Below are 57,671 nucleotides of genomic sequence, written 5' to 3' on the forward strand. Positions count from 1 at the left end.
CGACCAGTCGGTGATCCTGCTGTGCGTGCGCTGGTACCTGGCCTACACTCTGAGCCTGCGCGATCTGGAAGAGATGATGGCCGAACGCGGCTTGAAGGTCGACCATTCCACCGTGCATCGCTGGGTCGCCCACTTCCCGCCGCAGTTGCTGGAGCGCTTCAACCGGCGCAAGCGTGTGGTCGGCAGCAAGTGGCATATGGACGAGACGTACATCAAGGTCCGCGGCCAATGGATGTATCTCTACCGCGCCATCGACAGCCTCGGCGACACGGTCGAGTTCTTCTTCAGCGAAAACCATGGCCTGGTGGCGGCCAAACGCTTGCTCCGCAAGGCGCTGACGCGCCATGGCCGGCCGGAGCGCATCGTCATCGACGGCAGCCAGACCAATTACGAGGCGATCCTTTCCTGCGACGCTGAAAGCCGGCTGCGGCAGCGATCGCGGCGACCGCTGAAGCCGATCCGCATCCACAATAGCCGGTATCTCAACAATCGGATCGAACAGGATCACCGGCGTATCAAGCGCCGCATTCGATCCATGCTCGGCTTCAAGTCGCAGGCGAGCGCCGTGGTTATCCTCTCCGGCATCGAGATGATCCACATGCGCAAGCGACAGGCGAGGTATGCCTACAATCCCAGTCTGTCGATCGCTGTTTCGATATCCTCGCTGCCTGACGGACAGGCCGAAATGGCCGTTCACAACCCCATTTCCAGGTTTGCGACAGAACCCGAACGAAAGGTGGGCTGCAAAAGTGGTCCAAAGGTCGTTGGTGCAGACAAATCTTCATTTGATCCAGCCACCCTACTCATTTTTCAAACCTTTGCTTTCCGTTATTGCCGTTTCCCATGTACTCTAGGCTGAACCGTGGCGGCTTGAAGAATAGAGAGAAACCGTTTGACTCCGACAAATGCGGCCACAGTTCGTCCTGACCAATGGTTTCGCGGCCGAGACGATTTGCGTAAGAAACTCGGCTCGAAGAGCGCCACTGGCCGCGGGCGATAGCAATGTCCGCCTGAGGCACGTCGGGTCCGGAACCAACTGGTCTCGAATTCGCGACGCCAGATAGCGCGAATTGGCCTCGCGCGCCGCAGCCAAGGTACGACTGCACGGCAGGGTTGCAAATTGGTTGGTTTGTGATAGGGGATGTGATGCGAGAAGAGGCCTCTTGAAATGAAGCGCATGCAAGAAAAGGACATTCCCGCGTTCGTGCAGGAGGTGGTCGCAAGCGGCTGCGACATCTGCGCCGTCGGTCCGAGTTGTTACTGCTTTGGTGATACCGATGTTCCGCGCGACAAGCGTAGGGGATTGTACAAGAAGCTCGGCGAAATCGACGCGCGCTACGGCAGCCGCGATCACCTGCGCTACCAGATTGCGGCGCACCTGGCCTCGATTGGCCGCTACATCGACGCGCCTCCAATGGAAGAGGAAGATTGGATCGATAATGAGGCGCCCGAGTTGGCCGACGTCACGCCTTACGACGTGGCGCACCTCCCGATCTACGCCGTCCTGCTGATGGCGGAGGCCAAGGGCTCCGACTGGCGCATCGTGGCACGAGCCACCCTGAACATCGACCCAGAGCGCCAGCCGGAACGGGCATGTCGCGCCTGGGCGTCGCACCTGGCGCGGGCGCGGTGGCTGGCGACGAGCGATTTGTTGCAATAGCCGCCGCCGTAGACACGGCATCCTTTCAATTCCTCGGCAGCTTGTGAATCTCCAGCCGAACCGGCCCGCCCCTGTCGCAACTCGTACAGAGCAGCGCCCTCTCGACCGTGCTGAACAGGGGTCAGAACAGGAGCTGCTCAAAATCGTACGCGGCCTTTATCAACCAAAGACAGCTACGGCCGATTTGATGGTGACCCGCCATCGGGGCTTCGGCGCATCTGACGCCCCGTTGCGGTCCGAAAGACAGTCGGCAGTTGCAGCGCCGGCGGCACCCGCGACCAGAGCGTTCGCATGATTTCCCGGCCATGCCGAGTTTTCCGAACGGCGCTTCCAGACACGACGCGCTGGGACCAGCGGAACCCGATCTCATGGAAATAGAGGTCAGCATCGGGCTGATATGGTGGAAGACTCCGGCGATCGTCCGCCGCACGCGGGAATTGAAACCCTCCACCGAATTGGCGTGGACCGTGTCGCGAACATATTCGTGGCTGGAATGCTTCACGGTTTCATGCTTGGCAAAACTCTCGCCGATGGCCATGAATGCCTTCGCCTCATCGCTCATCAAATGCGCGTGGGTTTCGATCTGTGTTTCAATCGCACGTTCGGCCGCGCGCAACGAAAGACCGGTCACGACCGCGGCCCGTGCGTCACCGGCCGGAGCGCCGGGCGTGACGTCGGTCGGCCGCTGCACCATCGCCACGACCGGCGCCTTCTCCGTATTCGCCTGACCTTTCCGGCCCCGTCCTGGAGGTGGCTCATCCGGCCGCTTGCTTCCTCCGAGATGAAAATGATCGATCTCAACCGTGCCGTCGAGCATGTTTTCCCGGGCCACCATCAGCCGCAGGGCGTGACCCATGCGCCAGGCCGTCGGTTGGCTCACGCCAAGGATCTCGGCGAGCCGGACCGAGGACAAGCCCTTTCCGACTGGAGCATCAGCAACATGGCTTTCAGCCAAACACGCAAGGGCAGCTTGGTCGAATGCAGCGGGGTATGGGTCGTCACCGTGAACTGGAACCGGCAAGCGCCATTGGAACATTGATAAAGGCCCGGTCGCGCACGCCGCTTGCCTGTATCGCGGCCGGCAAGCGCGATCGACCGCTTGTAACCTCAGGCGGGACAGATCCTGCCTTCCGGCCACACCATGGTTTCCAGCAATCGCCGGCAATGCTCTTCATCCCGGAAGGCCACGATCATTTCTTCAACGGTCCGAATGTTGGAAAGCGCTGCGAGCATCGTTTCAGGCATTCTCATCCCCTCCAGATCACGTCCAAGAATCGCATGGGAAGCCATAATCACAAGCCTATTGCTGTCTTTGGTTGATTAAGGCCTCGTACGCTAAGGTCGAACGAAGCGTGAACCGAGTTTGCTTGTGTCGCGTGATTTCCGGGGCGCGACGTCTGATCCCAATGGATAACCGCAGCAGCAGGATTGCTGCTGTGTCCACATCCAGTCCGCTCGGCAACATTCATCGGCAGTTGGTGTTGTACGCGGAGTTGAGCAGTGGCCAGGCGCAAGATTCTCAAAGCTCAGGATCGTCAGGAGCTTTTCGATATCCCGGCTGATGAGGACAGCCTGATCCGACACTATTCATTGTCCGCCGCTGATCGCCTCGAAATTGGCCCGCGCAGGCGCGAGCACAATAAGCTCGGCTTCGCTGTTCAGCTTTGCGTGATCCGACATCCAGGTCGGGTGCTGGCGGCAGGCGAAATACCGCCCCGCGTGATCGAAATATGTCGCCGACCAGATCGGCGCCGATCCCACTGTGTTCACAACCTATGCCCGCCGGGAAGAGACGCGTCGCGATCACATTGCGCGCCTGATGATCTGTCTCGGCGTCAGAAGCGCGACAGCTCAGGATCGTCGCGCCGCGCTGATGTCGGCAATAGAGGCGGCCGCGATGTCCGACAGCGGCGCTTCGATTGTGAATGCCATCGTTGCCACGCTGCGAGAACGCGGAACACTGTTGCCCGCGGCGGAGATCATCGAGCGAATGGGGCTGGCGGCCCGTGCCATAGCTCGCCGCCACGCGGAGGGGACCCTTATCGAAGGTCTGGCACCTGAGAAGCTGCAGGCGCTCGACAAGCTGCTCGAGGTTGATGCGGCGATCGGTCAGACCTGCTTCCATTGGTTGCGGTCTGCGCCGGAAGCGCCCGCGGCTTCAAATCTGGTAGACTGACCGAACGGATTGCATTCCTCCGCACGCTTGGAATTGATCCCGGCTTACGGGCGCGCGTGGCGTCCGGGCGGTGGGACCGGGTCCGTGAGGGCAATGCCACGCCGGCGTGGCTGGCCAACGACTTCAATGCGAGCCGTCGTCACGCCCTGATCGTCGCGCAGGTCATCAAGCTCGGCGAGAAGCTCGATGACGCGGTGACGATGTTCATCAAGCTGATCGGCCGGCTGTTTTCCAAGGCGCATAGCCGCAAGAAACGGCGTCACATGGACCATCGGACAGACACCTCCAAGGCCCTGCGTCTGTTCCTCGATACGATATCGGCGCTGCAATCCGCCAACGATCGGGGTCAGGACGCACTTGAGGTGGTCGACCAGAAGGTCGGTTGGCACAGGCTGGTTCGGATGAAGCCGGAGCTTGCAGCAATGGTCGAGGAAAATGAGGCATCCCGCTGGTCCTGGCGGCCGAGCCGTGGCGTCCTCGAATACGCGACGGCGTTCCTGGCGACTTTTACGTTCCGTTCAGCGCGCCGCCACGACTCCTTGCTCACAGCCATTGCGATGCTCCAAAGGCTTCATTCGGAGGGACGGCGTGCACTGCCCGAGCGTGTTCCGATCAGCCATCTCAGTTCAACCGATCGGAAACTGATCTTTGGGCAGCAGAAGCCTGATCGCCGGCTGTATTAGATAGCCATGCTCGCCGCATTGCGCGAGCGCCTTCGCTCGGCGGATATATGGATAGCGGGCAGCCGCTCGTTCCGCCCGATCGACGAGTATTTCATGCCGCGATCTTCGTTCACCACGATGAAGGAAGAGGATCGGCTTGGCCTTGGTGTGGGCAGTGACGGCGCCGCCTGGCTGAACGAAGTAAAGCAGGTGCTGGACTTCAATTTGAAGCGCCTGGCCTATCGCGCTCGCGCAGGTAAGTCTCGATGGTGTTCGTCCTGAAAGGCGTTCTTTGCCAGATCGACCCCAATGATGGTAACCTTTTCCATCGATGCCTGCCTCTCCTTGCGTGGTGTAACACCACAAACTTGGCACATTGCGATGCCGTCGGAGAAGGCTGGCATCCACCCCATCTGCTTGGTTCGTCATCTCGCTCTTGCATTGGGTGGTCGCTCGGCGGCGCGATTTGCAGGTCGTCCCGGGTTTCCGGTTAGCAATCCGCTTGGCCCTGGGAGACACGGTTCGTGAGGACGAAGATTTTGCGAATGGGCTTAGAGGCATTGCTATTCTCTTGGCAGAAAATCCGGAGCCGCCGCGGCAAATTGCCTAAGCGGCTTGCGATCTTCTAATATCCTAGGTCGAGACTAACCTCATTTTTAACTACCTGACCTCCAAAAAATTCTACTAGATTCTGGGTGCCGTAGGCGAGATTGCGTTCAAGGACGTCGTCGGCATTGGAGGCTTGATCACCTGAGCACAGGACATTCGGCAATTTATGTACCCCCAGCCGAGACATAGTGCCGTTGTAACACGTGGCTGGCATCGCGTTCTCATACCACCACCAAACATCGGCTGCGTAACCGCGCAAACGACCTGAGATGAGCGCCTCATGCAGAGGCTTTTCAGCAACCAATGTGCCACGTGCGACGTTAATAAGAAATGCCGAAGGTTTCATTGCCTCGATTTCGGACTTGCCGTAGAACTGCTCGGTGTCTCGGGTGAGCGGCATTGCCAGTACGACGTAGTCACTTTTAGCTAGCACGGAATGTAGGTCATCCATACCGTACATGGAATCGACATGTTCGACGCCTGCGTCTTTGTCGCGACGAACGCCCAAGACCTGCATGTCAAAGGCTTTCGCACGTTTGGCGACTCGACTTCCGACATTACCGACACCAAGAACTCCTAGGGTACGACCGTGCAACATGGCAGCCCGGGTTCCATCCTCCCACCATGGAAAAACCTGCTGTCCATTCGAAGCCATGTTGTGTTTTAGCACGGTCAACTTAGCCAATGAAAGCATGAACATCATGGTCTGTTCAGCAACCGCGATCGCATTCGATCCACGAATGTTTGCAACTTTTATTCCTTTCGTCTTTAGCAAATCGAGGTGTAATTCATTTATTCCTGAGTGCATAAAACTGATAAACTTCAGCTTTTCTGATATTTCTATTGCGCCCCTCGGGAGGGTGTAACCGATGATAGCATCTGCGTCCACGACAAGATCTCTGAAATCATTGGATGTACATTCAAATCGTGAAAAGTATTCGCCAGATGGCGCTACTACGTTGGTACCGGCCGGCAATGCATCCTTCAGGTACTTCAGCTCCTCGTCAGTGGCATGCCACGAGCAGGCAACTTTCATAGTGCAAATCCTCTCCTATTCGGATGACGCCGGCGTGGTCTCAAGGTCCTGGGTAAATGCCGGACCAATTCAATGTACGCTACAAACTTGAGATGAGCGGTTCAGTCCTTTGCTTGGATCAGTTGAATATGGTCTGGCTTGCCGGATCGGGAACCACTCGCGTTCGGATCGCAAAGGCAGTCCGACATGAGCTGAACTAATGTGCTGGCGTGACGTTACTGGCAGGCTGATGAGTTTGTTCACGAAGCTTTCCCATTGGGATGAGGCGACAGTGTGAGCACGTTCGTTGTCAAGCTGTCGAAGGAGATTGGTACAGTCGCAGCGGCAGCCTTTTAGCAACTACGATCGGACAGCCAAGACCGAGATGCAGTCACCGGCGTTCACAACACCGGGGAAATGACGTGCGGCGATCACGCCGTCCATCTTCGCATTCACCACCAACGGTTCGGCGCCGGTGCGACCTAGGGGATAAATGCGCGCGATCGCATCACCTTTTGCGACGCAATCGCCAAGGTCATGGAGCGGTTCAAAAAGCCCGCGATCCTCAGCGAAGGAGAAACAATCGCCGTCAGGCATATCGAGCCAGATGGTTGAGAGGGGCTGGACTTCACCTTTCAGGATCCCCGCTGCTTTCAAGACATTGGCAACACCGGTCTTGGCAATTCGCACACTTTTCGCAGTCGCGGTACCCCCGCCTCCGAGTTCGGTGGTGACGAAGACCTTCCCCATTTCCTCGGCGGCGGTGTCGTACATGCCGACCGCGTCTATCTCCAGCATCGCCATAGAATATGGTGCGCCGAAGGCCTGAACCAACTCAAAGCTCTTGCGCTCCTGCTCCTTGTCCGGCAGCCGGTGTGCCGCGCAATAGGACAGGAAATCGAGAGTCTTGCCACCTGAGTGGAAGTCCAGCACGATGTCGGATATCGGCAGTAGGTATCGCTGGAAATAGTCGGCAATCTTCTGGGTGACGGTCCCATCCGGCGCGCCGGGGAAGGACCGGTTCATATTACCTCGATCGATCGGGGAAGTTCGGGTACCGCTGAGAAACGCCGGATAATTCATGGCCGGCACGATGATGACAGTCCCGGTTACGTCTTCAGCCTTCAGAGAACGCGCCAAGTCGAAAAGCGCAATCGGTCCCTCATATTCATCTCCATGGTTGCCGCCGGTGAGGAGAGCCGTCGGCCCCTCTCCGTTCCGTACGACCGTGACCGGGATCATCACGGATCCCCAGGCAGAGTCGTCGCGGCTGAAAGGCAGGCGCAGAAAGCCGTGCTGTGTGCCTTTAGACGAAAAATCAACCGTGGGGGCGATCGGCGACTGGCGGAGAGGGCGGTCCAGCATGATTCATTCCTTCACGAGAAGTTTGCGTGGCACGTTGGCTAGGCACTCGACTCCGGTCTCGGTAATCAAAATGCTTTCAGTGATCTCGAAACCCATGTCCTCCAGCCAAAGACCTGTCATGAAGTGGAAAGTCATACCCGGCCGCAATTCCGTGCAGTCGCCGGGACGTAAGCTCATAGTGCGCTCACCCCAATCCGGCGGATAGCTGACACCGATGCCATAACCCGTACGGCTGTCTTTGACGATGCCATGACGGGCCAACACAGCAAAGTACGCCTTGGCGATATCTTCACAGGTGTTGCCCGGTTTGGCGGCGGCCAGGCCAGCCTCCAAGCCTTCGAGAGTTGCGCTTTCCGCGTCGAGAAAGGCTTGGGTCGGCTTTCCTAGGAAGACGGTTCGCGACAGAGGCACATGATATCGATTATGGCATCCGGCAATTTCAAAAAAGGTACCTTCTCCCGCACGCATTGGTCGGTCATCCCAGGTGAGGTGCGGCGCACTGGCCTCCGCCCCGGACGGCAACATTGGAACGATAGCTGGATAGTCACCGCCGGCGCCTTCCACCCCACGAGTTGCAGCGTCATAGATTTCGGCGACAAGATCGCATTTGCGCATGCCGACCTCGATCTTGGTGGCGATACGCTGGTGCATAGCCTCCACAATGCGCGCGGCGCTGCGCATATATTTTATCTCGGTCGGGCTTTTGACCGCCCGCTGCCAGTTTACCAGCGCTGTACAATCGACGAAGCGAGCGTTCGGAAGATTCTTGACTAGGCTCGCAAATGCCGCTGCCGAGAACCAGTAATTATCCATCTCAACGCCAATGCGCATCGAACCAAAGCCCTTGCCGGCAAGGATATTCGCCAGGTGGTCCATGGGGTGGCGCTCGGTCGACTGTACGTAGTGGTCGGCATACGAAATTATATTGTCGTGCTGCAGATAGGCGGTGTGCTTCGCTCCATTGGCGTCCATGCCCCGGCCGTACCATATGGGCTCGCCTTTAGGTGGGACGATCACCGCCTGATGAACATAGAACGACCACCCGTCATAGCCGGTAAGCCAGTTCATGTTGGAAGGGTCGCTGGCAATAAGCAAGTCGACTCCCTTGGCCTCCATTGCCGTCCGCGTCTTCGCAAGACGATCGGTAAATTCTCCTCGCGAGAATTTCAGGTTTGGCTGCATCGTTCGTGGTCTCCTCATTTTGTTGGTCCGCGCGGAGTCGATTGCTTTCGGACTATCGCGGTGACCTGTAGGCCTCAGCCGGTGAGATCCACGGCGGATTGTTGAGCGAACGTGAGCCGGACTTGTTGTTGAAGGCCCGTCCCACTTCGGCTCTCGGGATCGTGCTCCGTAGATGTGCGTGCTGACATTCGATCACTCAGTCAGCCGCTTCGTCATCAGCCGGCCGAATTCGGGGCGCGCTGTGCCGTCCCCGCAAAGCCGCAGACAGTTCCAGGCGCTGGCCTGATTGCTGGTGACGACCGGGCGGCCGATCGCTTCTTCCATGCCGGGAACGGCGAGCGCCGCGCGCAGCGCCGTACAGGAGACGAACAGCGCGTCGGCCTGCGCATGCGTGGCCTTGCGCGCCAATCCCACGAGGGAAGACGGCTTGAGGCGTGCCATCTCGCGATCGTCCTCGAAGCCGAGGCAGGTGAAGCTCTCGATATCGAAGCCATGCGCCGCAAAATAGGCGGCCATCGGCCGGCTGGTCTCAATGGTATAAGGCGTGAGAATGCTGATGCGCTTCACGCCCAAGGCGTTCAGGCCGCGCACGCCTGCCATCGGCGGCGTGACCACGGGAACGCCGGGCTTCGCCGCCTGGATGGCGGCCTCAATCTCGGCATCGCCGATTACCACCGAGGCAGAGGTGCAGGAGTAGCAGACGGCGTCGAGCGACTCGTCCGGCAGGATGAGTGCCGCGCCGGCCGAAAGTGACGGCTGCATCTTGCGCAGATTCTCCGGTGTCGTCGGATTGGCATAGGGAATGCGCGCCACATAGACGCCGATCCGCTCGCTCGCCACCATGCGGCGGAAATCGACCTCACTGGTGTGGTCGGTGGCTAAAGCAATAAGGCCGACGCGCTTTGCCAGTGGGCGCCCATCGAATGTCGGGCGCCCTGTTTCGAGGCGGATCTCAGGCAATGGTTTCATGACTTTCATCTCTCCATCCTGCCGTAACGATGCTCCAGCCAGCGCAAGAGCACGACGGAACAGAGGCTGATGATTAGGAAAAAGGCGCCGACCAGCGTCATCGGCTCCATATAGCGGTAAGAGCTGTTGGCGAGGATCTTGGCCTGGTTCATCAGTTCCAGCACGGTGATCGCCGAAAGCAGCGGCGTCTCCTTGAACATGGCGATGAAATAGTTGGCCAAAGCCGGGATCATCGGCGGGATGGCCTGCGGAATGATGATGTGCGTCCAGGTCTGCCGGGCAGAGAGATTGCAAGCCTTGGCGGCCTCCCACTGGCCACGCGGCACATTGTCGATGCCGGCGCGATAGACTTCCGCCGTGTAGGTGCCGTAGTGCAGCCCGAGCCCGATGACACCGGCGACGAGCGGCGGCAGCAGGATGCCAATATCGGGCAGCACGTAGAAGATGAAGTAGAGTTGCACCAAGAGCGGCGTGCCGCGGATGAACTCGGCGAACCAGCCTACGCTGCGCGACAAGCCCTTGTTCGGCGAGCGCCGCGCCAGAGCGATGGCCAGGCCGACGATCGCCGCCAGGATCGAGCCGAGCACCGTCGCCAAGATGGTGATCTTCACGCCCTGGATAAGATTCGGCATGATCTCCCGGACGAAATTCCAATCCCATTCCATCAGACACGCACCCCGTCGAGGCCGCGCGCCAGGCGCCGTTCCAGCGTCCGCACGCCCCAGGAGATGATCAGCGCCAGGATAAAATAGATGACGAGAATGGTGGTGAACGGCATCAGCGTGCTGCCCGTCTGCGAGCGCACGACTTGCGCCTGGAATGTCAGGTCGGAGAGCGAGATCAGCGACACGACCGAGGTCGCCTTGAGCAATTCGATCGCGTTGTTCCCGAAGGTCGGCAGCATGATCAGCAACGCTTGCGGCAGGATGACATGGCGCATGCCTTGCCAGCGGCCGAGATTGAGCGCCGTGCAGGCCTCGTATTGCTCGCGGCCGATCGCCAGGATGGCGCCGCGCACCACTTCAGCGCCATAAGCGCCGATATTCAAGCCCAGCGCAAGCACGCCAGCCTGGAGCGGCGTCAAAGTCACTCCCACCAGAGGCAGAACGAAGTAAGCGAAGAACAGCTGTACGAAGCCCGACGTGCCGCGGAAGAACTCAATATAGGCCGTCGCTAACCACCGTATTGCACCGAAGCGTGACAGCCGCCCCAGCCCGGCGACGAAGGCCATCACCAGCGCCAGCGCTGCGCCCATCACGGTGAGTTGCAACGTGACCACCGCGCCCTGCAGGATCAAGTTAAGATATCCGGACCAGTCTGTCATGGGATCGCGTGTTTACCAATTAGCAGCTAAGGACGGGACACCGCATGACCTCCCGCTGAAAGGGAGGTCATGCGGCGGGCACGGGGTGGTCAATAAGGCAGCTCGGAAACCCACCCGTTCGCCGACCCTTCCAGTTGTGGGAGGTCAGAGAGCGAGCCTATTGCGCCGAGGCGCAGAGCTTCTCGCGAGTCGTCGACATCGCCGCCTTGGCGGAGAAGCCGTACGGCTCGATGATCTTGGCGAATTCGCCGGACTTCTTCATCTTGGCGAGCTCGACGTCGAAGGCATCGCGGAGAGCCTCGTCACCCTTCTTGAAGGCCGCGCCGTCGCAGGAGACCGGCGTCCCCTGTACCGGGGCGATCACTTCGAGGTTTGGGTCGTTGGCCTTCTTGACAAGGTCGGTGATGGATAGAATCGGGAGCGTATAGACGTCAATGCGACCGTCTTGCACCATCTTCAGCCCGCTCTGACCGTCAGGCACGACGATGAAGCGGTCGCTCGGCACGCCGGCCTTGGACGCGTACTTTGCCTGAAGTCCACCACCCGGACCGCCGATGGTGGCGGAGGAGTCCTTGGCAATATCCTCATACGTCATTAAATGCTTTGGATTCCCCTTTCTCACCAGAAAGGCGTCAGCGTCGCAAAGCACGGGTTCGGAATAGGCGACCGACGCGCAGCGCTCCGGTTTCATCATCAGGCCGGCAGTGACGACGTCGAAGCGCCCGGCCTGCAGGCCGGGAATCATGGCGCCGTATTCGGAGATGGACGCGACGATGTCGTTGACGCCTAGGCGTTTGAAGATCACGCGCGCCACGTCGGGCGCAGCGCCCGAGACCTTGCCGTCGGCGGCCACCGCCGTGTAGGGCGGCTCATTGGCGATGGCGACGCGGGCGAAGCCTTGCGCCTTGAGCTCCTCGAGCTTGGCGTCATCTGCCGAACGCGCACCGGAGGCGAGCAGCATCGTGCTCACTGCGAGGCTGGCGACGCCAGCCATAATGCCAAGTTTGTTCATCGTTCCCAACTCCTTGTTTCTTCTGGTTGCTCGAATTAGGCGCGCAGGTCCGAGGACGCTTCGTCGCCTCGGAACTGGCTGCGTCGCCCGTGCATAGCGGTCAGACCCGATGTCCGGCCGCGATGATCTTCTTCAGGAAGCTCTGCGTTCTTTCCTGCTTCGGATGGCTGAAAATCTCATCGGGCTTGCCTTCCTCGAAGATCCTGCCGCGGTCGAAGAACAGCACGCGATCGGCGAAGTCGTGGGCAAAGCCCATTTCATGGGTAACGAGCACCATCGTCATGTCTGTCTCAGTGGCGAGCTTGCGCATGACGTTGAGCACCTCCTCGACCAGTTCCGGATCGAGCGCCGAGGTAATCTCGTCGAACAGCATGATCTTCGGAGACAGTGCAAGTGCCCGAGCGATCGCCACGCGCTGCTTCTGGCCGCCGGAAAGCTGCGCCGGCATCGCCTTGGCCTTGTCTGCCATGCCGACCATGTCCAGCAGTTCCATCGCCCGTTTCTCGGCGGCGGCGCGCGTGACGCCCTTGGTCAGCATCGGCGCCAGCGTCACATTGTCCATGACGCACTTGTGCGGAAACAGATTGAACAACTGGAAGACCATGCCGATCTTCTGGCGCATCTTGGCCAGATGCCGCTCGTCGGCCGCCAGCAGCCGGCCGTTGCGCTCCATGTGATAGAGCTGCTCGCCATCGACCTCGATGTGGCCGCCGTCGATCTTCTCCAGCGTCATTAGGATGCGCAGGATCGTCGTCTTGCCCGAACCGGAGGGACCGATCAGCGCCAGCTTCTCGCCCGGCATGACCTGCATCGACAGCCCCTCCAGCACCTTGAAGGCGCCGAAGCTCTTCGAAATGCCGTCGATCTTGATGATGGGCGCGGGCTTGCCGCGGGCCTCATCACGAGATTGCGAAAAAGGTATCAGGCTCGTGCTCCACGAAATCAAGGGTTTGTGCGTGAGCGGAAGGTTGCTTCAGATCTCTTGTTAAGGGGCGCCATCCGCTCGCACCGTGCGCTCAGTTTAGTTTTCGGAACTTTGACATACGCCAGCCGTACACTTCGCAGACATAAATATCGCCATTTTGAGCGACGCATAGATCGTGTGGTCCGATCAGAGTCTCCTTGTCGTCACTTGCTGTATTATCCCAGCTAGTAAGCAGTTTACCGTCGAGGTCATAGAGAGAAATGGAGCCACTCCCTCGTCCGTTCGTCTTGTCCTCAAACGGCTGTAACTGCGCGAAGTAAACAATATCATCTTTGATAAAAATACCGCTCGGATTTCCGAGTTTCCATTCTTCTAGATATTTACCTTCCATATCAAATAGCTGAACTCTGTCGTTCTCATCATCGCAGATAAGAACTCTGTCCCTGCTGTCGATCCAAACATTGTGAACCAGCTCAAATTGGCCTGGTCCTCGTCCTTGACGCCCCCAAGACAGCAGCAGTTCACCTTTCGAATTGAAGCGGTGAACCTTATGGCCACCATAACCATCCGCGACGAAAATATCTCCGTTCGGTGCAATCGCGAGATTTGTGGGCAGGTTGAAGGGTTGCGCGTGTACGAGGCGCCCCTCGCAAGTAGGCGATGGGGAGTTCTTGTTCCCTAAAGTACGCAAAATCTGACCGTGCGGTGAGAACTCCATCGCAACGTGAGCACCACAGTCAACTATCCAGACATTATCGTCTCTCCCGATAAATATTCCATGAGGTATAGCAGAGAACATTCCATCGCCCCACGACCCAATGAAGTCGCCTTCCGGGGTCCAGATAGTTACTGGATGGTTTCCTCGAGAGAGAACGAAGATCTCTCCAGAGGAGTTGATGGCAACATCGCTTGGCTGTCCCATCTCAAAATATTTTGGAACGTTTGGCCAACGCTCGACCCGTTCATAGCGGTACTGACCTGACCCTAATACTTTCAATTTCTTTATTCTCCAAGGCGGGACCCTTGTCCCCGGTCGAGACCCATTGATATGCACCGATGGGGGGCAATGCCAACTATTCTTGCGTTTTAAATAGCTGTCAATCTCGAAATTGACACAGTTCAATCCGGTAGAATGAGGCTTCGTGCATGCCTCTGGCGGCCACGAGTGATAAACGGAGCATGCCCCTGCATACCGTACCGCTTGCGAGGCAATGCACCAAAAGGAACTTGATATGATGCAAAGTATCTATTGATGCATGTCAAGTCCGGTGTTAACAGCAGGCGGCTTTCTGTTTTCGCAACCGGTCAGAGGATCAAAAATGAAGGTTTTATTGGGATGGCATGCTACGGACGAGGAGTTGGCAACGGTCCGGCAGTCGCTTCCTGGCGCTACCGTCGTTGGGCCACGTCCTGAGCCATATCTTTCTCGATTCGATCTAACTCTAGAGTCGATCGCAGATACCCTTGGAGACGTGGACGCTTTCGTAGGTTATGTTTTACCCGAAGGGTCGTTAGACATCGCCAAAAAGCTAAAGTTGATATGCTGGATGCATGCCGGCTGTGATGAACTTGACCTGGCTCGCCTAAAGACACTGGGTGTCCAAGTTACCAATTTACGTGGGGCCAACAGCATTGCTGTTGCCGAACATGCGATGGCGATCATTCTCGGGTTGGCCAAACGTCTGATTTCCAAGCACCAAGCCTGCCTCAACGCTCTCCCAGTGCCAGTTTACGATGCCGATTCCCGCTCAGCGATGTTGCATCGCAGAACCCTTGGGATAATAGGCCTTGGGCAGATTGGAAGTGCGATCGCCCAGCGCGCCAAGGCTTTTGACATGAGAGTCTTAGGCGTTCGCCTCCATCCTGAACTCGGTGCAGGTGTGGCGGATGCGGTTTTCGGGGTCGATCAGATGGCGCAGGTGCTGGGAAACAGCGATTACGTTGTGTTGGCGACACCTATCACTCGCAAAACGAACTCGTTTTTCGGGGCAACTGAAATCGATGCGATGAAGTCAGGGGCATTCCTCATAAACATTGCTCGTGGCAATCTTATTCAGGAACGACCGCTCTATGACGCTCTGAAAAGCGGAAAGATTGCGGGCTACGGTTCTGACGTGTGGTGGACATATAACAACGCATTTCCAGCAAGTTATCATTTTCCCGTGCCTTCACGAACCGGAATCCAGAGGATGCCGAATGTCATAGGCACGGGTGATCAGGGTGCTAATGCCGATGACGTTCTCGATCGCAACATAGCGCGATCGGTGGAAAGCTTGCTTGAGTTCCAAAACGACCAGCCTCTTAATTGGAAAATCGATCTCGACCTAGGATATTGAAAAGCCTTGTTTTTCGAAGGGTGTTGATGGCAAGAACGGCTGGTCAAAATCAAGCGACCAGCCGATCTGCTTCGGGAAGTGTCACGGCGAACATACATCGGGTGCCGGAATTCATCGAGTTGGTTAGGGCTCTGCCGTACCGTGAGAGGATCGTGCATTATGGATGTATGGCTACCTGAGCCAGGTTCACTTGAACGTCCAATCTATCTTTCTTTAGCTGAGAAAGTCGTAGAGGCTCTTCAAGCTGGCAAACTGGCGGAGGGAGCGCGCTTGCCAACGCACCGCGAGTTATCGTTCCGCTTGAAGATTTCAGCTCAGACTGTTAGCCGGGCATATGAAGAATTGGCTAGACGGGGTTTGGTCACGAGTTCTGTTGGTCGTGGGAGTTTCGTCAAGCAGTCATTAGACAAGCCAGCTTATCCTCACTCCCCTGAACGCTCCGAAACATCAATTGACCTCTCGATTTTGAAGCCAGTGAGTGATTCAACCCATCTTGAGCATATGCGTAGGGTACTCCGGGATCTTGCGGTGGATCTTCCCCTTACGAATGTCTTCTCATTCCGGCCAAATAACGCATTGGCCCGCCATCGCAGCATTGGCGTAGACTGGTTGCGCTCGTATGGCATCGAAGTCGACGAACGCAACTTGTTGGTCACCAATGGTGCAACGCCCGGCATGACACTTGCGTTGATGTCTGTACTAAGCCCGGGATCGACTCTGCTATCCGAGGAAATTGGCCACCACACGCTAAGTCCGCTCGCCGCGTACCTCGGCTCGAAGCTCCATGCGGTGAAAATAGACTCGGAGGGGATTTGTCCAGATTCGTTGGAGCAGGCTTGTTTGGAGCACAACGCGCGCGCGCTGTTTATTATGCCTGGTCCCATCAGTCCGACTGTGAGTGTCATGAGCAATGGGCGGCGGGCAGAAATCGCTGAAATTGCACGGCGCCATGGGCTATTTATTGTTGAAAATGATCCTCTCGGTGCGCTGGTCGATCGGGGCTTGCTGTCCTTTGTTGAACTCGCTCCCGAACAGACGTTTTATATTACCTCTTTGACAAAGTCCCTGATGCCGGGTTTGCGAACCGGTTATGTGGTCGTTCCAAGTAGCCTGATCCCTGCGGTCACAAATCGATCTCTGGTAACGACCTGGATGGCTACGCCACTGATAGCGGAGATTGCCAGCCGATGGATTGAAGATGGCACTGCGAAAGGCCTTATCGACTGGCAGCGGAAAGCGTTGGCGGAGCGGCACAAACTTGCAGCTGAAATTGTGGGTGGCGTTCCGTATCTTTCGCACCCACAAAGTCTTCACATCTGGCTTCCGATACCAAAAGGTCACACTGAAGATGGCTTCGTCGCCAATGCGCGTCTCCGGGGAGTGGGTGTCGCACGCGGCAGCGCATTTACGTTATCCCAACACGCGCAGCCTCCTGCAATTCGCATCTCTGTTGGATCAACGCGCCCAGATGAGTTGAGGCGTGGCCTTGAGATAATTTGCGCTATGCTAACAGAGGAGCCTGAACCGATTCTTCACCGGCTGTAATCTATAAGCGAAGCAAGCTGTCGCAGCCGGTCATGTCCACGAAGGTCGCCTCCACGCCGAGACGGTGTGGGCGTTAGGCTGGCGGTAGGCAAGAAGAGGTTTCACCTCAAAATCCTTTCGGCGAGGTGGGTTGGCCAGTTGACGACCCGCAGCACTAGCGCCCATCCATAGCCGGCTATTTCGCCGCAAGACGTCTTGCATGCGCGCTGACGTCCCTACGTTCTTCTCCTTCTGATGTCGCTCGCAGCGCTGCCATGCCGTGCGAAGGTCCTCCGAAACGCCAGAGGGGGTAGATCGGTAGACCGAATCCGCGCATCGTCATACTTTCCTGGTCTGCGGAGGTGCTCGCGCCCCGGAGGACCGGCTACGGCGCAAAACGGGGAAGATTCAAACGGCACATTTGGGGAGTATTGTTCCGATATCGACAGACGAGCGCGGCGAAGAGGCGGAGGAGCCGAATACTCTCGCTGTCGACGCTCATTAACCTTCTCTGAGGCGACATCAGATCGCCTCGGAGGCGAGAGGATACGCGCCGGTCTCATCATGCACCTCGCTGCCGGCCAAGGGAGGGACGAAGACGCAGGCTAACACCAATTCGGTCTCTGCACACAGCAGGTGAGCATCATGCTTATCGAGCGCGTAGATGATGCCCGGTCGAACGACATGGACCTCATCCGCCTGTGGATTCTCGATAGAACCGGTTCCAGAGATGCAGTAGACTGCCTCAAAGTGGTTCCGATAGTGCATCTTGAGCCGGGCGCCCTGATGGATCGTGGTGATGTGGAAGGAAAAGCCCATCGCATCGTTCTTGAGGAGCAATCGCACGCTTTCCCAGCTCGTCGTCTGGACCCGCCTGGCTGTCTTTTTCTCCTCATTGAAATCTCTTACAATCATGATTTCCTCGTACGCGCGATGTTCACTGTGCTGCCGAGCACGCTTTCGATTGCATGCTCGAGGATATCGAGGCCTTGGCTAAGCTGATCCTCCCCAATGACCAAGGGCGGCAAGCATTTCACGACCTCGTCTTTGGGACCAGCGGTCTCGACTATAAGGCCATTCTGGAAGGCGGTGCTGATGACTTGACCGGCAATCTCGCCGGACTTCAGATCGATACCCCGCATCATGCCACGACCTTTGGCTGATGCTTGCCCCGGATTGTACTTTCGCGTGATCTGATCAAGGCGGCTTTTAAGCAGATCACCTTTCTCCGCAACAGCCGCTGCAAAGCTGTCCTTTCGCCAGAAGTGCTCTAGGGCTGCTCTGGCGGTCACGAAAGCATGGCAATTGCCGCGGAACGTCCCGTTGTGCTCCCCCGGCTCCCACTTGTCGAGTTGTCGATCAATTAGGACGAGGGCCATAGGCAGGCCATAGCCCGATATCGATTTGGCCATTGTGACGATGTCCGGACGGAGCCCAGCAGCTTCGAAGCTGAAGAACCCATCGGTCCGGCCCACGCCCGCCTGGATATCGTCGACGATCAGCAGCGCCCCATATCTGTGCGCAATGGCTGCTACCTTGCGCAGCCACGCCGTCCCGGCGACATTCAGGCCTCCTTCGCCTTGAACTGTCTCGACAATCACCGCCGCGGGGGCATCCACGCCGCTGGAGGGATCCGACAGCAGGTGATCAAGGTAATCGGCGGTGTCTGCGGCAGATCCAAGATAGCCATCATAGGGGAGCCGGGTTACAGCGCCGAGAAGTTGGCCGGCGGCTGCGCGGTGGTGCCGATTGCCGGTACAGGAGAGAGCGCCAAGGCTCACGCCATGAAAGCCGTTGGTGAAAGCTATCACATTGGGCCGACCAGTGATCTTGCGCGCTAGCTTGAGGGCAGCCTCGACCGCGTTGGAGCCGGTCGGACCGGGAAACTGTACGACATAGTCTAGTTGTCGCGGTCCAAGGATCGTTTCGCGGAACTCTCGCAGGAAGGACTCCTTGGCTTCATTGTATAGATCGAGGCCATGGGTGATGCCGTCGCGTTCAATGTAATCTGCGAGCGCGGATTTCAGCTCAGGGGGGTTGTGCCCGTAATTTAGACTTGAGCAGCCCATGAGAAAGTCGATATAAGCCGTCCCATCTCGCGCAAACAGATGAGTCCCTTTTGCCTTCGCGAAAACGACGGGAAAGCTTCGGGCGTAGCTGCGCACTTCAGACTCAAGATGGTTGAAGATCGCGAATTCCTCCTCGCGATCTGGTGCACTTTGGACAATCATCGTTGCTTCCATATTTGAATATTGACTTGGCAGACTCACGGGAATGGTTGCGGGGCTAAGGGAGCGTTCGATAGGGCCAATTGCTATCGTGTACTCGCTATCGTGCCGCCCCTTAAAATGGGCTTGGCGATCGAACCGGAGAGCTTGCCGGATAGGTGCGGCTAGGTCCCGAGCCACGGCGGCGAAAAACAATCCGGAGGTCGGGTTGCTGAGCGTCACCGTGGCGCTAATGTGCGTCACGCCGTCGCAAGATGGTCTGTTCAGGGCTGACACGATCAGTCCCTTACCGAGCCCTGTGTTGCGTACCTCAGGATGCACAGCAATCTGCCACACGAACAGCGTGGATGGGTCGCTCGGCCGCCGGTAGGCCGACAACCAGCCAACCACCGCCCCGGCACGCTCAGCGAGCACGCAGGTGTCGGCGAAATCACTGCAAAGCAGCAGATCGCAATACATCGAGTTGCGGTCTAGTTGCGGGCACTTCGCGATGAGCTCCCATACATCGGCTGCATGAAATTCCGTCGGTCTTCGGAATGTCACTCGCGGCCACTGGACGTTGGGCAGCAACGAGAAGCTCTGGCTATCACTGACCATTCGAATCATCCTTGCGAAGACCAGTGCCGCCTCGCGTCGCGTTTCACGAAGAGGACTTCAAAAGCCATGCCAATTGCGCCGAGGAAGCCGTAGAAATATTTTCCGAGTTTTGTTCAATGACTTGCCCCGGAGTGCAGGAGGCACCCAGGGAGAAAACAGTGTGTCGCGGATTGGACAGACACGACAATAGGTGTCGGTTGCCCGGCGTTTTCTCAGGAATGGCGACGTGGTTTAACAACGGGATTGGTCGCGGATCATCTTGCGATCGGCGTTGACGACGGAGTAGGCTCGCCGCTCCGACAACAAGATTGCGCCCTTTGTCGACTAAATGAGTGAACGCGTCGTCGCCTCTCCGAACTCACCGCCGTTCGCTTGACGCGCGAGATTCGCGAACGCGGTTATGAAGGCGCCTATACCGCCCGTGAAGCGCTTCGTCGCCGCGATCCGACCGCAGGATGTTGATATCCACCGAGAACACGCAGGATCAGGTACGCCCCTTCGAGGTGCGGTTCGAGATGCCGGCCGGATATCAGGCGCGGGTCGACTTCGCGGTTCACCATCGAGTTCACCCACCTAGCCCGGCGATACGCATCGGCTGGCTGTTCTCGTTGGTGCTTGGCCACTCGCGCCACATCTTCGCCCGCTACGTCATACCACCAGGACCTGCAGACGCTGTGACGCTGCTGCGCCTATCGCTCCAAAACCAAGGGCAAGGTCGAGCGACGCCATATCCATGAGGACTTCTTCCTGGCCCGCTCCTTCCGCAACCTCAACGATCTGAACGATCAGTTGCAAGATTGGCTCGACAACCGTCGCCAATGCCCACCTGCACGGCACCACGCAGCGCGTCACGAGCGAGGCCTTTGCGGCAAAGCAGCTGGAACTTCAATCCCTTCCGGCAGTTCCCTTCGACGCGCTGCTCAAGCTGGAGCGCCGCGTCAGCCATGACGGTCTCGTCTCGATCGGCGGCAACTATTACATCGTTCCCGTTCGCACTCGACGGGTTGTTGAGGTTCACCAGCTTGCCGATCGGATCCGCATCTTGGATGAGGGCCCATTGGTCGCCCGCCATCCCGTTCTCGAAAAATGACGGCGATACCGGATCAATCCTGCTCATCGACAGGAATCGGTCGCCAAGTGACGAGGAAGGCCACCCGGGCCATCTCTTACGGTCGTCCAGCCTAGCGCCTCGATTTTCCAACGACGCCTTCTCCAGTGTGCCCACGATTGCCTTGCGCGATAGAGCTGTCTGGATCAGTACGAAATGCTCATTGGATCGGGATGTTCTTGCAGGAGGGCCGCAATTCGTTCAAGCCCCTCTTTGAAGTCCTGGTCATTTCTATTGGTGTCGCCAAGTGCCAACCGTACTGCGTGGGGTTCGACTGCTCGTCCGATGATGAATGGATCGGGGGGGCTGACAAGGAGCCCCAGAGATCGCGCATGATCCACAAAATGGCTGGACCGCCAGTGTTCAGGCAGAGTCAGCCAAGCATGCATCGCGTATGGCTCCGCTTCATAGCTAAATGCCCCGAGTATGTGGTTCAGGATCTCATATCTTGTCTTGAGTTTCTGTCGTTGCCATTCGATCAGCCGATCAATTGTCCCGTCCTGCAGCCAGCGAGCAGCAACGTCAGCGGTCCAGATGTTTGCACACCATCCGGTGGCGCGAACGCGTGAAATTAGACGAGGTATTGCCGGAATCGGGCCTGCAAGAAATCCTGTCCGTAAAGAAGGCATCACGCACTTCGTAAAGCTCGTCGCGTAGTATGTGCGTTCGGGAGCGAAGCACCACATGGGTTTCGGGCGCTTGGGTATTAGAGGACCGAAGACATCGTCCTCGATGATCGCTACATCATGCCGCCGCGCAATTTCGGCAATCCGCTCGCGACGCGCTTCATCCATGAGGGAGACCGTGGGAGCACTGTAGCAGGGCGTAATGCACAAAACCTTGATGTTTTCGTGCGCACAGGCCTCTTCAAAGGATTCGGGAATAATACCGTTCTGATCAATAGCTAGGCCGCGGAGCCTGATCTTCAGGATTGAGGCATTAATGGTAATAGACGTGTCCACAAGCGCCTCGGTGGCGACCACATCACCAGGCTCGGTTATGCTCGCCATTGCTGTCCAGATCCCGTGAGCCACGCCGTTCGTTACGATCACGCTGTCGGCACTCGCCTGCACCCCATTGCGCTCAAGCCAGCCGACGCCAGCTTCGCGATGCTGCACTATGCCCTGGGTTGGCCGACACTCAAGCATGCGCTGGATGGCGCCGTCTTTGGCTGACGCGACCATCGCCTCCCTGAGTACCTCAATATGGATTTCGGAGAGCACCGGCATGATGTTTGAGAAGTCCCGTACGTTCGGCTCTTGGCTATCGGCGAAATACCGCGCACGCTGTTCCGGCCTGAAATACTGAACAAACGTTCCTCGACCAACTTCGCCCGAGAGTAGTCCCTTGCGTTCCGCCTCGGCGTAAGCGCGAGCTACGGTCTGTACGCTGACACCGAGCCTTTCTGCGAGTTCGCGGTGCGTCGGCAAACGATCGCCCGGCTGTAGGGATCTCGAAGAAATGGCTCGCTCAACCGCGGCGATGATTGCCTTGTATCGCGGGCCGACTGAATTAGACAGGTCTGGAATCCACATTGACATGATCCAAAATTACTATTGAAACAGACATAGGCCTTGAAGCGGTCGAGACCGCGCCAGGTAACATGCGTCTGGGGCACGAGATTCCAGCCTCGATGCCGCGGCGGAAGTTTATCAGCTTGCGATAGATCCAGCGACTGCGGACCATGCCTTCGATCCCGGGGCCCTCTCTCTTATGGTAACCGAAACTGTCCGTCCTTGTCTCAAGCTGGGGGTGCAGTCCAATGGTCCGGGACTTACCCAAAAAGGTGTCCGGGACTTACTGAACACGCAGCCAGCTCATGCCGAACGTGGAGCACCGCCCGCATAAAGGCTTGAACCGTACCGATCCGAAAACGGGAACGAACGCGACAGGTTTCTGGTAGGTCGGCTCATTGCAGCATTTCGTGTCGATCTTCTCCGCCGTCCGAAATCTCTTCGTCCCATCCCAGACCAACCGCTCCGCAGCACAAATTCGAATCCATCGACGCCAAGCCATGGCCGCGTAGGAAGCCGTGAGTGCACGGCCTGCCTGAAAAGCGCGGTATCGGGCTCACGCAGCCACATTTCAAACAACGGGACAACCGCCGCGCCGGTCGCTAACCACTCCTCATAGGCTCTGAACAGTCCGCCAGTTCAATCGTCCCCGCCGGCGCACTCGCTATCCTCCGAATCCCATCGGAGCCAGTCAATCAGCGTTGCGCGATCGGCATGCATCTTCCTCCTTTATTGCGACGCCTGGCCTCCTCGGTGGGTCAGATGCCTCGAAATCAACGGGCGAAAGATCACATGATAGTAATGAGGCGTTTTGAACTGTTGAAAATCAGTGGGACGTATTGTCGCGACACTTGCTTGTGATAGGCACCGGTAAATCTCTCCCTCTCGGTCGATTTCTTCCAGCTCGAGAGAACTCGATACATTCCTACAGACGCTTCTTGCATTATTAAAAAGTTGGATATTTGCGATTTGCAACCATTCGTAGTGCTCTCCAAAGAGCATTTTCACACTGGTGCCGCTTCGATATGGCAGCACAATGGAGAAAAATCCATCATGCAGATGGTGTGCTCGAAGCAACAAGACTTTGGACTCATGTATGCTCCCTATCGAGACTTTCAGAGGTGAAAACCGCACATTCATATCGACTGGGCCTAGATCAAGTTGAAATCTTCTTTGCACCAGACCGCTGAATGTGAAGTCAAGCCCTAAGCCGCGCGTTTCATATGCGCCCAGCCGATAGGGTGAGGGCAGGCACCTCACATTCTTCCAAGCACTTTCTAAATGATAGATCGTCTTCTTGCGATCTGGTCCCATAAACTTGTCGTGCTGGAATTCCTTGAAATATTCCAACTCCGCTTCAACAGGCATGTAGGCATTGCGGAATAGAGCTGCGTGGGCGGCCCGCTGCAAAATAGAATAGTCGTGCGTCATACTAGATTTTGCAAAAAACGTCCTCGCATCATCGATGAACCGCAAGCACTCACCTTGAACATTGGCAACCTTCTCATACTGCTTCTCACTAAGGATGATGTCCGCAATAACTGGTTCTCCGTCAAAATCATAGTCCACTACCGGTCCTTCCTTTACAGTACAGCATTGCTCAACTATGGTAGAATTATCCCATGTCGACGTAATCAGTGCTTTGCTGTTCGCCGCTCGGTGAGGCTCGTCGGAAGCAAACACATAGCGGCCGAGTATGTCTATGTTAAAGTCTTCTTTGAATGTGCGAGACAGATATTCCTGCGTTCTGCCGTTAAAGCCGATGTCTGCAAATACAATGGTATCTCCCTCCTCCACCTCCAATTCCTTCGATATATAGCGCATCAAACGGGCGCGCAAAGCAGAAGAGTTCTTTAGGATCAACTCCAACACATCCTCGTCGTGCAGCAACTGATGGAACGTCGTTTTTGGCTCTCCAGATTGATGGGCGACTCGTATTAGCAATTCCGTCACTTCAGGCGGAAGCAAAAGCTGTTTTGCAATGGCATGAAGAGTGTCGCATTCGGGCTCGATCCCGCTGATGTAATAATCGATATCGGCGCGGTTTTTGAAAGAGGCGGCTATAGCATGGAATTTGCGGATTCGTGCCAGCTTGCCCACGGGCTTGCGCGCATAGGCTTTGCACGCGGCTGAAAGAAGATAAGCATCACGCAGCAGAAAGAAGACTTTTACTCGCTTACCCTGCCGTTGTAGTGCCTCCACCTCGTCCATCAGAAAACGGGCATAGGCGTATAGCGCCGGGCCAAACGACATGTATCCTATCAATGTCTCGGGCGTGTACGGACGTAGGTTTGCTGCAGAAAAAACTGGGCGAAACGGACTCCAGCATGGCAGAATCACTGCTTCAGGTGCTGCCTGGTCGAGTACAATCAACGAGGATGCTGCGTGCTGTAGGCGCAAGAAATCCGCGACCTCACGATCAAACGGCAGGAAATGCAGCGCCCGTACGCCCAGTTTCCGCGGCGCTTGCGCATCGGCTACGTCATTGTCTCCGATGTGAAGTAGTTGCGATGCAGGCACCCCGCACTCTTCGATTATAACCTGAAAAAGAGCCTCGCTCTTCGACGTCCCATAATCGACAGAGCAGTAAATCGTGCTGATTGACTGCATAACGTCCGCAGGCAAATGCCGAGCCAAAAGACGCCTTAACTCGTCTTCGCGCAAATACGTATCGCTCACGACGATAATTTTTATACCACGGGTGTGCGCCAGCCTGATCAATTCTACGTACGGCGAGAATGCAAAGCAAACACTCATTTCGGTTCGGATTTCTGCCTCGGCCAATAGCTCCCGTTCCTCACTGGAGAGCGATGTAAAAGACCGATAGATGTCACCGATATCGATTTCCCTGGATCCGTTCTCTAAAGACTTCGCTCGACGGGCACGCGCCGCAGCGCTAATTCGTTGGTGAGGAGTTACCCCTAACCTTCGCGCGATTGGAGTATCGGCCAGCACTGCAAAAACGTCTCCCGGTGTCGCTGTCTTGCGCCATAGCAACGTATCGAAACAGTCAAGTGACAGTACCTTTAGGGAATCTCCAAATTCGTCCAGGACCGTTGGAATATCCTTCGCCGTTATGTGCGTGTTATGGTCGGTGTGACGCATGTCGCTCCAGAGCAAGCGATCCACCGGTTTCTGCCATTTGGTGATCTTTTCTGTTAGACCGCCCCCATCTGGAAACATTGCATCAGGGTGGCCGATAAACCGATAGACGTCATCATAGACGTCGTCTTCTGGAAGACGCGGAACTATCTCGCTATAAATGTCAGGATCAAACGTATGTTCACTACAGGATCGTCCGGAAGACTGCCGATCAATATCGGCTTGCTTTATCTTGGCGGCAATGCGCGTTAGTATGTGCTGCATATTTTCTCCTTCGCGCAAGCGCAATCTTGCGGGCTGAGAACGTCTCACTCGTCGTCCACTCCTAGGTCTAGGCCCTCCGCATCGCCAAAGTGTCGAGGTCAGCGGCAACCGCTTTCGCTATGGAACTTCCAAGGAGCCGGCAATTAAATTAGAGATGTTCTGAACTGGTTGAGGGACTTGGGTTCGAACCGGGGCTTGTGGAGCAAAACTCCGCTGTCCTAACGCCAGACGATCACCATCTCATCGATTGCCCCCCGCCGTAGCAGAAACGAAATCGGCTAACGTCAAAATACATCCGGCCAACCCTCTGCGCCGGACCAAACCATCGGCCGATGACTATCAATGTGACAGCACCGCAGATCACCGTACCGGCCAGCCAGCCGCGGAGCCTCGCGCAGGCAAGAAGAGTGGCTGCAACAAGCGGAGATGCGAAAGGGTATTCGAACTCATCTGCGATCCTTGCTTGGAGGTGAAAGAAAAATGCCTCATCGCTTACGCTTTGATCGTTTCCCTCAGAGTCGAGCCCGGATACTCCTTGCGGAATAAACCGCGCTTCTGGAGGATCGGAACGACCGATCGCGTGAAAGCCTCGAAGGAGCCTGGCATTTCCGTCGGCGTCACGATGAAGCCATCGCAGCCCTTATTTTCGAAGAATCCCTGAAGCTCGTCGGCCACGCTCTCGGGCGTGCCGACGACTTGAGGGCAAAGTTCGCTTATGGCAAAATGTTTGGCCGCTTCGCCGAGCGTGAGGTTACTGGCCTTTGTGCCTTGAAGAATGATATCAAAGGAGCCGCGAGAACCGGCTTCTGAGGGAATGTCGCTAATTGGCTTGTCTATCGGGTATTGCGACAGATCGAGCCCGGTATGGGCCGACATGAAAGGGATGGCGAGGCGAGGGTCGACCAAGTCATTGATGTAAGCCTGCTTCTCGCGGGCAATCGATTCTGTTTCGCCGAGGATCGGGTCCACGGAGACGAGGATGGCGCAATCGTCCGGATTCCGCCCTGCTTTGTCGACGCGGCCCTTCATCTCGACATAGAATTTCTGCATGTCCGGCAACGAGTGCTGAAGCGTAAAGACAAGCTCGGCGTAGCTGGCGGCGAAATCGCGGCCGCGCGGTGACGATCCGGCCTGCATGATGACCGGATGCCGCTGAGGGCTGGGCGGGACCGTGAACACGCCCCTTGCCCCGACGTGTTGCCCGGCAATCTCGGTGCGGCGCATCTTCGCCTCATCAATGAAGTGGCCGCTTTTCTTGTCGCAGACGAGTGCGCCGTCGGCCCACCCCGTCCACAAGTCGAGACACACTTTCAGGACCTCCTCGGCGCGGTCGTAACGTTCACTGCGCGGCAGGAGCGCCTCCTCGCCAAAAAACTGCGCCTCCTGGTCGATTGCGGAAGTTACGATGTTCCAAGCGATGCGGCCTGCGCTCAGCGCATCGAGCGAGGAAAGCACGCGTGCTATCGCATAGGGCTCTTGGAAACTCGTCGATATCGTCACACCGAGTCCAATGCGTGACGTCGCCCGCGCCATCATCGCGACAAGCGGGACAGGATCAAGCAGCGACATCTGCCCGCCCCGCGCCATAATAGTTTCGTTATAAAAACTCAGAACATCGGCGAAGAAGAACCCGTCAAATCTCCCGGCCTCGAGCGTTCGCGCCAGCGTCTCCCAGAACGCCGGGTCGAGAAACCTGTTCTCTGTTTGAGGATGGCGCCACATCGCATGATGATGGCAAGTTGGCCCCGCCATGAGAAACGCTACAAACTTCATTTGACGCGACACTCTGGGCTCCCTCAAATTGGCATTTGATGTATATGCTGTTCTCCACGCAAGGGACGTGCCGACTCAGAACACGTCCAGCTAGGTAGCTGATTTACAATCGTTTTCCTCAAGCCGTCCAAAGCGGTGAGAGCCAAAAGCTCCCTGCAAAGACAAGGATTGTGGAGCCAATGTTAGATTCAGGACACAGTGATCGGCTCTGTTGCAACGGTTGATTGGGACGCAGGGAGATTAGGTGGGCTGGGGTCAGGCGGCGAGGATTTCAACCTGCTCGGCCAAGGACGGGTTCGGATCTAAGCTCGCCTGCGGTTGCACATCACGTTGACCATTTCCTTACCGCTCAATCAAAATCAATGTGACAACACCAAATCTGGAACAAAATCGCGTGTGTCGCCGCAGCGTGTAACTGGGGGGCCTGAATCCATCTGACTCCCGCTGTATTCCCGCAGGGCGCAAAGCATGCTTACGAGCCGCATCTCGTGAACGTTGTTGCAGTGGACCTCCAGGAGCCGTGGGTTCGCAAAGACCATGGCAAGCACCTGGGCCCGCGATACCGCGACGTTGATCCGATTGAGGCTGAAGAGGAAATCGACTCCGCGCGGGATTTCATCCGCCGACGAAGTGGTCATGGATACCATGCAGACAGGAGCTTCCCGCCCTTGGAACTTGTCGACGGTTCCGATCCGGGAACCAGGAGGAAGCGAACTTCTCAGGGCGTTCACCTGCGCGTTGTAGGGCGCAACGATCAGGATGTCTTGACGCGTCAGGCTTCTTTCCTTGCCATCACGATCGCGGAACCTGACTCCAATGAGGCGATCCATTTCGCGGCGGATAGCATCGATTTCCTCGACAGCGACCTGTCTGTTACCGGTGTGCTGAACTTCCACAAAGTGAACACCTGAGGATCGATTGGCATCTGAGATGATCGCTTGTCTGGCGGCGCCTTCATCTGAGGCGAGCCGGCTCTCATAAATGATGTCGGAGATGAACCGGCACACACCGGGATGCATCCGGCGTGATATTGGCAAGAAAATGCCCATGTCGGCCGGAACAGTGTTATGCCCGGCGAGCAGATACTCGAGCGACGGCAGCCCACTTTCTCCAGGATGCGCACCCTGAATCGGCTGAGGCAACTGCATAGGATCGCCAACCAGCACGATGTTTTTGGCACAGGTGCCCATGGCAACGATGTTCGCCACCGAAACCTGGCCAGCCTCGTCGACAAACAGATAGTCGAAAGCCTGTTGGAATTCTGGCCTCGACAGCAGCCAAGCCGTCCCGCCCACCACTGAGGCCTTGATCAACTGACTGTCTTCATTTTTGGACGTGACGTATATTGAGCCATACGGATCGTCGAAGCCGTCTCCCCCCTTCTTTGCTATGGCGACCGATGTGCCGGCTTCGTTGGCTCTATCGACCACCGCACACAGCAGATTGTCGATGGCCTTGTGGCTGTTGGAGGCTACTGCAATCCGCTTCCCTCGCTTGGCCAAATCCAGGATAGCGCAGGAACTGACGTAAGTCTTTCCAGTGCCAGGTGGTCCCTGGACGGCCACTGTACTGCGATCGAGGTCACCGACCGCAGTGATGATTTCCGGAACGACATCTGAAGACGGATCGATGATGTTCGACTGTCTACCATGGCTCAGAAAGCGAGGTCTGCAACGCTGCAAGAAATCCAGGATTGCCGGGAACTGCCGATCGTCCCGAACGATTGAGGCCACCGCGCGTTGAATGGCGCCTTCGATGGTCCGGGTATCCAGCGGTCCTGCAGGAACCAGGCACGTCGATTCGGGTGCGTCATCGTAGCGGTTCATTGAAAACTGCACGACCGCGCGATTGCTAGTTCGATCGATCTCGATCAGCTTCGCGGAAGACGGCAGGCCGTCCACCTCGATATGGCAATCTCCCACGTCGGTCGTCGTCTCCTGTGCCGGAAACTCATAGGTGCGCTGCCAGTACCTGCCGGCTACAGACCTTGCCGAGACAGCTTCCAGCCCGCCGAGGCAGTCGAGATCATCCACCAGTTCATCCGCCTCCCTCCCTATCTTGTCAAAGATCGACCACCAGGCCGGCTTCCTTTCTCGCGGGTGGAAGTAGCTCAGATCAAACAGCAGGTCGGCCAGCCGATCCCCTAGTTGCGCACGAACTGGCCGCAGCCTTTCCCGCAGTTCGTCCGCGGCCGCTTGCTCGGCAGCAGCTCTCTCAAGATTACAGCCGGCGCCTTCGTCCGCCCCTCCCCGATCCCGCCATTCCATGTTTGGGGGACGCACCTCGGCTATTAACCAGTCGCGGAGCAGCTGCGTGGAGATGCAGTCAACCCGGTTGTAGTGGCGGATTTCATCGAGAATGCTTTGGTCGCCCGTCTCGCGCCATTTTTCATAGGCGACTACGCTGCCACCGGCAGTCTTCACCTCCCCGGTGCGTGCTTCCATGTAGAAGACTTCCAGATTCTTGAGCGAGTAGCGCGGTTCCGACGCAATCAGACCTGCCGAGACCACGCTGTAGAGATCGACGAACCTGTTCTCCCTGAGCATCTGATCCAGCAGCGCCTCGCCTACGCCATGACTGCTGGTGAGCTGGCGCAGGGCCGAAACCTCATACGCGGCGTAGTGACAGATGTGTGCTCTCGGGAACCGCTTCAGACGGTCCTCGAAGAAGACCATCAGCTGCCGCAGCGCCTCTTTCTCTTCCGTGCGATTGTGCGCCCAGAAATCTCGAAATTCTCCACTGCCTCTACTGCCGAACCAGACCCCATGGAGATATTCCAGCCCGTCCTCGTAGAAGGGATCGCCTTCGATGTCATAGAACAGGTCTCCTGCATCGGGCTTCGGAAGCAGAGCCAGGCCCCGGCTAGGGTCGAACGGCTTAAGTTCGAACGAAGGCCGCCCTCCGGCCCGCCGCGCTGTCTGCAGACGAGCCTGGGTTCGCAACCTGCTCAGCGTCGTCTCCGCTAGCTTCGGGACTCCTTCATTGTGCTGCCCAAGGGCAGCCATTGTCGTCACGCCAGCTGCAACAGCTTGCTCCGCTGGCTCCTGGAGATGCCAGCTACAAGGGAAAGGCTGTCCGACTCCTCCCAATGCGTCTGGCAAACCTCGCGCCAGCGGCACAGGTCGCACATCTTCACCGGATCGGGAGAGGTCGCGGGCGGATCGGCTACAAAGCGTTCCAGCCGGGATCGTGCATGGCGAGCATATGCCGCATAGTCCAATAGCCTGAAGGAGAAACGCTCACCGTTCCGCAGCTCAATGTGGGCATATTCCGGTTGAAGACCCTGAGCCTTAGCTAAAAGATCCGAATACAGCACAAGCTGCAGAATGTGTTTCGGGTCCGGCTTCCGTTTCAGCTTGGTATCAATGACCTTATAGGAATAGGCGCCCAGCAACGAGGGCTTATCGACCTTGATGAGAAAATCGGACCACCCGCCCCAGGGCGGCCCGAAAAACGCGCCCTGGAAGAGGACATCCGCGCCGGCAAACAGCGCCGCACGCGTTTCCTTGGCAGCGGCTGGCAAATCCCGGTCGCGGCCGAACTCGATAACGCGATGGCCTTCTGCACGCAGCTTGGCAAGAAACTTCGCTTCGTGGGCGTCGCCCTGCTTCTGGAGGATCTTGGCATCCTCCGTGTCCTCGGCGGGGAAAAGAGGTTCCCCCTTTGCGTATCTGAGATCCATCGCGGTCGCATGAATACAGCCCATGAACCGCATCAGGTCCGATGCGGAAAGCAAAATCTCCGAGCCTTCCAGTTTCATTTCACTCCCCCACCCAAAACATAGTAGAACCGTAAGCACTGATCGTGACAATAGCTGTCACCCGGATTGGTGAAGATCGATGTCATTTGAGAAGGCGCAGCAGCTGATTGAGCTTGCAACGTATGTTGCAGTCCGAAGAATGGGCGTGACAGTTGACGACGTCGGGGAGCGGTTTCGCGTATCCAAACGCACCGCGCAGCGGATGCTGCATACGCTCGAAGTTCAATTTCCCGATACCGAACCCAGCTTCGAAGACGATGGGCGTAAACGTTGGCGGTTACAGACGGGAGCTCTGCGCGATCTGCTCACGCTCACTCCCGATGAACTGGCGGCGCTGGATCTCTCGATTGAGACACTGGAACGGAATGCTCAAGGTCTGGAGGCCGAGCACCTCCGTTCTTTGCGAGAAAAAATACTGGCGCTGGTGCCGGGCAATCGGATCGCACGTCTGGAAACTGACCACGAAGCATTGCTTGAGGCGCAGGGTCTCGCAGCCCGCCCGGGGCCTACGACAAGGCTGGCGCCACACGTGGGTTCGACCATAGCAACGGCGCTCAAGGGGTCGCAGCGGTTGAAGATCGTCTACCAGTCCCGCGGGTCAGCTACATCCACCGAGCGGGTGGTCGAACCTTATGGAGTGTTGATCGGAATCCGACGCTATCTGGTGGCCAGGCCAACAACTGATCGCGCGGGTCCACTCAGGCACTTCGTGGCTGAGAAGATCGAACACGCGGAACTCACCGGCGAGGTCTTCGAACGTGATCCAGGCTTCGACATTCATGCGCATGCGCGCAAGGCGTTCGGAGCTTTTCAGAACGACAGTGAGTTTGGCGAAGTCATCTGGAAGTTCAAGCCTGACGCAGCGCTGCATGCACGAACTTTCCTGTTCCATCCGGCTCAGATCCTGGAGGATCAATCCGACGGTTCACTGATCGTGCGTTTCTGGGCGTCCGGTCATATGGAGATGTGCTGGCACCTCTATATGTGGGGAGACAAGGTTGAGGTCGTGGCGCCGGAGGCCCTTCGCAGAATGGTCGAGACGCACCAGCGCTCTGACTTTCCCTCGCTTCCATAGAATGCAATTTCCTAAACAGCTTTGAACCGCGGGAACTACACGATCCCCGCCTGGTGACAGATTCTGGCATTAGCCTGTGGAAACCTGAAATCCCGAGGGATTGGCAGCCTAGGCAGACACCTAAGCGCAGCCCAGTATCTGTTTCGGGGAATCAAAGCCTTCTCACGCGAAGGCAAAAGGTGAGGGCATGGCTTTTCGATTTGTTCATACGGCGGACGTTCACCTGGATTCGCCTCTTCGGTCGCTGGCGCTGCGCAACCCGGAACTAGGCGAACTGATTGGCAACGCGACGCGGCGTGCTTTTGTCAATATCGTCGATCTCTGCCTATCCGAGCAGGTCAACGCGCTTCTTCTCGCGGGTGATCTCTACGATGGCGATCAGACCTCCATGAAAACTGCGCGGTTCCTTTCCGAGCAAATCCGCCGACTGGACCAAGCCGGAGTGCGGGTGTTCATCATCCGAGGCAACCACGATGCGTTGTCGAAGATCACCAGAGAACTAACGTACCCGGAAACCGTAAAAGTCTACGGTGGGCGCCCGGAGGCTATCTCGCTCGAATTGGATCAAGCGACCCCTGTGGTTATTCACGGGCTTAGCTTTGCGCAGGCCCAGTGTCCCGAAAATCTGGCGGGAAAGTACAAACCACGGATCGAGGGCGCTGTTAACATCGGTCTTCTGCACACCAGCCTCGCAGGAACGAGGGGGCACGATCCCTACGCACCCTGCGACGTCTCGGATCTGGAGGCGACAGAGTTCGACTATTGGGCGCTCGGCCACATTCACAAGCGATCAATCAGTAACGGACGCTGCACGATCGTGATGCCTGGCATGCCCCAGGGGCGCGACATCAACGAATCTGGTCCGAAATCGGTGAGTCTTGTTACGATCGCTGATGACCGAAACGTCCACATTGAGGAAAGGTTCACCAGCATCGCCCAATTCGAGCGCGTCGTGATCGACCTCGACGGCATCGCAGATTGGCGTCACATGGTGACCACGGTAGCGGGCAACCTGGGGGCAGCGCGGGAAGCTGCAAATTCCGATCACCTTGTGGTCCGGCTTTCCTTCACCGGACGAACGCCGCTCGCATGGCAGCTCCGTAACGACGTCGACCTCATCAAGACCGAAGCCGAGCACAGGGCATCTGTCATTGGCCGGACCTGGATCGAGAAAGTGGAGATCCAGTGCACCGACCTCGTTTCTGGGGATGGGACCAACGGAGATCCACTCGTCGAACTTCGAGAGCTTGTCGGAAGCGAGATCATCGGTTCGGAAGCTTACCATGCGGCGCTCATCGATATTGGGGAGGAGCTTCGTGGTCATCTGCCACCTGAAAGCAGAGGTACTTTCGGTGCTGATCAGGAGGAGTTTCGGGCGACGTTGCGCCTGCTCGCGCAGGAGGGGGTCGAAGATGTGCTCGCACGGCTCCATCGTCGGAAGCAGGATGAGGTAGCATGATGCGCATCAACCGGCTTGACCTTACCCGCTACGGCAAATTCACAGATAAGCACATCGACTTCGGGCCTGTGGAGCCGGGCCGTCCAGATCTACATATCATCTACGGTCCGAACGAGGCGGGCAAATCGACCGCCCTATCTGCATTCCTCGACCTTCTCTTCGGCATCGAGTCCCGCAGCCGCTATGATTTCCTCCATCCTTACTCAACGATGCGCATCGGGGCCGCATTGGACATCGGTGGTGTTGCCCGTGAGCTAGTCCGGATCAAGAAGCCCCAAAGCAGTCTGCTCGGTCCGGGCGATCAGCCGATCGGCGAGCATTTGATACTCGGCGAGCTTGGTGGGGTTGAGCGGGACGTCTATTGCGCGATGTTTTCCCTCGACGATGACACCCTTGAGGAAGGCGGGAAGAGCATCCTGGCCAGCAAGGGTGATCTCGGACAGCTTCTGTTTTCGGCAAGCACAGGTTTGGCCGCACTAAGTCAGACACTTGTTGTATTGCGTTCGCAGGCCGACGGCCTTTTCAAACTCCGTGCCCGAAGCAGTGAAATCGGCGACTTGAAAAGTCGGCTTTCCGATCTGAAGGAGCGAAAAGAGCAGATTGACACGCTCGCCACCCATTACCGCCAGATGGTGGAAACCAAGGAGCGGTCACTGGCACACTATGACGAAGCGATGGCTGACCGAACCCGGACGCAGCTTCGGCTTGACGAGATTAAGAACCTGCTGACCGCACTGCCACGACTGGCGGAATTGCGGGACATCCGCGACAGTCTCGCTGAGTTGCAAGATGTTCCCGAAGCGCCGCCTTTGTGGGGAAACCAACTTCCGGGAATTCATCAGGAAGACATCGAGCTTGCCGTGAAGCGGGAGACGGCGAAAGCGTCCATCGCCGAGATTGAGAAAGGGCTCAATGCCATTCCCGTTGACGACATCGCGCTCACCTTGGGGCAAAGGATGGACGCTATCGGCGAGCTGCACGCCCGTTATGTCACCGCTGAAAGGGATCTGCCGGACCGTCGCCTGCAATTGATGGAAGTCGACCGGGAAATTGCGAATATTCTGCGGCTTCTCGAACGCCCTGAAGGAGACGAGCCGAGCAGCCTGATGCTCGGAAGTCGCATTTCTGGAAGCATCAGAGATCTCGTTGAACGCCGCTCCGGTATCGACGCGACACTTCAAAACGCGAAGCGCGAAGCCGAAGAGGCGAACCGCCGTCTGATCGAGTTGCGGAGCAAGCTGTCGAGCGAAGCCGCTGCCTCCATTAACGGCAAAGCCATTGCGGCGCTGGCGAGGGAGCTCTCGGTTCTTCGAGAGAACGATCATGCCGCCCGTCGCCGCGTCGCCGAACGCTCCCGTGTGGATCTTAAAGAAACACTGGCGCAGCAGATGTCGGAACTCCGACCGTGGGGTGAAAGCGTTGACCAGGTACGGCAAATGAGAGTGCCGGCACCTTCTGAGCTGGAGTCCTGGAAATCAGCTCTGTCTAAAGCGGAAGCCGAGATCGATCGCTACAGCGATGACAGCAGGCGCCTCACGAGTGAGCTGCGGTGTTTGCGAGCCGAACTGGATGCATTGAAGAATTCCACCGGCGTCGTGGACGATCTTGAGGCAGCGACGTCGCGATCAGCGCGTGAAGCGGCATGGGCTACGCATCGTGACGCGCTCGATGAATCGACCGCTGCGGCGTTTGAGACCGAGCTGCGGAAAGACGACCTGATCACCAGCGTACGGCTGGGACAGATGAGCGACCTGGCGAAGCTGAACCAAACTTATCAGAGGCTCGCCGTCGCGGAAGCGGAATTGGATCGCTCAGCGGAGTTGCTGAACGCGGCGAAGTCGAAACGCGAAGCTATCAGGGCCGAAATTCTGGAGTCCGCTCGGAAAATGGCTCTGACCGTTTCTGGCGAGATCAAGCTAGGTGGGCTTGAGGCATGGCTGGGACGCCGCGAAATGGTCCTCGCGACAGCCGACTTGCTCCGGGAGGCCGAAGGTGACTTACGCCAGGCGGAAGCGGACGGCTCGGCGGCGCGCAACCGGCTCTCGGCGGCATTATCGGCGGCAGCCATTTCCCAGGATCACTCTGACTCCTACGAAGCGCTTTTGGCCAGGGCCCAGTTCGCCGTTGATCTTGAAGTCGAACACAAGAACTTGAGGGAGCAACTTGAACGCTGCGAAAGGGAGCAGGCTTCCCGCCAGTCAGCCCTTGAAACGGCAACTGCCGACGAGGCGCAATGGGACGCGTCATGGGCTGAGGTTTGCAAGAGCTGTTGGCTCGGCGCAGGAGGAACTATCCCCAGCCTCGCAACCGCCAAGGAGGTATTGGACAGACTTGCCGAGCTTGGCCCGGCCACTCAACGGCAAGCCGGCTTGGCAGATCGCATCGCCAAGATGGAGGAAGATCAGGCAGCCTTCTTGCGCGAACTGTCCGTCATGGCTGCGGAACTCGGATTGGACCGATCAGCAGAGAGTGCCCTGAGACTCTGGGCGCTGATGTCCGCGAGAGTGGAAGAGGCTCGGGCGAAAAAGGCAGAAAGGGAATCCAAGCACCTTGCGCGCGAGGATCAGATTCTCAAAAACCGAGACCTGGAGGCTGAAATCGCGATTTGCGAGCGCCGCAAATCTGAAATGACGCAGCTGTTCGGAGTATCTTCGCTGCAGGAGGTAGAGAAGAAGCTGCGCATGATCGAGCAGAGGAGAGACTTGCGCCGCCGGTCCGATACCATCGAACGCGAAATCCGAGAGGCGCTGTCAATCCAGGACATGGCCGATGTCGAACAGATGCTTGATGCCGCGGATCGGCCCGCGCTGGAGGTCGAGCAGGTAGAACTTAGGGCCCGGTTTGAGGATCAGGATCGGCGCGTACGGGAGCTGTTTACGGCATACAGCAAAGCGTCCGACGAGGTGGATGCCGTCGACGGCGAGAGTGCCGTGGCTGTTCTTGAAGAGCAACGGCGCACGGTCCTCCTGGAAATCGAGGATAAGGCGTTCAGCTACTTCCGCCTTAGGGCCGGCATCGTCGCGGCCGAGCAAGCCTTGAGCCTCTACCGCGACAAGCATCGCAGTTCGATGATGGTTCGCGCCTCGGAGGCTTTTCAGGTGATCAGCCGCGGCGCCTATCGCGGTCTGGCGACCCAGCCTGACAAGGACACCGAAGTGCTTATTGGCATCGGGGCTGATGGGAGTTCCAAGCTGGCGCAGGAAATGTCAAAGGGAACGCGCTTCCAACTCTATCTCGCGCTCAGAGTGGCCGGCTACCACGAGTTCGCCCAATCTCGCACCCCCGTTCCCTTCATCGCCGACGACATCATGGAGACGTTCGACGACTTCCGTGCGGAGGAAGCCTTCCGGCTATTCGCCGACATGGCGAAAGTGGGTCAGGTGATCTACCTGACGCATCACCAGCATCTTTGTGATATCGCCAGGCGGGTTTGTCCCAATGCGCGCATACACGAGTTGGCGCCGCCGCTCGTCTTGGAAAGCCGTGCGGCCTGATGGGCAGGCACAGAAACCGGATAGCTATCCAAGTATCGGCAACACGACCGCGATGGCCCAACACCGGTCTGAGAGCCGCGTGGCGACGAATTTCTCCACGTCAACCATGCCCATCATGTAAACTTAGGCTCTGAAATCGTCATATGTCGAAGCCCTCAAAGGCTCCATCGCCCCTCAGGCTGATCGCCGAAGGTGCCCCCGTAACACCGGTTACCTGAAGATCCGTTTTCCAAGTTGTTCCGCCTGCCGTCGCAGGGATCTGCGGAAACTTTATCGAGAAGGGCTCGTGCTGGAGCGTGTTTTCGTTATAGTTGCTTTTCGCCTGGGAGGGAGGCACCTAAGTTAGCCTTGTGCGCAGGTGTTCGCTCGATCGGGCCTGATCGGGTGTGTGTGCATGAAGCTCATTCGGAATAGCGGCAACGAAAGGGTGGTCGATCGACTGCGCGAATGGCTTGTCCAGGACGTGTCCGTTGATTTGATGTCACCGAGCTTTTCCGTGCACGCGTTTGCGGAAGTTCGGGAGCTCATTGAGAAGGCAGAGAAGTGCCGCCTGCTGCTGGGTGATGAAACGGCACTCGCGGAGGCGCTTTTCGGCGGCCCTGCCGATATCGCCTTTCGCGGTCAGCTTCATGGCCGTTGGCTTGCACGGCTCGCTGCCGATTGGATCAAGAAGCGTGCAGAGGTCAGGTGCGCTCTTTCGGCGCCACCTCAGTCGCTCATCGTCGTTCAGGGGACGGGAACGCGGCGGGCATTGCTCGGCACTTGCTCCTTCACCACGGAAGGCCTCGGGATCACGCCAGGCGGTCAACTCGGGCTGGTTCAGGCTTCGGACGAGGACGAGGAAGCCGCTGCGTTTGCCGACTGGTTCCGGGCGAACTGGGATGGCATCAAGGCGGGCTCGACGGCAAAGGACAAACTTGTCGGTTTGCTCGAAGAGGCAGGCACCCAGCGCGCGCCGTCGCTTCTCTATTTCCAGATACTGTTTCAGCTATTCAAGGATCTCGGCGACGAGCTCGATGAAGAGCGGATCATCAAGTCCGCGACCGGCATACGAAACACGATCGTTTGGAAGAAGCTGTTCCGGTTCCAGCGCGATGGCGTAGTGGGTGCCATCGATAAGCTAGAACGCATCGGCGGCTGCATTATCGCCGATAGCGTCGGCCTCGGTAAGACGTTCGAGGCGTTGGCGGTCATCAAGTACTATGAGCTTCGCAACGATCGGGTTCTCGTGCTTTGCCCGAAGCGGCTGAGGGACAACTGGACGCTCTACAAGGCCAACGACCGGCGGAACGTCCTGGCCGAGGATCGCCTCAACTACGATGTCCTGAACCACACCGATCTATCCCGCGATGGCGGATTGTCGGGAGATATCGACCTCTCCCACGTCAACTGGGGAAACTACGATCTCGTCGTCATCGACGAGTCCCACAACTTCCGAAACAAGGCGACGCACAAGGACCGCGACACGCGCTACGACCACCTGATGAAGCGGGTGATCAAGGCCGGCGTGAAAACCAAGGTGCTCATGCTATCCGCGACGCCGGTGAACAGTCGCCTGGCGGACCTGAAGAACCAGATCGCGTTCATGACCGAGGGCAACGATCTAGCGCTGATCGGCCACGGTATTCCAAGCATCGAGGCGACGATCAGGAAAGCCCAGGCGCAGTTCAACCGCTGGCTCGATTTGCCGGAGGCCGAACGCCGTCCTGCGCGGTTGATGGACATGCTGGGCTTCGACTATTTCAAGCTTCTGGACATGTTGACGATCGCGCGGTCGCGTAAGCACGTTCAGCGCTATTACGGCACGGCCGAGACCGGGCAATTCCCCGAGCGGCTTCGGCCCTTCAATATCAAGGCGGACGTCGATCTGGCAGGCGAATTCCGGCCCATCCGCGAGATCAACAACGAGATCCGGCGGCTGACGCTCGGCGCCTATGCGCCCTTGCGCTACGTGCTTCCGCACAAGCAGGCGGCCTACGACGAAAAATACAGCACGAAAATCCGCGGCGGCGAGAGCTTCTTTCGGCAGGTCGATCGCGAGGAAAGCCTGATCCACCTTCTTCGGGTGAACATCCTGAAGCGCATGGAGAGTTCGGTTGCCTCATTCGCTCTCACCATCAAGCGGCAGCTCGCCGACGTTGAGGGCCTACTTTCGAAGATCGACGCGCACGATGAGTCGGTTGAAGAAGCGACGATCGACGACATCGACGTTGACGACTCTGCGTTCGAGTCTCTGCTCGTCGGGCGAAAGGTGAAGGTGCTGCTTCAGGACGTTGACCGAGTGCGTTGGCGGCAGGACCTCATCGAGGACCGTAACCGCCTCGCGACGCTTCTATCAGCGGCCCGCTCTGTGACGGCTGATCGGGACGCAAAGCTGGAAGCACTGAAGCAGGTGATCGCCAAGAAAGCCCACGAGCCGATCAACGACGGTAATCGAAAGCTGCTTCTTTTCACCGCCTTCGCCGATACCGCGGATTATCTTTACCGCGAGCTGGCGCCCTGGGCGAAAAGGACGTTGGGATTAAACGCCGCGGTGGTCACTGGCACTGGCGCGAACAAGACCACCATGCCGAGCATGCGCAGCGATATGAGCACGATCCTCAGCGCTTTTTCGCCGCGCTCGAAGGAGCGGCCCGCGGAAATGGCGGTCGAAGGCGAGATCGATTTGCTGATCGCCACCGACTGCATTTCGGAAGGCCAGAACCTTCAGGATTGCGACTTTCTGATCAACTACGACATTCACTGGAACCCCGTTCGGATCATCCAGCGGTTTGGCCGCATCGACCGGATCGGTTCTCCGAACACGCAGATTCAGCTCGTCAACTTTTGGCCGAACATGGAGCTGGACGAGTATCTCGATCTCGAATCCCGCGTGAGCGGTCGCATGGTGCTGCTGGACGTTTCGGCGACGGGCGAGGAGAACGTCATAGAGTTTCAGGCCGGCAACCAGATGAACGATCTGGAATACCGCCGCGCCCAACTTCAGAAGCTGCAAGACGCCGTGATCGACCTCGAAGACCTGTCGAGCGGTGTCTCGATTGCTGACCTCACGCTGAACGATTTCCGCATCGATCTTTCCGGCTATCTGCGGGAGAATAAGGAGCGCCTCGAAGCGCTGCCGCTTGCGACCTATGCGGTCACGTCGGCCCCGCGAAGCACTGCCCCGAGCGTCGACACGGGCATTCAGCCAGGCGTGATCTTCTGCCTTCGCGCGGTTGGCGACGCGGCGCTGAAATCGCCGGAGCCGGGCTATCCCTTGAGCCCGCACTACGTCGTGCATGTTGGCGAGGACGGCGAAATCAAGCTTCCCTACACACAGGCGAAGCAGGTGCTGGATGCTTTGAAGAAGCTCAGCCTCGGCCGCGATCTGCCCGACGCGGAAGCTAGCATCCGGTTCGACAAGGCGACGCGCTTCGGCAGGGACATGGAGCCATTTCAGAAACTGCTCGCCCGGGCTGTCGCGTCCGTCGTTGGCAAGAAGGAAGAGCGGGCAGTCGCGAGCCTCTTTTCGCCAGGCGGTACCCACGCCATGAAGGGCGAGTTTGCCGGGATCAACGACTTCGAGGTTGTCGCGTTTCTTGTGGTGCTTCCGGACGCCGAGGGTGCAGCGGCGTGACGACGGAAGCCGGCATCCTCGCAGTTGTCGAGGCTTTGGGCTTGCCGCCCGAAGCCCGCGTGGATGCGCGGGTGCCGAAGAAGCTTCTCGTGGAACAGGGCGCGCCGACCGCCTCCGACAAGCGTGCCATTCAGGACGGGATCGACGAGCTGCAATGGCTTGCCGCCTGCAAGCCAACCACCATCGGCGTGCCGAGCTTCGCTGATGATACGCGGGAATACCTTGAGATCGCGGTCGTTGCCTGTGCCTTTCGGCCTGATGCGAAGGCCGCGCGTCTGATCGAATTGATCCACCGCGCCATTCCCTACCCAGTGGTTCTCGTTACCTCCGACGAACAGGGTGTCGCGCTATCGGTGGCGCACAAGCGCCATGCGCAAAATGAAGCAGGTAAAGTCGTCATCGAGCGCGTCGTTTCGATTGCTGGAATTAGCAAAGAACAGTTGAATCCCAACGAACAGGCGTTTCTCGAAAGTCTACCCCTTGCCAAGCAGTCCCGCCGCAACCTATGGACCTTGTATGAGGGTTGGCTGGTCCGAATCGAAGCGCTCAGCGCCGCCAGGCTGAGCGGCGCCTTTGCAGCGAGCGATGACGCCGTGACGATCGAGCGCCGCCGCGAAGCCCTCGAAGCCCAATCCCGGCTGATGCGCGAGATCATCGGTCTTCGAGCCAAGGCCACCCGCGAGAAGCAGCTGAACCGGCGCGTCGATCTCAACTTAGAGATCCAGCGCTTGGAGGCCGAGATCGCAGCCCACCAGAAAAAACTTTGAGAACGGAACGCGTGGACATCCGAATACGAGAATGGATCTGAGGGGCAACATGACTTCCACGGTACTTTGGCGGCGGCTTAGTGCGACAGATTTTAGGGCAATCAACGGGAATGCTTCGCCGTATGGCCGCGGAGGCGGAGCCATGCACATAGCCCTTGGCGTGCGCACTGCCCAATTTCCCATCGACAACTTCCTAGGTGCCTCGGGGAAGACCGATGCAACCATCTCAGCTGCCGCCGATCGTGAAAGAACACAGGTGGGAGAGCTAGCCTTTAGCGGAAATCCAAAGCGCAGAGGTGGTGAATGGCGAATCCGTGATCAGTACAGCAACCGCCACCCCGCATGGGCATCGACCGCCGGTTTCCCCACAACTTACGATGCCAGCGATCCGCCCTACATCTTGGTATTCAAGAGCGGAAAATCATTTCACGCTCGGTTTTCTCTTGAAAGCAGCTTGAGAAAGATGAGCCCTGCGCGCAGACCAAAGGGGATTCTTTCCAACAATATCGGAATTGCGATAGCGCCACATGAGTTTGTCAATTCGCTACTTGTTCCACAGACAAGTAGGCTGGATGAATTTGAGATACAAAGGGACGCGACTGTCGCAGAAGAATTCGATCCGAAGAATATTTCCGACGGTCGTAAGCGCATAATCGCTTCGGTGATCCGGCGGTTGGGGCAACAGACTTTTCGCCGCAAATTGATCTCCGCGTACAGCGGACAATGCGCCTTGACATGCTGCAAGACGCCCTGGGTTCTGGAAGCTGCGCATATCAGTCCATATCGGGGGATAAAGACGAACGCAGTTTCTAATGGGCTCTTGCTTCGAGCGGATGTTCATACACTTTTCGACCTCGCCCTCGTTGCCATCGAGCCCACGAAGTTAGTCGTTAGAGTTTCGAAGCTTCTAGAGGGATCGATGTATGAAGCTCTCGACGGCAAGCATCCCGTGCTGCCGGCCAAGGCCGCCCTTCACCCAAGTGTGGCAGCGCTCGAATATCACTACGGACTTTTCCACCCTTAGCTGCTCCCAAGACAAGAAGAACATCTGCGAATGGAAGGCGTGACGATGGCCAATATCGAGAAGCTCGACCCAAGGAGCTCAATCACCAAAAGTGCCGACATTGTAGCGGACAACGTCGAGTCCTTAAGGTCCCTTTTCCCGGAGGCATTCAAGGAGGGGCGAATTGATCTCGGGATTCTCCGGGAGCTGCTGGGTGCTGTCGTTGATGAGCGCGACGAGAAATACGGGCTGAACTGGCATGGCAAACGCCGTGCGCGACAGATCGCGCTGACGCCGTCCACCGGCACGCTACTGCCATGCCCGGACGAAAGCGTCGATTGGAACGCTACCCAGAACATTATGATCGAAGGCGACAATCTCGAAGTCCTTAAGCTCTTGCAGAAGAGCTACGCCGGCAAGGTGAAGCTTATATACATCGATCCGCCCTATAACACGGGAAAGGATTTCGTTTATCCTGATGACTATAGCGACAATGTCAGGAACTATCTTGAGCTTACGGGGCAGGTTGAAGGCGGTCGAAAAATTTCGTCGAATACTGAAGCGTCTGGCCGATTTCACACCGACTGGCTGAACATGATTTATCCGCGTTTGAAGCTCGCAAGAAACCTTCTCCATTCAGCTGGTGTAATTCTAGTTTCGTGCGACGACGGCGAAGTCGCGAATCTCCGCGCTATATTGAATGACATATTTGGTGAGGAAAATTTCGTTGCGCAATTTGTGTGGAAGGCTCGTCAGTTTACTGATGCGCGCGCAAACACAAACATATCAACCGACCATGAGTACATCGTCGCCTATGCCCGGGACGATGGCTTCTCGCTCAAGGGTGTGGGCCGCGATGAGTCGAAATTCGGAAATCCAGACGGTGATCCGCGTGGGGATTGGATGAGCCGTAGCATGCTCGGCCTTGCTACGAGAGATCAGCGACCAAACCTTCACTACGACGTCGTCGATCCGTTGACTGGAAGGGTGTTCCCCCCGAATGCCTCCACGGGATGGCGATATTCGAAAGATAAGATGGCGGAGCTGATATCCGAGGGAAAAGTTCTGTTTCCCAGGAATGATGACGGAAGACCTCGCGAGAAGAAATTTCGGAGCGAGATGCGATCGGAGTTCATTGCATTCCGGTCGATTATTGATGGTGTACATACAGCAGATGGGACCCAGGAGATACGCTCACTGTTCGGCGTTGACCTCTTTGCGTTCCCAAAACCGACAGCGCTGATTGCGAGTCTCATTGAGCAGGTCGCCGCGGATGGTGATATCGTTCTGGATTTTTTTGCCGGGTCGGGAACGACCGGACACGCCCTTTTGAAGCAAAATGCTGCGGAGAATGTAAAGCGCCGATACGTCCTTGTCCAACTTCCCGAGCCTCTCGACCCCAGTAACAGAGAACAAAAGGTTGCATCGGATTTCTGCGATAAGTTGGGAAAGCCTCGCACTATAGCCGAACTAACTAAAGAAAGGCTCCGACGTTCTGCAGCGCGGATCGATGAAGAAAATCCCCTCTTCAAGGGTGATTTTGGGTTCCGCGTCTTCAAGCTTGCATCATCGAATATCCGCGCTTGGGAGCCGGTCGCAGCCGATCTCGAAAGCAGCCTGCTGAAGAATGCTGAGCATCTCGTCCAAGGTCGCAAGGAGCAGGACGTGCTCTATGAGCTGCTGTTGAAGCTCGGGCTCGATCTTTGCGTGCCGATCGAGACGAAGAGCATCGCCGGCAAGTCCGTGAATTCCATCGGTGGGGGTGCGCTGATCGTCTGCCTTGCCGATGGGTTGAGCAAGGACGTGGTCGAGCCGCTAGCTTCGGGGATCGTGACGTGGCGCACGGCGCTTGCACCTGCCGTCGACACGCGCGTCGTGTTCAAGGATTCGGGCTTCGCCGATGATGTCGCCAAAACCAACATGGCGGCGATCCTCAGTCAGAACGGCATCACCGACGTTCGCAGCCTGTAGGAGGGGTTCGATGAAACTGCATTTCGAACCCGATCTTGACTACCAGAAGCTGGCGATCGAGTCCGTCGCTGATTTGTTCCGCGGCCAGGAGATCAACCGCACCGAATTCACGGTGACGCGCCGCCCGCTGGCCGAACGCACCGGGCAAGGCAGCCTCGATCTTGGCGGCTTCCTGGGCGCGCAAGGCGAACTAGGCCTGGTTGAAAGCGAACTCGGCATCGGCAACCGCCTGACGCTGCTCGATGACGAGATCATCGGAAATCTGAACGACATCCAGCTTCGCAATGGCCTCGCGCCGTCAACGGCGCTCACCTCCGGCGACTTCACAGTCGAGATGGAGACCGGCACAGGCAAAACATACGTCTATGTGCGCACCATTTTCGAGCTGAACCGGCGCTACGGCTTCACCAAGTTCGTGATCGTCGTGCCTTCGGTCGCGATCAAGGAGGGCGTCTACAAGACGCTTCAGATCACCGAAGAGCACTTCAAGGGCCTCTATTCCGGCCAGCCCTTCGATTATTTCCTCTACGATTCCGGCAAGCTGGGGCAGGTACGCAATTTCGCGACCAGCCCGAACATTCAGATCATGGTGGTGACGGTCGGCGCCATCAACAAGAAGGACGTGAACAACCTCTATAAGGACAGCGAGAAGACCGGTGGCGAGCGCCCGATCGACTTGATCCGCGCCACACGGCCGATCCTGATCGTGGATGAGCCGCAAAGCGTTGATGGTGGTCTTGAAGGCCGCGGGCGTTCGGCTCTCGCGGAGATGAACCCGCTCTGCACGCTTCGCTATTCGGCCACCCATGTCGACAAGCACCACATGGTATTTCGCCTCGATGCGGTCGATGCCTATGAGCGCAAGCTTGTTAAGCAGATCGAAGTTGCGTCGATGGAGGTCGAGGGCGGGTACAACAAGGCATATGTGCGCTTTGTTTCGGCCAGCAACGGCAAGGGACCAGTGACGGCGCGCGTCGAGATCGACGTTCAGGATGGCAAGGCGGTGCGTCGCAAAGAGGTGGTCGTTCAGGACGGCGACGATCTTCAGGAACTGACAAAGCGTGCCGTGTATGCCGATCGCCGGATCGGCGAGATCCGCGCCGCGAAGGACAGCCAGCTCCTGGAAGTAAAGCTTCCGGGTGGCGAAACCTTCCTCTCACCCGGCGAGGCGGTTGGCGATGTAGACGCGGACGCCATGAAGCGACTGATGATCCGCCGCACGATCCAGGAGCATCTGGAAAAAGAGAAACGCCTCGCACCGCTTGGCATCAAGGTGTTGAGCCTCTTCTTCATCGATGCCGTCGAGCACTACCGGTCGTATGACGAGGACGGCAATCCGACGAAGGGCAAATACGCCCGAATCTTCGAGGAAGAGTACCGCCGCGCAGCGAAGCTCCCGGAGTTCGTGAGCCTGTTTAACGAGGTCGATCTCACCTCGGAAGCCGAGGAGGTTCATGATGGCTACTTCTCGATCGACAAGGCGCGGCGCTGGATCGATACGGCCGACAATAACCAGGCAGGCCGGGACAACGCCGAACGCGCCTACAACCTGATCATGAAGGACAAGGAGAAGCTGCTGGGCTTCGAGACCAAGCTCAAGTTCATCTTCTCCCACTCGGCCCTCAAGGAGGGCTGGGACAATCCGAACGTCTTCCAGATATGCGCGCTCCGCGAGATGGGCACGGAACGCGAGCGTCGCCAGACGATTGGCCGAGGCCTGCGCCTCTGCGTCAATCAGCAAGGCGAGCGGTTACGCGGGTTCGAGGTCAATACGCTGACCGTCGTCGCCACCGAAAGTTACGAGGAGTTCGCCGAGAACCTGCAAAAAGAGATCGAGAGGGACACCGGCATTAAGTTCGGGATTGTCGAGAAGCACCAGTTCGCCGCCATTCCAGTGGCGAAGGCTGATGGCTCAACGGGCATGCTGGGATTCGACGTATCCGCCGCGATCTTCGAGCACTTGAAGACGCAAGGTTTCGTTGACCCGAAGGGTAAGGTTCAGGACACGCTGCGCGCGGCGCTGAAGGACGGCACTTTCGGTTTGCCGAAAGAACTCGAAGGGCATGTTGCGGCGGTTCGCGAGCTGCTGAAGAAGGTCGCCGGCAAGCTCGATATCAAGAACGCCGACGAGCGCGTCGTCGTCAAAACACGGCAGGCCATTCTGGAAAGCGCGGAGTTCCAGGCGCTTTGGGATCGCATCAAGCACAAGACGACCTATCGCGTTCACTTCGACAATGAAAAGCTGATCGCCGACTGCGCCAAGGCAATCGCCAACGGCCCGCCGGTTTCCAAGGCGCGTGTCCGGATCAGGAAGGCCGATCTTTCCATCGGCCAGGGTGGCGTTGAAGCCACGGAGCGCGACAAGAACAGCGGGATGATCGTCACGATCGAGGAGGGTGACATCGCGTTGCCCGACGTGCTCACCGATCTCCAGGATCGCACCCAACTCACGCGCAAGAGCCTTGTCCGCATCCTCACCGAGTGCGGGCGGTTGAAGGACTTCAAGCGCAATCCGCAGGCCTTCATCGAGATCGCGGGTGAAGTGATCAACCGCACCAAGCGGTTGGCGTTGGTCGATGGGATCAAATACCAGCGGATCGGTGACGAGCACTACTACGCTCAGGAACTTTTCCAGCAGGAAGAGCTAACGGGCTATCTGAGGAACATGCTCAAGGACGCAACGAAGTCAGTCTTCGAGCACGTTGTCTATGATTCCGGCGGCGTCGAACGGACGTTCGCGGAGCAGCTCGAAAAGAACGAGTCGGTGAAAATCTACGCCAAGCTTCCGGCGTGGTTCAAAGTGCCGACGCCGCTGGGTACGTACAATCCTGATTGGGCGGTGCTGGTGGAGGTCAGCGGCGAGGAGCGTCTCTATTTCGTGATCGAGACGAAGGGCAGTTTGTTCACCGACGATCTTCGCGATAACGAAGCGGCGAAGATCATATGTGGCGAGGCTCACTTCAAGGCGCTTGAGATCGATCCGAACCCGGCCCGCTATATCAAGGCAACGAAGATCGACGACCTGATGGAGCGTTGTTGACTGACTGGCATACGCGAGAACGCAGGACGTCCGCGTGACACCGGATCAGCTGTGGACACGGCTCGGTGCTCTTGACCAGATCTACCGCAAGGCGCCGATGCACGGCGACCTGCACGGCGAAAATGTCCGAGTCCGCAACGGCAACGCGATCCTCATCGACTTTGCGTCTGTCGCCTCCGGCCCCCTTACCGCCGACCTGGCGGCGCTGGAAACCTGGTTCGCATTCGAACTGCCCTCTGAAGAGGCGCGCGATGATTACGAGAACGCGAAGTGGCGCGCTGTGGTCGACAGGCTATACGCGCCGGCAAGCTTCCTGCACCCGCCAGATCCAAGCGACCCCACGTCGCCCTATTGCTGGATGGTCTCAGCGGTTCGCCAGATTCGTCGCCTCGGCATTGCGGTTCAATCCTGCTCAAGTTAGTACGAGGCCGCTGTTGCCGTCTATCCCGACACGCGGCGACTAGTCATCGAGGATGCCGGGCAGCGTACGATCTACAACACCGGCGATCACGTTATTTCGGGGATCGCCCAAGCGCAAAGTACGGATGCGACACTGACATTCCGCAGCCAGAACGGCCTTGTGCGGCTCTCGGAGCTGAAGAAGGTCGATGCCTAAGGTGTGGGCCCTATTAATGGGCTGCGGTGATGCTCGCGCCCCGCGCCATTCGCCGCAGCGCGAGGCGCCTAAAGACGTCCTTCTTCGCCTCTTTGCGTTTCCGCCGCCGCTCCGTCTGCGGCCCGTTCGAGCGCAACCATTTTCTTAACCAGTGCCAGCAGATCGCGCTTGGTGCCGTGCGGCAGAGACACGACCTGTTGCGCAAGTTCCATGGTGTCGCGGGCTTCCTCCGGTGTGCGGCCCCATAGATGCGGGGCAGCGCTGAACAGCATCTCCATCGGCATGAATCCGAGGATTTCGCACAGGTGGATCATCCTGGTTACGTGCATTTTTGAGAATGCGCGCTCATAGCGGCCATAAACCTGCATCGAAAGGCCAAGCAAGGGCGCGAGTTCGGCGCGAGTCAGATCCTTGTCTTCGCGAGCCTTGCGGATGAAGGCGGCAATTCTTTCATCGATCTCGCCGAGGGTTTTGATGGCTTCAAACCCTGGGCGGCGGAAAACAGGTTTATCGATCTCGGGATCGATCGTCTCAACCAATTCCATTTTGTTTTTATAGGCCTCCATATCCTTAGGCACGTCCTCTCCCTTCTTGCTTTTTTCCAGTCGCGGACAGGGCGACGACCTCAATCAAACATTCAAAACGGGATTGACCCAAGTACGCCCCGGCACTTCCTTGCACAGCGATTTTCCAGAAGCGGGAGTGAGGACAGCGCTCCGCTATTCGCAATAAGCAACCATCAGGGCCGTGCTGCGCTTGCCTTGCATGGTTTTTTCCAGCGGAAGCCTGCATTCATAACGCCCCTGATCTGGCGCGGGAATAGGCACTGCCCACTAAGAGAAAATCAGCGCGTCCTGGCTGCAACCATTCGCCAAGTACCCGGCTTCCCTCGAACACAGCTTCGACAAGTTTTTCCCCATCGACCCATCCCAGATGCGCCAGGAGTTCGCACGCGATCGAATCTTTGCCAAGACTAATACATCGCTCCACGGTAGCCGTCGATCCAGTCCCGTGCATTGAGATATCCCAATTGGATAAGCGAAACAGCTCGCCTTTGGCGTTTTCGTCAGATGGCCGGAGGGCCGCATCGAGAGCGGATTCCCTAAGTCCGTTCAATGGGGAAGCGACATTTGAGCCTTCACCCAAGTCGATGCTTTGGCGACCGACCCACGGTGCGGCATAGATGCCAATAAGGGTACCGATCGCAATCCCGAGCAGGAAGCTTCGACCGCTCACGGGTCAATAGCCGTTGTCTCGCAGAAACTGGTCGATGGCTGCCTTTATGACCACCGTCATCTTGATGTCGTTGTCGAAGGCGGCCTTTTGCAGTCGCATCTTCGTGTCATAGTCCAGCGGGCAATTGACGTAGTGCTTGGCTTCCCGCACGTGCGCCCGCTTCAGGTCGCGCAGACGGTATCGCCCTTCCTCCTGCACCAGAGCACGTTCGATCGCCTTGCTCTTGCGCTCTTCACCGCTCGGGTTAGGCAGACCGCGCCGCGGCCGTTCTCTTGTCGCATCCGTTTCTGAAACCGGCTGCGCTGTTGGTTCCCTTGAAGTCGTTCGCGCCTCTGGCTCTTTCGACACAGAGGCTGGTTCCATTGTGACCTTGGATGTGGCCGGTTTCGGCCGTCGGGGTGCGATCGGAAAGTCAGAGACGGACAGTTTGCCTGGTTTAGACATTTCCCACCTTTTCCCGGTTTGCTGCGAGATGGCGATCGAGCTCGGTCACAAACGCCGCGACCTCCGCGCGGCCCTTCATGACCGGGTCGGTCAGCTCGAGCATCTGCAAAGTGCCGAGGCCGTTACGGATTTCGCGGTAGCAATTGCGTTCGGTGAGCTCGGTATCCATCAACGTCGATTCATAGCCATTGTCGCGAAGATTGGCGATGAACGGACGGATCAGCCTGTAGGCCTCGAGAACGCGGCCCGGAAGGGCGATGCGCGTCACCACGCTGACGTGGGGAATAGTGCGCCCCTCCCTGTCGCCAATATCCGCCGTGATGGTGGCGGCTTCACCCGCCGCCTTAATTTCATCCTGGTTCGGCTGAATTGGCGTCAGCACCAGGTCGGAGTTGCGGATGATCGTATCGCGGATGACGCTGTCGATGCCCGGTGAGTCCATCAGGATTACGTCATAGACGCCGTGTTGTTCGGCAAGCACGGTTTCAATGCTTCGCTGCGTTGCCGCGCTGTGCAGCTCAATGTTGGCCGGAAGATTGTCCTTGGCCTCACATCGCTTCCACCATTCGGCGAGGTTCTGGCGCGGATCGGCGTCGATCAGAAGAACCTTCTTTCCCTGAATAGCGTACTCGCCGGCAACGAGGATAATGGCCGTCGTCTTCCCGGCGCCGCCTTTTCCGCTGATCGCGCAAATTCTTCGAGGCATGTCTGATCCCTCTTCTGACGCCCCCAAAGCCGAACGCGGCAGACCGTCGCCACGCTCATGGATCCTGTTGGGCAACTGCATTTCCAAACGAAGTGAATGCTTGCGTTCGCATGGCGTTTTTACACGATGCCATCACGCCTCACCATCCCAAGGTGTGATACTTCAATCACACCTTAAGTTTACATCGTAACGTCATGGCATGTGACCACATCGTGTGAACAGTCGTGTGAAACTGGAATGGTGCGCGCGCTGGCCGTTGAGCAAACCCTGGAGCCCTCGCCAGTCGACGCAATTTTCCCTCGTTTGGCCAAAGAGACCGTCAGCGCCGCCGCAGGCCTTGCCGCTCCCTTTGTGGTGAACCCCGGAGCCGCGCGAAGGCCGTCTGTGCCCCTCGCACGCAGCCGGCCAGGGCGAAGAGCGGAGCGTCCCTTGCGGGCGAGTACGAGGGGCACACAAAGGCCGACAAAGGGGTCCTGGAGGGTGAACCCTGGAGAGCGCTTTAACGTTTGATGGGCAGGGGCGAAGGCCCTGCTCATGGTCGCGATAAAGTCGAGCGAAGTGTGGGCCGCTCGAAAAGTTGGCTCTAATTTCACGTGGTGGAATTTCACGTGGCAGGATACGGAAAAATGTGCGACATTTTTCCAGACGATCGAGGAACAAGCCCTCGATGCCTGCCGCAAGCGCCAGAGAGAGGGGCCCAAGGCCAATGGACGACGCGAAATTCGAGGTCCGGCTCGAGCCGGACCGGAAGGGTCGAATGGTGCATGCCCGCGTCGGCGCGGACGAATATGCGGCGATCGAGAAGGCCGCAAAGGCGGCCGACATGACGGTTTCCGGGTTCTTCCGGTCGCTGATCATCGAGGGAGCGGGCGCTCGGCCATTCCTTACCGAGGAAGACCGCCTCGTGATGGCATTGTTGCTGGAGGACATGCGCGCGATCGGCGTGAACCTCAATCAGGTCGCGCGGGCGCTCAACAGCGGCAAAGGCGTTCATCCAAGCGAGGTCGACATCAATCTCGGGAACATGCAGCGCGTCCAGGCGGCCGTTATGACGGAGTTACGAGCGCTGGCGAAGCGCGCCGGCCATAAGCGGCGTGGGGAGGGGTAAGGCGTGGAAATCTTCTTCGGCGCCTTCACGAGCGAATGGGAGCAGCGCCGTGCGGCGTTGCTGCATGAACTGTCGCTTGGGCCAAAACGCCATTCGTCGGCCGAAGACGAAATGAAGCGTCGACTGAAGGCCCTGGCCGAGTTGGGCGGCGGTGGTGGTGCTGGTAGCGGTGGTGGCAGCCAGCCGAAAATGCGGCGGGCGTCCGCCAGGCCGATCTTCGCGGCCGAGACGCGGGCAGCAGCGGCGTCCCGCTCCATTGAAGCGCGGCTATCGGCGGTGGCCCAGGGCAGTCAGCCCGCGGTTGTCAAAATGGCATCCTATGGCAGTGGCGCGAGGGTTGGAGCAATGCTGAATTATGTCTCGCGCGGCGGCGAGCTCGCCGTCGAAAACGAGAACGGCGAGCGCATCGGTAGCCGCGAGGATCTGGCGCGGTTGCGGGGCGACTGGAACCATCTGTTCCAGAACCGCGCAGAGAGCCGCGATATCGGCAGCTTCACCGTAGAGATAGCGACTGCGGCGGTTTCGTCAGACGAGGCGATGCACGAGCTGGTCAGGAACAGTTTGACGAGCGCGTTCGGCGATCGACGCTATGCTTATGCGGTCACGCCCCAGCCCGGCGGCGCGCTGACGGTTCAAGGTGCGGTCGTGCTCAGAAGCGGGCAGGGCGAGCGGCTGAGTGGCGACGACAAGGCCGCCAGCATCATTCAGGCGCGATATGACGCCAGTGCGGCCGGGCAGGGTGTAGCTGCACGGTTCTCGTTCCAGGGCTACGGCAACGGTGTCGGGTTTGGCGCCAGCAAATTGCGGAGCCTGGTTGAACGTCATGACGGCAACGTTCGCGACGACCGCGGCCAAGTCATCGGTGACGAAAAACACGCTGGCGATCTGGTGCAAAAGGAATGGCGCGGTGATCTACACAGCCGCAAAAGCCGCGACGTGATGCACCTGATCATGTCGGCCCGGGCCGGCACGAATGTCGAGGCGTTTGAAAACGCTGCACGCGACTTCCTTGCTGAGCAGTTCGCCGGCCATCGCTATGTGTTTGCCATGCATGATCCGGCCAATGATCCGAAGGAAGAAGGCGAGGGGGGCAAGCGGCCACATGTCCATGCGCACGCGATCATCACCATGCGATCGGAATCGGGTGCTCGGATCGAGACGACCCCGCAGGTGTTTCGGGAGTGGCGGGCCACAATGGCGCAGAAGGCCCGGGCGCATGGAATCGCGATGGAGATGACCGATCGTCGCGAGTTCGCCAGTCCGCCCGCCTTTACCCGCAATCAGGTGAGGCCGGTGAGCAGGGAAGGGCGGACCGAGCACGTCGGGACCAGCGAGGCGGCACAGGGACGGTACGACGCCAAGCGGGGCGGGCGGCGCAGTCTGGCGAAGGCCGAAAGAAGCCGGGAGTATGCCATAAAGGCAACGCAAAGTTGGCAGGAAATCGCGCTCGCCAGCGGTGATCGGCGTGTTGTTGCTTATGCAGAACAGCAGCGAGATCATTTGACAGCAAGCCTTTCGGCAGGTCAGGCGGAAGCGAGCGTAAATGTCGTCCGTGCAGATTTCGGCTCCAAATTCCGCGCCAATCTGGTAACATTCCAGAAAGTCGTTTTGGAGGGTCAGGAAATGCGCGAGACAACGCGGGCAGAGTTTGAAGCCTATGAAAAGAAGGTCGAGACGGCCTTGTTCCGGCTGGAACGGAACGTCGGTCCGGACGAGCGAGACGACTTTGATGAAGTCGCGTCTGTTGCTCGCGATCATGTGAACGGCCGGCGCGAGCTTATGGAGCTTTACGAGATGAAGGGCCAGGCACAGGCGGAGCAGGGGACTGCGACCGAGCGAGACGAGCGTGGCGAGCGTCGAGACGATGCGAATGAACAGTGGGATGCGGCAGTCGCCAAACATGGTGAGGCGGTTGTCGAGGTGGCAAATGACATTCTTATGGACATCGAAACCAGTCGCGAGGGTTTGGATAGAATTGAGGCCGGTGAGCTTTCCAACGATCCAAGGGCATTGCGAGCTGATATTGAGCGCGGACTGGCTCGCGCGGCAGAGCTGGCCGTCCAGGGCAACACCTATATGCGCGAGGTAGCCGAGAAGGATCCGGAGCTCAAGCGCGCCATCGAGGCGGCAGAGCAGACCCAAGAGCGGCCGGCAGAAGAGCAGGGCAAAACCCCTGCCAATGTCGATGCCATGACCGAACAGCAGCGAGATCCTCGCCCCGAGGAGGCCGAGCGCCGGCCGGACGAACCGGCTCACGACCTGGCGTCGACCGTCGATGCTACAAATCGGCTGCAGGATAAGTTAAAGGACAAGGAGGCGGCACAACGCGGCGGTGAAACGACGCGGACCGATCCGGCGCAACAGCATATTCCTCGCCTCGAGGAGTTGGAGCGCGAGGAACTAGAAAGAAGGGAACGCGACCGCGACGACCGGGACCGTTAGTGGACCATGTTTAATCGACAGGATTACGTTTACCAGAGCAGCGACCCGAAGGGTGACGAGGGTTTTGGCAAGGTATTTGCTATCGTCATCTGTTTCGTTTTCTTCCTAGGTGCCCTGCAGGTTGGTTATGAAACGGTGTCTGGCTGGTACCAAAACTTCATGGAGTGGGGCAGCGAAATGCTGGCTTTTTTGGCCGGCTTTTGGCCGTTCTGGTAGTTGCGGTGCCCTGGCGCTCAAGTCTTATGCAAGGATAAGAAAATGGCAGACGAACCGAACCGGAATCCGACTGCTGACGAAATAGCCGGTATGCAGTGGTGGAATTCACTTACCCAGGCTGAGCGCGCTGACTGGCTGGCCCGGGCGGATTCGGCAGTGCCCGCCGAGGCTTGGGCAGCATATAAACGTCAAGGGCGGCTCACTTTACAGCCTGCTGCGGGGATCCACTAAACCGCCGGTGACTTCCGCCGCGATCGCAGCTGTAAAATTCAAACGACCGGTTTCGGACCCTAATGGGCCTTCAGCCAGAGAAATTGAACGCTAAGCCCTGACCCGAAGCTGACTTAAGCACGGCGCGACGTGAGGGACCACTTTGCGCCGCATCTTGATCATTCCGCTTACCGCAGCGACCTGCCCAAAAGCAGCCGTCCTGAGGCTGCCCCGTGATACGGCCACCTGACAGCTGCGGCAAGGTCGTATTTGGTGCGGCGGTGCCGGTGGGTTCGTCCGTGCGCAGGTTTTGCCGATGGGGCTCTCTTTGGTATGAATGTTCTGAATTTGCGGCGATCGGGCTTTCGGTGACCGGGCACAATCATCATTCCAACTGCACCTGCGGGTGGTGCGTGAACTACGGCGGGCGGCGCATCGACCGCTCGCAGGTGCTTGCCGATCTGCGCCGCCGCGACGCGGCCGCCCTGCTTGAGCGCAATGGCGTGCGGTCCCATAGCGCCTGCTATGTCAATCCCAACGCGCGCTGCCCGGTATGCGGCGACGCGGTGTTCTTCTATGCAAACCAGCACGGCAGCCGGGTCTATTTCGACGAGCTGGGGCAACCCTGGACCAAACATCCCTGCACCGACAATCCCCGGCACCGCATGTCCGCGGGGACAGGTCTGGAGGCTCCCCCCGTTAGGAGGCCGCGTGGGCTCGCGCAGGAGCTGGTCGCAGCCGCCAGGACCGCCGCGCTGTTCGGCCAAGCTGGGGGGGACGGCGCCGGCTGGCGCCTACTGATCGTCATCACCAGGGACATCAGGGGGGAGCGGCACGTCGTCGTGGCAGAGAGTCTCGACTCTGCCCCCGTGCGGGTGACGTTCTCATATCTTGCAGTCGCGCCGCTGATTGGCGTCGGTGATTTCGTGAGCATGAAAGGCGACCTCATCTCTTTCCTGAACCGGGACACGCTCGATCAAATCACGTTCAGGAACGGCGCGGCCCTCGGGCCTGTTGTGGAAGCCGCGCCGCCGCCTGCGGCTCCGCCGCGCGTAGCCGCCCCGAAGATACAAGGCCAGACGTCCCTTATCCGGCGCTCCATTGAAAGGGCCAGTACGCCTGAGATGACCGAGGCGGAAACCGGCCATTTCCATTCTACCCGAATCAATGTCGCCCAGCTCTGCGACCGGCTCGGGCCCGTGGTGAAATCCTATGCGCGGTTGGGCACGCGCAAGCCGCCAGATGTCGCAGCGCGGCTCAACAGGGACGGCCACAAAACTGCCGCCGGCGCGCCCTGGACGTCGCGCCTTGCGCGTTTCCTACTTGCGCTGGTCTTTTCCGATGCTTCAAGGCCGCGGGAGCACGACGCAGCGCAGCCGCGCCGTACCGCTTGCGAGGATCGTCCGCAACCGCCGGCCGTGCCTGCCGATCTCGCGGCACGCCTGTCAGCCTTGGGCCGTGTCATTGTGAAAAGAAAATAGGGACGGCTGCATCGATCGGGTATCGGCCTTGGTGTTTGTGTAAAAACAACGTCGTCTGTACGTGGCGACCTGAGAACCAGGAACTCGACGATATTTGCTACGGACGCCAGAAGTTGCCGGTTCCGCTTCCGACCCTTCTCGTCGAGTGGCAGCCGGACAGGAACGCGCCGCTTCTCCGCCGTTCAGTAGGCGCGACGCTTATCCTGGAAAGCTGCTGTTCAGGAGTTAAAAAACGAACGGCATCTCAATCGATGCCAGACGCGATACCGTGGCTGGCATCTTGCTATTGATTGTCGCGGCCCCTTGGAACGCGCATAATTTTCCGCTGCATTGCTTCATAGGGAGAAATGCGACCAACCTCTTCAGGCCCCACACCTCTTGCCGCGATAATCCGCGATATCACCCGAAGCCGTCGGAAGCATCGCAGCGTTTGCCATGAGACAACCCGCGGGGTAATACCCGCAATCTGGCAAGGGAGCCGCTGCGCGCCCCCGTTGCGTCCCCCAAGCCTTGGCGTGAACTTCGGCATCGACGCTTGTCCCCCCAGCCAAGGATTCGCCGATTCATCGCGCCTGGGTAAGGCCGCTGCGCCCACCCAAGACCCATCCAAGCCACCGTCCAGCCTTGGATCGCACCAAGGGCATGTACTGCCCCGCTGACCCGCACCAGGCCGTCGAGCCTGGAAACGACCGAAAGGGTCTTCGAACCCTCTGCACACGTGCCAACCCTCAAGCCGGATTGGATGCGCGCCAGCGGCACGCTGGATCGAACCAAGACAAATGGCAACATTTTGTTCTATGCTTCGTTAGGCGGTCAGCAGAGGCCAGCCAGACTTTTGGGGGGATCGTGACGGACTGGGAAAAGAGACGAAGCGGCTGGCAGCAGCAACCGGAGGACGCACGAACAGCGTTCGATGTAGACTATGCTCGGATTGTTCACTCTGGGTCGTTTCGTCGGCTTCAGGGCAAGACACAGACACTTAATCTTGGTGACAGCGACTTCTATCGAACACGCCTAACCCATTCTCTTGAAGTCGCACAAATCGCCAACAGCATTGTTCGCCAACTCGGGACTTTAACCGCGCATAAAGCGCACGAGTATCTTCCGCCGGTCAGCCTAATTCAGGCAATCGGTTTTGCCCATGATCTTGGGCATCCCCCGTTTGGACATGGCGGGGAAGTAGCGCTCAACTACTGCATGCGAGGCAATGGAGGTTTTGAGGGCAATGGGCATACGCTCAGGATTCTGTCGCGGCTGGAAAATTTCTCCGCGTCACATGGGGCGGACTTGGCAAGGCGGAGCCTTCTGGGAGTCCTGAAATATCCTGTCAACTTCACAGCGGCCTCAAACCCAGCAATTGTGCCGGACATCGACAAGCGTCCCACATCGATCCGCGTCATTGATCGAAAGAAATCGAAGCCTCCAAAATGCTACCTAAATACCGAAGACGATGTAGTCGCTTGGGTTCTGGAACTTATGAGCCACCAGGACCGGTCGATATTCCAGAGTGTTCAGAAGCAGCCCGACAAACATTCGACGCCACTGTATAAATCGTTTGATTGCAGCATAATGGATATTGCCGACGATATCGCGTATGGAGTTCACGATTTGGAAGATGCCATTGCACTTGCCCTCGTAAGCGAGCGGGACTTCAGAGCATTTGTAGACGAAACAAAATGCTC

At 58.0% G+C, this 57,671-nt stretch carries 38 protein-coding genes and 6 pseudogenes (1 of these 44 running past the window's edge); 21 read left to right on the plus strand and 23 right to left on the minus strand.

Features of this window, described 5'->3' with window-relative positions:
* A pseudogene (locus NKJ90_RS19070) lies at window positions 1–649 on the plus strand (IS6 family transposase); the annotation flags it as partial.
* 519 nt (window positions 650–1,168) lie between these two features.
* Window positions 1,169–1,660, plus strand: a complete 492-nt coding sequence (locus NKJ90_RS19075) for a Y4lK-related protein (protein ID WP_352486476.1) — start codon at window positions 1,169–1,171, stop codon at window positions 1,658–1,660.
* A 159-nt stretch (window positions 1,661–1,819) separates the two neighbouring features.
* Here the strand turns inward: NKJ90_RS19075 and NKJ90_RS19080 are convergent.
* Window positions 1,820–2,905 (minus strand): annotated as a pseudogene (locus NKJ90_RS19080) (IS1595 family transposase).
* Window positions 2,906–3,160: 255 nt separating this feature from the next.
* Here NKJ90_RS19080 and NKJ90_RS19085 point away from each other — a divergent pair.
* Window positions 3,161–4,793: pseudogene (locus NKJ90_RS19085) on the plus strand (DUF4158 domain-containing protein); the annotation flags it as partial.
* Between the two features lie 330 nt (window positions 4,794–5,123).
* On the opposite strand, the gene NKJ90_RS19090 reads toward NKJ90_RS19085, so the two are convergent.
* The 9 genes from NKJ90_RS19090 to NKJ90_RS19130 form a co-directional block, all read right to left on the minus strand.
* A complete protein-coding gene (locus tag NKJ90_RS19090) occupies window positions 5,124–6,143 on the minus strand; it encodes an NAD(P)-dependent oxidoreductase (RefSeq protein ID WP_352486478.1) in 1,020 nt (339 codons plus the stop codon).
* A gap of 339 nt (window positions 6,144–6,482) precedes the next feature.
* Window positions 6,483–7,487 (minus strand): N(2)-acetyl-L-2,4-diaminobutanoate deacetylase DoeB, encoded by a 1,005-nt coding sequence (gene doeB / locus NKJ90_RS19095; protein WP_352486479.1) that lies wholly within the window; start codon window positions 7,485–7,487, stop codon window positions 6,483–6,485.
* 3 nt (window positions 7,488–7,490) lie between these two features.
* Window positions 7,491–8,669, minus strand: coding sequence for an ectoine hydrolase DoeA (gene doeA / locus NKJ90_RS19100; protein WP_352486480.1), 1,179 nt, complete (start codon window positions 8,667–8,669; stop codon window positions 7,491–7,493).
* Between the two features lie 192 nt (window positions 8,670–8,861).
* Window positions 8,862–9,638 (minus strand): ectoine utilization protein EutA, encoded by a 777-nt coding sequence (gene eutA, locus NKJ90_RS19105; RefSeq protein WP_352486602.1) that lies wholly within the window; start codon window positions 9,636–9,638, stop codon window positions 8,862–8,864.
* Between the two features lie 5 nt (window positions 9,639–9,643).
* A complete protein-coding gene (ehuD, locus tag NKJ90_RS19110; protein ID WP_352486482.1) occupies window positions 9,644–10,303 on the minus strand; it encodes an ectoine/hydroxyectoine ABC transporter permease subunit EhuD in 660 nt (219 codons plus the stop codon).
* Window positions 10,303–10,962, minus strand: a complete 660-nt coding sequence (gene ehuC / locus NKJ90_RS19115; protein ID WP_352486483.1) for an ectoine/hydroxyectoine ABC transporter permease subunit EhuC — start codon at window positions 10,960–10,962, stop codon at window positions 10,303–10,305. The genes ehuD and ehuC overlap by 1 nt, the downstream gene beginning before the upstream one ends.
* A 157-nt stretch (window positions 10,963–11,119) precedes the next feature.
* The gene (ehuB, locus tag NKJ90_RS19120; protein WP_352486603.1) at window positions 11,120–11,956 is read right to left on the minus strand and encodes an ectoine/hydroxyectoine ABC transporter substrate-binding protein EhuB; all 837 of its coding nucleotides are present in this window, start codon (window positions 11,954–11,956) and stop codon (window positions 11,120–11,122) included.
* A gap of 118 nt (window positions 11,957–12,074) precedes the next feature.
* On the minus strand, window positions 12,075–12,803 hold the full coding sequence (ehuA, locus tag NKJ90_RS19125; RefSeq protein WP_352486604.1) for an ectoine/hydroxyectoine ABC transporter ATP-binding protein EhuA: 729 nt from the start codon (window positions 12,801–12,803) through the stop codon (window positions 12,075–12,077).
* Window positions 12,804–12,990: 187 nt separating this feature from the next.
* A complete protein-coding gene (locus NKJ90_RS19130; protein WP_352486484.1) occupies window positions 12,991–13,896 on the minus strand; it encodes a peptidyl-alpha-hydroxyglycine alpha-amidating lyase family protein in 906 nt (301 codons plus the stop codon).
* 322 nt (window positions 13,897–14,218) lie between these two features.
* Here NKJ90_RS19130 and NKJ90_RS19135 point away from each other — a divergent pair, with 322 nt between their 5' ends.
* Entirely contained in the window at window positions 14,219–15,235 is a 1,017-nt protein-coding gene (locus tag NKJ90_RS19135; RefSeq protein WP_352486486.1) for a 2-hydroxyacid dehydrogenase, read from the plus strand.
* Window positions 15,236–15,394: 159 nt separating this feature from the next.
* Window positions 15,395–16,780 carry a MocR-like ectoine utilization transcription factor EhuR gene (gene ehuR / locus NKJ90_RS19140; protein ID WP_352486488.1) on the plus strand — a complete coding sequence of 462 codons (1,386 nt, stop codon included), beginning with the start codon at window positions 15,395–15,397 and terminating at the stop codon, window positions 16,778–16,780.
* Between the two features lie 501 nt (window positions 16,781–17,281).
* Here the strand turns inward: ehuR (NKJ90_RS19140) and NKJ90_RS19145 are convergent.
* Both NKJ90_RS19145 and ectB read right to left on the minus strand, forming a co-directional pair.
* Window positions 17,282–17,674 (minus strand): ectoine synthase, encoded by a 393-nt coding sequence (locus tag NKJ90_RS19145; RefSeq protein WP_352486489.1) that lies wholly within the window; start codon window positions 17,672–17,674, stop codon window positions 17,282–17,284.
* Window positions 17,671–19,584: a diaminobutyrate--2-oxoglutarate transaminase gene (gene ectB / locus NKJ90_RS19150; RefSeq protein WP_502904921.1), complete on the minus strand. Its 1,914-nt coding sequence runs from the start codon at window positions 19,582–19,584 to the stop codon at window positions 17,671–17,673. Before ectB ends, NKJ90_RS19145 begins: the two co-directional genes overlap by 4 nt.
* 339 nt (window positions 19,585–19,923) lie before the next feature.
* On the opposite strand from ectB, the pseudogene NKJ90_RS19160 reads away from it, so the two are divergent.
* Window positions 19,924–20,668 (plus strand): annotated as a pseudogene (locus NKJ90_RS19160) (Mu transposase domain-containing protein); the annotation flags it as partial.
* Between the two features lie 170 nt (window positions 20,669–20,838).
* Here NKJ90_RS19160 and ehuR (NKJ90_RS19165) read toward each other — a convergent pair.
* Together ehuR (NKJ90_RS19165) and NKJ90_RS19170 are read right to left on the minus strand one after the other, a co-directional pair.
* A complete protein-coding gene (gene ehuR / locus NKJ90_RS19165) occupies window positions 20,839–22,227 on the minus strand; it encodes a MocR-like ectoine utilization transcription factor EhuR (protein WP_352486491.1) in 1,389 nt (462 codons plus the stop codon).
* A gap of 29 nt (window positions 22,228–22,256) precedes the next feature.
* Window positions 22,257–22,411, minus strand: a pseudogene (locus NKJ90_RS19170) (ISNCY family transposase); the annotation flags it as partial.
* A gap of 88 nt (window positions 22,412–22,499) precedes the next feature.
* On the opposite strand from NKJ90_RS19170, the pseudogene NKJ90_RS33540 reads away from it, so the two are divergent.
* A pseudogene (locus NKJ90_RS33540) lies at window positions 22,500–22,718 on the plus strand (IS6 family transposase); the annotation flags it as partial.
* A gap of 217 nt (window positions 22,719–22,935) precedes the next feature.
* Here NKJ90_RS33540 and NKJ90_RS19175 read toward each other — a convergent pair.
* The 4 genes from NKJ90_RS19175 to NKJ90_RS19190 form a co-directional block, all read right to left on the minus strand.
* Complete coding sequence (locus NKJ90_RS19175; RefSeq protein ID WP_352486492.1) at window positions 22,936–25,572, minus strand: HAD family hydrolase; 2,637 nt, start codon at window positions 25,570–25,572, stop codon at window positions 22,936–22,938.
* Window positions 25,573–26,064: 492 nt separating this feature from the next.
* The gene (locus NKJ90_RS19180; RefSeq protein ID WP_352486493.1) at window positions 26,065–27,345 is read right to left on the minus strand and encodes an LLM class flavin-dependent oxidoreductase; all 1,281 of its coding nucleotides are present in this window, start codon (window positions 27,343–27,345) and stop codon (window positions 26,065–26,067) included.
* A 359-nt stretch (window positions 27,346–27,704) separates the two neighbouring features.
* Window positions 27,705–30,350: a TM0106 family RecB-like putative nuclease gene (locus tag NKJ90_RS19185; protein ID WP_352486495.1), complete on the minus strand. Its 2,646-nt coding sequence runs from the start codon at window positions 30,348–30,350 to the stop codon at window positions 27,705–27,707.
* A gap of 5 nt (window positions 30,351–30,355) precedes the next feature.
* Window positions 30,356–31,105 carry a TM0106 family RecB-like putative nuclease gene (locus NKJ90_RS19190; RefSeq protein WP_352486496.1) on the minus strand — a complete coding sequence of 250 codons (750 nt, stop codon included), beginning with the start codon at window positions 31,103–31,105 and terminating at the stop codon, window positions 30,356–30,358.
* A 79-nt stretch (window positions 31,106–31,184) separates the two neighbouring features.
* Here NKJ90_RS19190 and NKJ90_RS19195 point away from each other — a divergent pair, with 79 nt between their 5' ends.
* The 3 genes from NKJ90_RS19195 to NKJ90_RS19205 all read left to right on the plus strand — a co-directional run bounded on the left by NKJ90_RS19195 (window position 31,185) and on the right by NKJ90_RS19205 (window position 37,133).
* A complete protein-coding gene (locus tag NKJ90_RS19195; protein ID WP_352486497.1) occupies window positions 31,185–32,180 on the plus strand; it encodes a helix-turn-helix transcriptional regulator in 996 nt (331 codons plus the stop codon).
* 187 nt (window positions 32,181–32,367) lie between these two features.
* Window positions 32,368–33,639, plus strand: coding sequence for a metallophosphoesterase family protein (locus NKJ90_RS19200; protein WP_352486498.1), 1,272 nt, complete (start codon window positions 32,368–32,370; stop codon window positions 33,637–33,639).
* Window positions 33,636–37,133, plus strand: a complete 3,498-nt coding sequence (locus NKJ90_RS19205; protein ID WP_352486500.1) for an AAA family ATPase — start codon at window positions 33,636–33,638, stop codon at window positions 37,131–37,133. The genes NKJ90_RS19200 and NKJ90_RS19205 overlap by 4 nt, the downstream gene beginning before the upstream one ends.
* A 481-nt stretch (window positions 37,134–37,614) precedes the next feature.
* Here NKJ90_RS19205 and NKJ90_RS19210 read toward each other — a convergent pair whose 3' ends face one another.
* Window positions 37,615–37,764, minus strand: a complete 150-nt coding sequence (locus NKJ90_RS19210; protein WP_352486622.1) for a hypothetical protein — start codon at window positions 37,762–37,764, stop codon at window positions 37,615–37,617.
* Between the two features lie 471 nt (window positions 37,765–38,235).
* On the opposite strand from NKJ90_RS19210, the gene NKJ90_RS19215 reads away from it, so the two are divergent.
* The 6 genes from NKJ90_RS19215 (at window position 38,236) to NKJ90_RS19240 (ending at window position 47,951) form a co-directional block, all read left to right on the plus strand.
* Window positions 38,236–40,749, plus strand: a complete 2,514-nt coding sequence (locus NKJ90_RS19215) for a helicase-related protein (protein WP_352486608.1) — start codon at window positions 38,236–38,238, stop codon at window positions 40,747–40,749.
* A complete protein-coding gene (locus tag NKJ90_RS19220) occupies window positions 40,746–41,516 on the plus strand; it encodes a DUF4391 domain-containing protein (protein WP_127253921.1) in 771 nt (256 codons plus the stop codon). The genes NKJ90_RS19215 and NKJ90_RS19220 overlap by 4 nt, the downstream gene beginning before the upstream one ends.
* A 142-nt stretch (window positions 41,517–41,658) precedes the next feature.
* Window positions 41,659–42,540, plus strand: a complete 882-nt coding sequence (locus NKJ90_RS19225; RefSeq protein WP_352486502.1) for an HNH endonuclease — start codon at window positions 41,659–41,661, stop codon at window positions 42,538–42,540.
* Between the two features lie 30 nt (window positions 42,541–42,570).
* Window positions 42,571–44,490, plus strand: a complete 1,920-nt coding sequence (locus tag NKJ90_RS19230) for a site-specific DNA-methyltransferase (protein WP_352486503.1) — start codon at window positions 42,571–42,573, stop codon at window positions 44,488–44,490.
* A 10-nt stretch (window positions 44,491–44,500) separates the two neighbouring features.
* The gene (locus NKJ90_RS19235) at window positions 44,501–47,530 is read left to right on the plus strand and encodes a type III restriction-modification system endonuclease (protein WP_352486504.1); all 3,030 of its coding nucleotides are present in this window, start codon (window positions 44,501–44,503) and stop codon (window positions 47,528–47,530) included.
* Window positions 47,531–47,564: 34 nt separating this feature from the next.
* The gene (locus tag NKJ90_RS19240; RefSeq protein ID WP_352486505.1) at window positions 47,565–47,951 is read left to right on the plus strand and encodes a phosphotransferase; all 387 of its coding nucleotides are present in this window, start codon (window positions 47,565–47,567) and stop codon (window positions 47,949–47,951) included.
* A 263-nt stretch (window positions 47,952–48,214) separates the two neighbouring features.
* Here NKJ90_RS19240 and NKJ90_RS19245 read toward each other — a convergent pair whose 3' ends face one another.
* From NKJ90_RS19245 to NKJ90_RS19260, 4 genes are all read right to left on the minus strand, one after another.
* The gene (locus tag NKJ90_RS19245) at window positions 48,215–48,712 is read right to left on the minus strand and encodes a helix-turn-helix transcriptional regulator (RefSeq protein ID WP_352486609.1); all 498 of its coding nucleotides are present in this window, start codon (window positions 48,710–48,712) and stop codon (window positions 48,215–48,217) included.
* Window positions 48,713–48,938: 226 nt separating this feature from the next.
* Window positions 48,939–49,382: a hypothetical protein gene (locus NKJ90_RS19250; RefSeq protein ID WP_352486506.1), complete on the minus strand. Its 444-nt coding sequence runs from the start codon at window positions 49,380–49,382 to the stop codon at window positions 48,939–48,941.
* Between the two features lie 3 nt (window positions 49,383–49,385).
* A complete protein-coding gene (locus tag NKJ90_RS19255; RefSeq protein ID WP_352486508.1) occupies window positions 49,386–49,730 on the minus strand; it encodes a hypothetical protein in 345 nt (114 codons plus the stop codon).
* A gap of 88 nt (window positions 49,731–49,818) precedes the next feature.
* The gene (locus tag NKJ90_RS19260) at window positions 49,819–50,532 is read right to left on the minus strand and encodes a ParA family protein (protein WP_352486611.1); all 714 of its coding nucleotides are present in this window, start codon (window positions 50,530–50,532) and stop codon (window positions 49,819–49,821) included.
* A gap of 706 nt (window positions 50,533–51,238) precedes the next feature.
* Between NKJ90_RS19260 and NKJ90_RS19265 the strand changes: the two genes are divergently transcribed.
* The 5 genes from NKJ90_RS19265 to NKJ90_RS19285 all read left to right on the plus strand — a co-directional run.
* Window positions 51,239–51,640 (plus strand): MobC family plasmid mobilization relaxosome protein, encoded by a 402-nt coding sequence (locus tag NKJ90_RS19265; RefSeq protein WP_352486509.1) that lies wholly within the window; start codon window positions 51,239–51,241, stop codon window positions 51,638–51,640.
* A gap of 3 nt (window positions 51,641–51,643) precedes the next feature.
* Complete coding sequence (locus tag NKJ90_RS19270) at window positions 51,644–54,082, plus strand: relaxase/mobilization nuclease domain-containing protein (protein ID WP_352486510.1); 2,439 nt, start codon at window positions 51,644–51,646, stop codon at window positions 54,080–54,082.
* Between the two features lie 6 nt (window positions 54,083–54,088).
* Window positions 54,089–54,298, plus strand: a complete 210-nt coding sequence (locus NKJ90_RS19275) for a hypothetical protein (protein ID WP_352486512.1) — start codon at window positions 54,089–54,091, stop codon at window positions 54,296–54,298.
* Window positions 54,299–54,921: 623 nt separating this feature from the next.
* Window positions 54,922–55,989, plus strand: a complete 1,068-nt coding sequence (locus NKJ90_RS19280) for a hypothetical protein (protein WP_352486513.1) — start codon at window positions 54,922–54,924, stop codon at window positions 55,987–55,989.
* An 846-nt stretch (window positions 55,990–56,835) separates the two neighbouring features.
* Window positions 56,836–57,671, plus strand: partial view of an anti-phage deoxyguanosine triphosphatase gene (locus NKJ90_RS19285; RefSeq protein WP_352486514.1) — the 5' portion only. 505 nt of this gene lie beyond the right edge of the window; 836 of the gene's 1,341 nt are visible here — the first part of the coding sequence; it begins with the start codon at window positions 56,836–56,838; the stop codon falls past the right edge of the window.

The organism is Mesorhizobium sp. M0051 (genome assembly GCF_040323235.1).
GTDB lineage: Bacteria > Pseudomonadota > Alphaproteobacteria > Rhizobiales > Rhizobiaceae > Mesorhizobium.

What these genes read in the sequence shown, in the direction of transcription:
- NKJ90_RS19145 (WP_352486489.1), bottom strand. Translation starts at nt 17,674, where the DNA reads ATGATTGTAAGAGATTTCAATGAGGAGAAAAAGACAGCCAGGCGGGTC.
- NKJ90_RS19190 (WP_352486496.1), bottom strand. Translation starts at nt 31,105, where the DNA reads ATGAAACTGGAAGGCTCGGAGATTTTGCTTTCCGCATCGGACCTGATG.
- ehuD (WP_352486482.1), bottom strand. Translation starts at nt 10,303, where the DNA reads ATGGAATGGGATTGGAATTTCGTCCGGGAGATCATGCCGAATCTTATC.
- NKJ90_RS19090 (WP_352486478.1), bottom strand. Translation starts at nt 6,143, where the DNA reads ATGAAAGTTGCCTGCTCGTGGCATGCCACTGACGAGGAGCTGAAGTAC.
- ehuR (WP_352486488.1), top strand. Translation starts at nt 15,395, where the DNA reads ATGGATGTATGGCTACCTGAGCCAGGTTCACTTGAACGTCCAATCTAT.
- NKJ90_RS19210 (WP_352486622.1), bottom strand. Translation starts at nt 37,764, where the DNA reads ATGAAGCTGACCGCGAAAGGCGATATCGGCAGGGCCGCCGAAAAGCGC.
- NKJ90_RS19265 (WP_352486509.1), top strand. Translation starts at nt 51,239, where the DNA reads ATGGACGACGCGAAATTCGAGGTCCGGCTCGAGCCGGACCGGAAGGGT.
- NKJ90_RS19245 (WP_352486609.1), bottom strand. Translation starts at nt 48,712, where the DNA reads ATGGAGGCCTATAAAAACAAAATGGAATTGGTTGAGACGATCGATCCC.
- doeA (WP_352486480.1), bottom strand. Translation starts at nt 8,669, where the DNA reads ATGCAGCCAAACCTGAAATTCTCGCGAGGAGAATTTACCGATCGTCTT.
- NKJ90_RS19135 (WP_352486486.1), top strand. Translation starts at nt 14,219, where the DNA reads ATGAAGGTTTTATTGGGATGGCATGCTACGGACGAGGAGTTGGCAACG.
- NKJ90_RS19180 (WP_352486493.1), bottom strand. Translation starts at nt 27,345, where the DNA reads ATGAAGTTTGTAGCGTTTCTCATGGCGGGGCCAACTTGCCATCATCAT.
- ehuB (WP_352486603.1), bottom strand. Translation starts at nt 11,956, where the DNA reads ATGGCTGGCGTCGCCAGCCTCGCAGTGAGCACGATGCTGCTCGCCTCC.
- NKJ90_RS19200 (WP_352486498.1), top strand. Translation starts at nt 32,368, where the DNA reads ATGGCTTTTCGATTTGTTCATACGGCGGACGTTCACCTGGATTCGCCT.
- NKJ90_RS19235 (WP_352486504.1), top strand. Translation starts at nt 44,501, where the DNA reads ATGAAACTGCATTTCGAACCCGATCTTGACTACCAGAAGCTGGCGATC.
- ehuR (WP_352486491.1), bottom strand. Translation starts at nt 22,227, where the DNA reads ATGTGGATTCCAGACCTGTCTAATTCAGTCGGCCCGCGATACAAGGCA.
- NKJ90_RS19260 (WP_352486611.1), bottom strand. Translation starts at nt 50,532, where the DNA reads ATGCCTCGAAGAATTTGCGCGATCAGCGGAAAAGGCGGCGCCGGGAAG.
- NKJ90_RS19275 (WP_352486512.1), top strand. Translation starts at nt 54,089, where the DNA reads ATGTTTAATCGACAGGATTACGTTTACCAGAGCAGCGACCCGAAGGGT.
- NKJ90_RS19195 (WP_352486497.1), top strand. Translation starts at nt 31,185, where the DNA reads ATGTCATTTGAGAAGGCGCAGCAGCTGATTGAGCTTGCAACGTATGTT.
- NKJ90_RS19205 (WP_352486500.1), top strand. Translation starts at nt 33,636, where the DNA reads ATGATGCGCATCAACCGGCTTGACCTTACCCGCTACGGCAAATTCACA.
- NKJ90_RS19175 (WP_352486492.1), bottom strand. Translation starts at nt 25,572, where the DNA reads ATGCAGCACATACTAACGCGCATTGCCGCCAAGATAAAGCAAGCCGAT.
- eutA (WP_352486602.1), bottom strand. Translation starts at nt 9,638, where the DNA reads ATGAAACCATTGCCTGAGATCCGCCTCGAAACAGGGCGCCCGACATTC.
- NKJ90_RS19185 (WP_352486495.1), bottom strand. Translation starts at nt 30,350, where the DNA reads ATGGCTGCCCTTGGGCAGCACAATGAAGGAGTCCCGAAGCTAGCGGAG.
- ectB (WP_502904921.1), bottom strand. Translation starts at nt 19,584, where the DNA reads ATGGTCAGTGATAGCCAGAGCTTCTCGTTGCTGCCCAACGTCCAGTGG.
- ehuC (WP_352486483.1), bottom strand. Translation starts at nt 10,962, where the DNA reads ATGACAGACTGGTCCGGATATCTTAACTTGATCCTGCAGGGCGCGGTG.
- NKJ90_RS19230 (WP_352486503.1), top strand. Translation starts at nt 42,571, where the DNA reads ATGGAAGGCGTGACGATGGCCAATATCGAGAAGCTCGACCCAAGGAGC.
- NKJ90_RS19225 (WP_352486502.1), top strand. Translation starts at nt 41,659, where the DNA reads ATGCACATAGCCCTTGGCGTGCGCACTGCCCAATTTCCCATCGACAAC.
- doeB (WP_352486479.1), bottom strand. Translation starts at nt 7,487, where the DNA reads ATGCTGGACCGCCCTCTCCGCCAGTCGCCGATCGCCCCCACGGTTGAT.
- NKJ90_RS19075 (WP_352486476.1), top strand. Translation starts at nt 1,169, where the DNA reads ATGAAGCGCATGCAAGAAAAGGACATTCCCGCGTTCGTGCAGGAGGTG.